The organism is Chitinophagales bacterium, from assembly GCA_017303415.1.
Taxonomy (GTDB): Bacteria; Bacteroidota; Bacteroidia; order Chitinophagales; family Chitinophagaceae; genus SpSt-398.
Genome location: JAFLBJ010000001.1, coordinates 461,372 through 519,042 on the forward strand (window position 1 = coordinate 461,372; position 57,671 = coordinate 519,042).

Sequence of the window (57,671 nt, forward strand, 5' to 3'; positions counted from 1 at the left end):
AGCAAAATGGGTCTCCAGGCCCGTCTGATGAGCCAGGCCCTGCGGAAACTTACCGCTACCATTCACAAGACCAACACCATTTGCATATTCATTAACCAGTTGCGCGAAAAGATCGGCGTTATGTTCGGTAACCCCGAAACCACCACCGGTGGTAACGCCCTTAAATTCTATGCCTCCGTTCGCCTCGATATCCGTCGCATGGCCCAACTGAAAGATGGCGAAAACGCAATCGGTAACCGGGTTAAAGTAAAAGTGGTAAAAAATAAAGTAGCCCCGCCCTTCCGTGCCGCCGAATTCGATATCATCTTCGGAGAAGGTGTCTCCAAAACCGGAGAGATCATCGACCTGGGCGTAGAACTCAATATCATCCAGAAAAGCGGTTCCTGGTTTAGCTATAATACCGATAAACTCGGTCAGGGCCGTGACTCAGTGAAACAATTACTCATGGATAACCCCGAACTCTCCGCTGAGATCGAAGGAAAAATTCGTGAGAAAATAAAGGAAATGCAGGGATAGGCGTGAGAAGTGAGGCGGGAGAGGTGAGAGGTGAGAGGTGAGAGGTGAATAGTGAATGTAATTCACTCACGACTGACGCCTCATGATTAATGAATCACCATTCACTATTCACCTCTCACGATTCACGATTCACGCCCCCCCACCTCTTTCGAATTAAAATAGAAAACAGGGTTAGTAAAAGCTTTTCTTTTAATTCGTATCGGCCGCTTCTTTCGAGGCGGCCTTTTTCATAGCCAACTTTTTTGCCATTTCATGCGTTTGGTAAAACGATCCTGCCAAACATCAGTGTATTCCGTGTCCCGAGGCTTCGGGACTGTGAGAGAAAAAAGCTCCCGAAAAGCACAGAAAACACAGAAACCACTGGCTGTTAATGATTTAGGAACCTCAATGTCCACAAACCATCCCTTTTTACAAAAATTTCACAAGGAAAACCCTCATTCAATGTTTAAACATTGTATTTTTGGATCCTTATTTGAAGATTAAACAAGCGCAAACAGCATGTTCAACAAAACCTGGAAAAAGATACTCTTCGGCGGATTCCTGCTCCTGCTTATAGGCGCCGGTATCTATTGGTACATCGCCACAGATACCTTTAGTGATACAAAAGGAAGAAAAGCAGAGTTTAGTGTGAAGGCCGATGATTTTCTGAAAGAATACCAGACGGACAGCAAACAGGCCAATCTTAAATACACAGAAAAGATCGTAGAGGTTTCCGGTATCGTGTCTGCAACGGAAGCCGCCGATTCATCGATCAATATCAAAATAGCCGACACTACCACTGGCTCTTATGTCATCTTTGCCTTCCAGGATAAGGACATGGACGAAGCCCGATCCGTGAAAGCAGGCGATCTGGTTACTATCAAAGGTTCCTGTAGTGGTGGAGTATATAGTTCCATCCTCGAAACCTGGGCCATCACCTTTAAAAGAAGTACACTTTCAAACAAACCATAACGTTAAACACTCAACTCAAAAAAAACCGCACAAATGAAAAAAGCAATTTTAGCGCTGACCTTTATTACCACCACCCTGGTTGGTTTTGCCCAAAAGAAAACCACCACTTCGGCCATTGTGACTTTCGATGCCACAACAGCCATTGATGCCCTTCCTAAAGCAGAGAACAAAACCGTGATTGCAGCTATTGACCCTGCAAAAGGAACCGTGCAGTTCGAAGCTACTATCAAAAACTTCGCTTTCACAAACCCAATGATCCAGGACCACTTCAATGGTAAGAACTGGATGAACTCTGACGAATATCCCACTGCCGTTTTTAATGGTACGATCACTAACCTGAGCGAAGTGGATTTCAAAAAAGATGGCAAATACACCGCCAATGTAGAAGGAACCCTGAGCATTCGTGGAAAAGAGTCTAAAGTCTCTACCCCCGCTGTGATCGTGGTTAAAGGTGGTGCGATCAATGCTACCGCCGAGTTCAGCATTAAACTGGCCGACTACTCCATCGACGGAGCTCCCATCCAGGCTGGTAAAGTGGCAAAAGAGCCTAAGATTACCGTATCGGCTGATCTGAAATAATATATCAATACATGAGAAACAAGGGCGCCTCCGCGAAAGCGGGGGCGTTTCTTTTTTGCCTAATTTACATCCATGAGTACAAGAATCATGAACGCCAAAAAAAGAGTGGCTCTGGTGGCACATGACAACAAAAAGAAAGAACTGGTGGATTGGGCTGTTTATAATAAAACGGTGCTCAATAAACATCGGCTCTATGCCACAGGCACTACCGGGTCCTTATTGGAAAAAGCACTGGACCAATCGGTCAGCACATTCCTGAGCGGCCCGCTGGGTGGTGACCAACAGATCGGTGCCGCCATCGCCGAAGGAAAGATCGATATCCTGATCTTCTTTTGGGATCCCATGGAAGCACAACCCCATGACCCGGATATCAAAGCCCTGCTCCGCGTAGCCGCTACCTGGAATATACCTGTAGCCTGCGACCGCGCTACCGCCGACTTTATCCTGACCTCGCCCCTGATGCATCAGGAATACGAAGCCATTTTGCCGGATTACTCGGCTTATATTCGGAGAAGTGTTGGATAGGAGTTGGGGGATGTTGGATGATGGATGTTGGATATTGGATGTTGGATGTTGGATGTTGGATGACAGATGATTAATATTATTTCCAATTCGCAAAGCTCATTATCCAACATCCAACATCCATCCTCAATCATCCAACATCCATCCTCAATCATCCAACATCAAAACCCGCAAAACCCTGAAAATAACATGTCATTCAAACTCCATACCCCCTTCCCTCCCGCAGGTGACCAACCACAGGCCATCGAACAATTGACCGAAGGCATATTGAATGGAGAGAAACACCAGGTATTACTCGGTGTAACCGGTAGTGGTAAGACCTACACCATTGCCAATCTCATCCAGAATGTTCAACGTCCCACCCTGGTGCTGACCCATAACAAAACACTGGTCGCCCAGCTATACGGCGAGTTCCGTCATTTCTTTCCGGAAAACGCGGTAGAATATTTTGTCAGTTACTATGACTACTACCAACCCGAAGCCTATCTCCCCGTATCGGATACCTATATTGAAAAAGACCTCAATATCAACGAGGAGTTGGATAAGCTTCGGCTCCGCGCCACGAGTTCACTGCTCAGTGGCCGACGAGATATCATTGTGGTAGCTTCCGTAAGTTGTATCTACGGTATGGGAAACCCGACAGATTATGAAAACGGGATCATCCGAATTCATAAAGGACTGACCATTTCCCGACAGGGATTTTTACATGCGCTGGTTAACTCCCTCTATTCCCGAACTACGCTTGAATTCAACCGCGGAACCTTTCGGGTAAAAGGAGATACCGTGGATATCAACCTGCCCTATGTAGATTATGGTTACCGCATCACCTTCTTTGGCGATGAGATCGAAGAAATTGAAAGCATTGAGATCAATTCAGGTAAAAGGATCGGATTAATGGAAAATGCAGCCATCTTCCCCGCGAATCTCTATCTCGCTCCAAAAGACATCCTGCAACAGGTGATCTATGAGATTCAGGATGAGATGCAAGCCCAGGTAGATTATTTTAAAAACAATAATAAATTCATCGAAGCACAACGAGTCAAGGAAAGAGTGGAGTACGACCTGGAAATGATACGCGAACTTGGCTATTGCAACGGCATTGAAAACTATTCGCGTTTCTTTGACCGGCGCAGACCGGGTACCCGCCCCTTCTGCCTGCTGGATTACTTCCCTAAAGATTTTCTCTGTGTCATCGATGAAAGCCACCAGACCATCCCACAGGTTAGCGGTATGTATGGTGGTGACCGTAGCCGAAAACTGGTTTTGGTGGATTATGGCTTCCGGCTCCCCTCGGCGCTGGATAACCGCCCGCTGAACTTTCATGAGTTTGAATCACTCGTCAACCAGGTTATCTATGTAAGCGCCACCCCCGATGATTATGAACTGGAGAAAACAGGGGGTATTGTAGTGGAACAGGTGGTACGCCCCACCGGTCTGCTTGATCCACCCATTGAAATAAGACCCAGTGTCAACCAGATCGATGACCTCCTGGACGAAATTGACCGGCGAATCAAGAAAGGAGACCGCGTACTTGTGACCACTCTGACCAAACGCATGGCCGAGGAAATGGACAAATACCTTCACCGGATCAATATCAAATCGAAATACATTCACAGCGAAGTGGACACCCTTGAGCGGGTGGAGATCCTTCGTCAATTACGTCTGGGCGAAATTGATGTACTTGTGGGGGTCAACCTCCTTCGTGAAGGACTTGACCTTCCGGAAGTTTCACTTGTCGCCATACTCGATGCAGACAAAGAAGGATTTTTACGCAATGAGAAATCATTGACACAGACGGCTGGTCGCGCCGCCCGGAATGTGGACGGACTTGTCATCTTCTATGCCGATAAAATGACGGACAGCATGCGGAAGACCATTGACGAGACCACCCGCCGTCGCGAAAAACAGATCGCCTATAACATAGAACATAATATCACGCCTCGTACGATCATCAAAACCAAAGAACAGGTATTCAAACAGACTTCTGTTTTAGACATCAAAGGCTATGACCCCGCCAACCCGTATGCTCTGGCCCCGGATGGCGAATTGGTAGCCGTAGCAGCCGAGGAACAAGTGGAGTACAAGACCATCCCGCAATTGGAAAAAGCCATTGCCCACATTCGAAAGGATATGGAAAAAGCCGCCCGCGACCTCGACTTTATGGAAGCCGCCAGGCTGAGGGATGAGATGTTTGGGATGCAGAAGAAACTGGAGGAGATGAAGGGGTAGGGGTCGGGGGACGGGAGTCGGGGGTCCGAAGTCCGGAGTCCGGAGTAAAACTCCCGACCTCCGTCCCCGGACTTCGGACCCCTGACACCGGACCCCCGACCAACATCCGAATTCATACATTTGTACCATGGAACCCCACGCAAACCTCCACAAAGAACTCGACATCATTCAGTCCATTATCAACCGCATGGCCAATAATTCCTTTCTGGTAAAAGGTTGGGCCATGACCCTTGTATCCGGCTTATTGGCATTTGGAAAAGATGTGATCCTCGCAGATAAAAGCGGGGTGTACTATCTCATTATGATGCTGGGCATCCTTATCCCCTTCTGGTGGCTGGATGCCTATTATTTAAAACAGGAAAGGGCCTTCCGAAAATTTTACGACAATGCCATCCGTGACCCACAGGCCAAAGAAAGATTACAATACAGTTTGAACCCACAGGGAATTCAGAAAGAGATAAAGGGCACAACAGCCACCATGATGACCGGAGCGGTAAGTTATTTTTATATACCGTTGTTATTATTGATTTTCGGTGGTATTCTACTAAAATTAACAGGGAATCTCTAACATAAGGTTTCTCGCAGCGGCCGCTAAGACCTTGGCGGGCGCTGCGAGAAACTGATACTTCAATTCCAATGAACGACGCTAATACAGAACGCGACGAAATCTTCTCCCTCCTCGCCTACGCCCTTGCGTACCGTGCCTGGCAACCCGATACCATTCCCTTTGCACAACGAAGAGGCTATAATATCGGCGCCCTCCTGGTTGATCCTAACTATAAACCGGTGGCCTATGACCTCAATTGTGTCAATTCCACCGGCAATGCTACCCAGCATGGAGAAGTGAGGGTCATCACCCGTTATCTCGAACAAACACGAAATTTTCTGCTGGATGGATTCTCACTCTATGTTACCCTTGAACCCTGTATCATGTGCGCCGGGATGATCACCATGACCTCGATCGACCGGGTGGTATATGGACAACATGATGTGGCTTATAGCAAGGCATTCGAACGCCTGTTTGATGGGGCGGGTCTGCCTGAGCATCCACGCACGGTAATCGCCAGTCCTTCCACCCTTTCCATTTGTTCGCAGTTGGATGCAGCCTATCAGGATTACCTGCAAACTGCTGAAGAGAAAATACTGGCCAAATTCCTGGCCTCGGAAAAAGCCCGTGTGATATTTGAATCTGCAGAAATGGCATTTTTTGACTTTGTACCTGCATTGGAAGAAAATAAAAAAATATACGAGCAGGCTCTTCACTTCTACGTTTCAACATAACCTGTATGGCAAAAAAAAATGTCAGGATCGACAAGGCCTTTATTGATGCGCCGTCCGGCGTGCTGAAGCCGCATGAGACCACGGTAAAAAATTTGGAACATAAGAAGTCCAAACCCAGTGTATTTATAGGCAGTGCCACCGAATCGCATGTGGTAGCGAAAAAGATCCAATCACTTTTTGACCCGGCCGTGTTTGAAGTGGACACCTGGAAGATGGATATTTTCGGTCAAAAGGATGCAGACGGGGACGCCCTCACCAATGCCGAACAACTCAAGAACTTTACCGATATCTATGACTATGCCATTTTTGTTTTTACGCCCGATGATGAACTCATCAGTCAGACAAGAACTGAACTCGAAAGCGGTGAGCCATTAAAAGCCTATGCCACCCGGCACAATGTAGTATTTGAATTTGGGCTTTTTCTTGGCAGGTTGGGTGCGGAAAAGAGTTTTATTCTCTACGATGATGATGTCCGCGAATTCATTGATTATTTTTTTACCGATCTGAAAGAGAATTTTGACGACCAGCACTCTACCGGGAGAAAAGCCCGTCGTTTTTCCATTGAAGCACACAGTTACCGTGGCCGTTTTTTGGAGCATGTAAAATCAAAAGGTGAAGTAGCGGCCTTTGATGACGAAGATCTGGCCCGGACCATCGCTCATTTGAGTCAACGCATGTTGCAGCGTAATCGGGAAGTCAGTCTCGGTTTTCTTCCGTCCACCTCCCTGGCAAAAGGGTACTTTAAAAATTTCCTGGGGCGTGTACTTCAAAGCCTCCACCATATCCATTTCCCGGATATGGATGAGCACAAAACCCTTCAATCCTTTCAAACGCTTGCACAAAAAGATCCGGGTGTGAAGAAAATAATGGACATCCTGTCTGCAAAATCCATGACAGAAATCAGGATCGTTATCCCCGATGATCTCATCATGGCCCAATATGAAGACTTCAAACCCATACTAAGCCGTACTGAGTTTGACACCGGTTCCATCCCACTCATCGATGAGCGACCTAAAACAATATATTATTTCAAAGAGAGTGTTACCAAAAACGGTCCATTTGTAATCTATGATATTCCTACTACCATGAATTCCTCTATTGAGGCCATAAATATGACCACTGAACACAAGGATATCCGCGAACTGCTGTCGGAAAAAGAAAGAAGGAATTTTGTGAAGGCCATTCAGCACATCATCCACGATGCGGCCTCTGTGCCTGGTAAGGAAAAAATAAAGGATCTGGTGAAATTGATAAGTTGGGAAGAGTTTATAGCTGAAACAAAACTCGTACTTCTACGAAGCGACATATCGTAAATGCCCCCAATATCCATTATCAGGCAATATGCCCACCTGATTCCCGTTTTAAACAGTACCCAAAAATCCAAAATTATGAAGAACAGAATCCGTAAAGTGGTAAACTTCTTTGCCTTCAACCTGCTTTTCTTTGCCCTCTACCTGAACTTTATCCATAAGGATAATTCAAATGAAGTGGCCAAGGTAGGTACTGCTACCCCTGCTTACACCGGCACCCAACCCGTTGATGCGGCTGGACAAGCCATTAAGCCTGCTGTAGAAGTAGCTAAGAAATAAGACATTTACCGATAGCATTGTTTCCCCCGCCATAGGGTATGAGGACGAAAATTCGTTCTTGTTTCCCTGAGGCGGGGGATTTCCTATCTTAGCTTCATGTCTGACAAGAAGCTATTCCTCCTCGATGCCTTTGCCCTGATCTTCCGCGCCTATTATGCGCTGATCCGGAGCCCCCGCATCACCTCCAAAGGCAAGAACACCAACGCCCAGTTTGGATTCACCAACGCGCTGCTTGACCTGCTGAATAACCAAAAGCCTACTCATATGGCGGTTTGTTTTGATACATCCGCCCCCACCGAAAGACATACCGACTTTGAAGACTATAAGGCCAACCGCCAGGATGCCCCGGAAGACCTGCTGGCGGCCATTCCCGACATCAAAAAGATCATCGAAGGATTTGATATCCCGATCGTGGAAGTGGATGGATTTGAAGCAGATGATGTGGTGGGCACGCTGAGCAAACAGGCTGAAGCCGCCGGTTATGATGTATACATGGTCACCCCCGATAAAGATTATGGACAACTGGTAACCGAAAAGGTCAAGATCTATAAACCCGGCTATCAGGGTGGAGACGTGGAAATTCTCGGCCCCAAAGAGGTCTGTGAAAAGTGGAATATCAAGTCCGTCTCTCAGGTGATCGATATCCTCGGCCTGATGGGAGATGCTGTGGATAACATACCCGGTATACCCGGTGTGGGGGAAAAAACAGCGGCTAAACTCCTGGCGGAATATGATACACTGGAAAATGTACTCGCCAATGCGGATAAGATCAAAGGGAAACTGGGCGAGAAAGTGATGCAGGGCAAAGACCTGGCCATCATGAGCAAGAAACTTGCCACCATCATTACGAATGCGCCTGTGGAATTTCACGAAGAGAACTTCAAAGTGAGTGAATGGGATAAAGAAAAACTGAAAGAGGTGTTTGCCGACCTGGAATTTAAAACCCTGGGCAAGCGTTTGCTGGGTGAAGAGTTTACCGTTTTCAAAACGGCTCCGGAAGCTGTGCAAACGGACCTGTTTGGAAACATTGTTTCCCCGGCACCGACACCCTCCTCTTCAACCAAAGATGAAACCCCAGATTCCGTGTCTTCCGTGAGTGAATCCGGAAACAACATTCACAACACTACGCATGATTATATAGCCGTAGCCACGGAAGCCGAGATGAAGAAGCTGGTAACCGAACTCCGGAAGCATAACGAGATCTGTTTTGATACCGAAACCACCGGATTGGATGCGAATGATGCAGAACTGGTAGGAATGAGTTTTGCCGTTACGCCGGGAGAGGCCTGGTATGTTCCCTGCCCCGTTGATCAGGAAGCTACCAAAAAGATACTTGCCCTATTCGAACCCCTTTTCCAAAGTGATAAGATCACCTGGATCGGCCAGAACCTTAAGTATGATATGCTGGTGCTGAAGTGGTATGGGATCGAATTCAAAGGAAACCTGTTTGACACCATGCTTGCGCACTACGTGATAGAACCGGATGGCAAACGAAGCATGGATGCGCTGGCCAATCAATACCTGCAATACGAACCCGTGCACATTGAAGAACTGATCGGCAAAAAAGGAAAGACGCAGGGAAATATGCGGGATGTGGAGCTGGAGAAAATTAAAGACTATGCCGCGGAAGATGCCGATATCACCCTGCAATTAAAAAATGTATTCCTGCCCCAGTTGAAGGAAAAGGAAGTGGAAAAGGTTTTTTACGAGGTGGAGAACCCGCTCGTGAAAGTGCTGACGGATATGGAATACGAAGGGGTGCGGGTGGATGTAGACTTTTTGAACAGTTATTCGAAAGAACTGGAGCGCGAAGCCAAGATAGCCGAAGAAGCAGTATACAAAGCAGCCGGAGTGCGTTTTAACCTGGCCTCACCCAAACAATTGGGGGAAGTGTTGTTTGATAAACTACAGTTGGACCCCAAGGCTAAAAAAACAAAAACAGGCCAATATGCCACCGGGGAAGATGTGCTGCTGAAGCTGGCACACAACAATCCGATCGTGGCAGACATCCTCGCATTCAGGGAGTTGACAAAATTGAAATCCACTTACGTGGATGCCCTACCACAGTTGATCAACCGAAAAACCGGACGCGTACACACTACCTATGGCCAGGCAGTGGCCGTAACGGGACGATTGGCCAGCAATAACCCCAACCTGCAAAATATTCCGGTGCGTACTGACCGGGGCAAGGAGATCCGGAAAGCCTTTATCCCGCGCGATAAAGACCATATCCTGCTCTCGGCCGACTATTCCCAGATCGAACTGCGTATCGTAGCTGCAATCAGTGGCGACCCGGCGATGTGTGAAGCATTTCGTTCAGGAAAAGACATCCATACCGCTACCGCGGCAAAAGTGTATAACGTAGATGAAAAAGAAGTGACCAAGGAAATGAGGTATAAAGCCAAGAGCGTAAACTTCGGAATCATTTATGGGCAGGGCGCTTTTGGTCTCGCAGATAACCTGGGTATTTCCCGATCGGAAGCCAAAGAGATCATTGATAACTACAAAAAGCAATTTGCCAATATCCAGAAGTACATGGATGATACCATCAATTTCGCCAGGGAGACGGGTTATGTACAAACCTTAATGGGAAGAAAACGCTGGTTGCGGGATATCAATTCATCCAATTTCACGGTGCGTGGGTTTGCGGAACGAAATGCGATCAACTCGCCTATACAGGGAACAGCCGCCGATATGATCAAACTGGCCATGCAAAAAGTACATGCGGCCATGAAGAAGGAAAAAATGAAAAGCCGTATGATCATGCAGGTACATGATGAATTGGTATTTGATGCCCTGCGTTCGGAAGCCAAAGAATTGAAACCACTGATTTTAGAAAATATGCAATCGGCGCTGCCGCTGCCTAACGATGTGCCCTGTGTAGCAGAGTGCGGAGAAGGAGAGAACTGGCTGGATGCGCACTAGAGCCAAGGAGTTTACTACAGAACTAAAAGCTAATAGCTAATAGCTATTAGCTTTTAGTTCCGTGGTGAAAATACTAATTTCCGCCACCACCTGGACGCTGTGGTCTCATCGAAGGCTCTATCTCATCCTTAAATTTCTTATACGCGCTTTCGCTTAATACTTTCTTCAATTTTTCATCGCGCGCATCTGACATCTCTTTGCGTTTAGCAGCCATGGCCTCACGGTCAAAACTTCCGCTGTTGCGCATTTCTTCAAATGCCTTATCCTGCGCTTTGTAAAAATCGGTAAAGATGGTATCTACTTTGGCTGTCGTTTCTTTGTCCAAATTGAGAGGCTTCATTTTCTCCATGGCGTTCTTAACTCTTTCTTCGAGTGGGGGGCGCTGAAAACCGCCTCCCTGTGCCAGGGCCGACAATGTACCCGATACCATGATCAGGAGGAGCAGGATTGACTTCTTCATGTGTTTATTGTTTTAAAAGTTGATGGATTATTTGCGATTCGGTCCCTGGCCATTGCCACCACCGCGACGGGGAGGGCCAGCGATCATCTTCTTGATCATGCCTTGTATCACGGAATCAAAGCGTGGTAGTTGATCGGGCGCACAGATCTTTCTTAATTCTGAAAAATGATAAAAGATCCGATCGTCAATGTTTCGTTGATCCTGGGCGATCAGGTCGAGGTAATTTTCACGTACTGCATCCGCCACATCCGGCTGCATCAGTAATTTATATAAACTATCCTTTCTGGCCTGCAGGGTAGCAAACAGCGGTTTCATCAAATCCTTATGCCGCGTACCCATCGTATCATAGATGGCGATCTGTGCATCTGTGAACCCGATTGAATCGCGAAGGGTCTTTTTCATATACTCCCGCATACCGCCACCACGTTGGGTGCTGGTAGCCTCGGTTCCGGTCTTTTTCACCGGCCGCTTGGCAAAGAGAAAGAATAATAAAGCTGCGTTCGAAAGAACGAGGATCAACAGAATGATCACCAACGCCTTGTTGTTACGGATATAGTCGGTCATTATCTGTCGGGAATTTCGTAATCATAAAATGTGTTCACCGCCAGGCCATACCCATCTGAATCTTCAGTTGGATTCGCTACGGTGACCGCGTTGGCAGAATCAGGGGTAGAGGCTCCCTGGTAAACGATCCAGGCATTGGCCAGCAATACCACCACCACGACGGCAACAGCCACCAGTGGACGGGTAAGGATCCCGAGGGTTTGTTCCCAGGGATTTCTCAACGCCTGCAAACGGGCCTGAACACGGGTGTACAGAAAAGGATTGGCTTGCGCCCTTCCTACGGTATCCAGACTCTGAAGGGTCTGTTCCACCTGTTCCTGTATGTATTGTTCGTCTTTCATATTATTATCCGTTTAATAGGATGATAAATTTCTATAAAACCTTTGGTCAATCCTACTGATTATAATAGTCTGCCAGATGTTTTCTCAGGTTGCCTTTAGCCCGGTTCATCAGCGATTCAACGGCCGGGACCGTAGTCCCCATGATATCACTTATCTCCTTGTAACTCAGTCCTTCCAGCTTATGAAGCGTAAAGGCCACCCGCTGATTTTCGGGCAATTGGGCAATGGCTTTAAACAAATGACCGGCTCTTTCCTTGTTATCCAGGGTCACCCCGGGATGATGAAAATCAGCTGGTTGAACCGTTGCTGTGTTGTCCTCCCCAAATAATGGCATAAGGAACCCAAACCTCTTTTTTCGCTTTTTACTCCGCAAAAACTCCAGCGCCCGGGTAACCGCGATCCGGTATAACCAGGTAGAGAATTTTGATTCGCCTTTAAAAGAACCGATCGATTCATACACTTTCACAAATACATCCTGGCTCAGGTCCTCAGCTTCTGTTTCATTTTGTACCAAACCCAGGATCGTATTGTAAACCATATCCTGCCATTGGGTTACAATAGATTTAAACGCCGCTTCATCGCCATGCTTCAATTGCTCAATAAGTACGTGCTCGGGTGTCAATTCAGTCGGGTTGGTTACGTCCGGTCTAAGTTAATCCATTTCCCTATCAGCGCCTTTCCATATCCATCAAAACAGCCTGCTCTTACATGCCTGGTCCACCCCCACCCGGAGGAGGGCCAAATCCACCCCGCTCAAAACCTCCACCCATTTGCCTGTTATTATTCGTAGCAGGTTTTCCAAAATTCTTCAGGTTCAAGGTAAAGGTCAGCATGAAATATTGCTGCAATACCTGTGTATTCACGTCTTCAATATAGGTCTCCGTTACCGTACGGGTAATGGATTGATTCTGGTTCAGCAGATCAAACACGGAAAGTCTTATTTCTGCTTTCTGGTTCTTTAAGAATTTTTTGGCCACAGCCATATTCCACAACCAGTAGTTCTGATTAAAGCCATCGGTAAGCCCGGAATAATTCTGATTATTAAGGTCATTATTCAACAGCCACCCTTTCTTGGTCAGCAGGTTCAAACGCAGGCCCGCTGATTGGGAAATGTATTTGTTATTCGCAGAAGATTGTACCGAGTTCTTTACATTGCTAAAGGCGGCATTGTACAGCAGGGTAAAGTCAACATACTGACTGATATTACTGGCAAAAGTTACCCCGGTGGTGTATGTCGTCGAACGGGAAGTGTTGCTCACATTATTGATCAACCCGGGTGTTTTATTGTAGGTCAACCCGGCATTGATGTTCATGGTGGTTTTAATAAAGGTCAGTGGCATGCCCCAGGTTACAAAGGTGTTCATGTTCCATTGTCCATCCAGATTAACGGGTTTGGACAACTGCGATCCTCTGTACAAGGTTACACTCGAATTGAGCACTGAATCGGTTTGGGCGATATATGTGGCGGACGCAACATAATCATTGGTCATGGTTCCAAACACGTTGACAAAAAAGCTGGTCCCCTTCTTGGTATTGGTGAATTGGTAACGGCTTCCCAAACGGTGGCTATACTGTTGTTTCAGGTTGGGGTTACCGGTACTAACCTGTAGCGGATTACTGTTATTGATCACCTCCTGTAACTGGGTCACCGAAGGAGGATTGGTAGAACTCCGGTAAAACACCCGGATATTGCTCGATTTGGTAAAATTATACCGGATCATCGCATTGGGCAACAGGTTTGTAAAGGGCCGGTTTACAGTAGCCACATAGGGAAAGGTCTGATTGCTTTTCAACCGGGCATCCTGATAATCCAACCCGAAAGAGATATTCTTATTTTGATCACCTAAGCGATAGCTCACCCCGGTGCGGTGCGTGACATAGGTATTTTCAAATACGTTTGACAACAACGTATCAAACTCACTGTATTTACCAGTACTACCTTCTAACAGATAAGCTTCCCGGTTGGATTTATTCAGTGTGTACGAGGGGTTGTAATTGAATTGAAGAATTCCGGCTTTTCCGATCGGTTCCGAATAACTGATATTCGCGGAAAGGGTCAACCCTTTTGTATCCTGATCGGTAAATTGCTGCAAGGAGTCATTCAGGTTATTGTTCCCCTTGTAATAGAGGGAGAAGGCATCGGTATAGGTTTCCCCAACGGTATTATTGACGCCAGTAGAAAGGTTCACAGAAAGGGTCCTGCCCCTTTTGCGAAAACTATGTCTATATAAAATATTATTATTGAAGTTAAGTGCATCACGTATCGAACGGCTGCTATTTTTGGTTTCGCTGATCTTACTCATGTCGTCCTGAAAATTCACACCGGTCACATCACTGTTTGAATTATATCGTTGAAAATTCACCGATGGTGTAAACAGGATGGAGTTAAATGAATCCAGCTTCCAGTTGATCCGCATATTCGCGCGGTGGTTGTAGTTCGTACTGGTAGAAGTGGTGTTCTGGTCATAGAACTGACTGGAATCACCGGATAGAATATATTCCCTGGACAACTGCTCTTTATTTCCCAGGTTGCGGTTATTGAAAAAATAACTCCCACTTACTTCAAGGTTCTTTCCCCAAAGGTTATTGTAGTTTAATCCAAATGAATTGGTACGGCTCACACCTGGCTGTTGTCCCACCAGAAAACCACCACCACCGCCACCAAAACCACCACCGCCGCGACCACCACCACCACCGCCTCTGAATCCACCGCGATTGGAACTGCTGGTTACACCCAGAAGATCCATTTCGGTAAAATTCTGCTGGTTTACGTCATTGGTAAGTCCTACGAGAGAGAGACGCATGTTTTTCTTAAAAAAACTCATGTTACCTCCCACCAGATAGTGGTTATCTGTACCATAGCCGGCAAACAACCGACCAAACTGACCATTGCGCATATTGGTCTTGGTAACTATATTGATCGACTTGGAGGCATTTCCATCATCGATACCCGTCAATTGAGCCTGTTCGCTCAGTCGGTCAAATACCTGGATCTTGTCTACGATCTCCGCAGGCAGGTTACGCAACGTGGCCACCGCATCATCTCCAAAGAAATCACGACCGTCAACCGTCACCTTTTGAACCTGTTCTCCTCCGGCTTTCACCACCCCGTTTTCAACCGTAACACCGGGCATTTTCTTTACCAGATCTTCTGAATTGGCATCCGGGTTCACCTTGAACTGGCTGGCGGCAAATTCCGTCGTATCATTTTTCACTTTGACCGGCGGGGCTTTGGAAACAATGGTCACATCGCCAAGGGTTTTAGCCTGGCGTACCATGGATTGTTCGCCCAGGTCAAGGGTGGTATTCTTGAATTCGATCAGTGTATTGACCTTTTCAAATCCAGAATAGGTGATTTCGAGCCTGTATTTCAACGACTTAATGTCAGAAAAGGAAAATTCACCCGATTTCCCGGTCACGGTATTATACTGGGTAGTGGTATCGGGCATGCCTGTCAGTCGGACAGTAGCCCCGGAAAGAGCCTGACGGGTATCCTTATCGATCACGGTTCCCTTTATAACTGCCTGTTGTGCTATGAGATAGAGGCCAAAGAACAGGAAGGACAGGGTCAGCACCGATTTTTTCAACATATAAATGGTTTGTTCGTACTTAGATGCCTTATGGAAACAAAACCTTCGAGAAAGGCGTACCGCTCATCCTTAAGGGAATTAGCACATTCTCGTTATCTTGCAGACCCAAATACAGAAAATCACTACTATGGAATACAGCAAGATCGTTGCAGTAACTGGACTACCCGGACTATTTGAATTACTGGCCAGCAAAGGAGACGGGGCCATTGTTCGTTCACTGGACGACAGCAAAGCCAAATTCGTATCCGGACGCATTCACAACTTCTCTCACCTGGAAAGCATTGAAATTTTTACTGTTCAGGATAATGTGAACCTCGTGGACATTTTCGCCGCTATGGACAAAGCAGGCACCACACTCCCCGATACAAAGGATAGTGGGGCCGTTAAAAAGTATTTTGAAAAAGTATATCCCGATATGGATTTTGAAAGGGTCTATGCCAGTGATATGAAGAAGATGGTAAAATGGTTTGAGATCCTGAAAGAACATAAGATCGAGATCAAACTCCGCGAAGAAGAGCCTGAAGCTCCTGCGCCAGCGCCTGAAGTAGCCGTAGAAGAGGAGAAACCTAAGAAAACAGCCAGGAAACCTGCCGCCAAAAAAGAAAAGGAAGAAAAAGAAGAAGAGGCCCCCAAGAAAAAGGCAGCCAAGAAGAAATAATTATCTTTTCGCATTTCCTCACCTCTATTGAGTCGATACCATGGATCCACGTGCCGCGATTCAGAAAATGCCCCGGCAATTTCTGCCCGATGATTTTACCATTACCGAATGGCCAGCCCTGGAACCCTGGTTCCAAAAACTGTTGGACCGCCCCCTTGCTACCCTGCCCGACCTGGAACAATGGATCAGGGATTACAATGAACTGGATGCGGTGATCAGTGAAGATGTGTGCTGGCGCCAGATCAAAATGACCTGTGATACAGAAAACAAAGATCTGGAGGCGGCTTTCACCTTTTTCATGATGGAGATTCAGCCAAAGATCCAACCCTATGCCGATCAACTCAATCGCAAACTGGTCGATTGTCCGCTGACCGCAGAACTGGATAAGAATAAATACTTCACCTATCTGCGCAATGTAAAAAAGAGCATTGACCTGTTTCGCGAAGCCAACATTCCACTTCAAGCGGAATTGAATGTGATGCAGCAACAATTTGCCAGCATCTCCGGAAAAATGACCGTAGAAGTAGAAGGCAAGGAATATACGCTGCAACAAGCCGCCCGCTTTTTGCAAAACCCCGACCGTACCCTCCGCGAATCGGTTTACCGCAAAGTGAATGAAAGAAGATTGCAGGACAAGGAGGCACTCGATAAACTCTACTCCGATCTCATTGCCAAACGCCATCAGGTTGCCCTTAATGCCGGTTTTAAGAATTACCGGGATTACAAATTCGCGGAACTGGGTCGCTTTGACTATACACCCGAACAGTGTTTTCAGTTTCATAAAGCCGTGAAAGAACACGTGCTGCCGATCGTAAACAGCATTTACGAAAAGAAGAAGAAGAAACTGGGGCTTGATACCCTCCGTCCCTGGGACCTGGATGCCAATCCTGCCGGGGAAGAGCCATTACGCCCCTTTACAAATGGCCAGGACTTATTAGAAAAATCGATCCGTTGCTTTGATGACCTTGATCCCTTTTTTGGGGATTGTCTCCGCAAAATGAAAGAAATGGGGCACCTCGACCTGGAAAGCCGCAAAGGAAAGGCACCGGGCGGGTACAATTGCCCGCTGGCGGAAAGTGGAGCGCCCTTTATCTTCATGAATGCCGCCGGTCAAATGGACGATGTTACCACCATGGTACATGAAGGTGGCCATGCCATTCATTCCTTTCTGGCCCATCAACTCGAGATCAACGCATTTAAAGAATACCCGATGGAGATCGCTGAAGTGGCGAGTATGTCCATGGAGCTTTTTAGCATGGATCATTGGGAAGCCTATTTCCCACTCGAGGAGGACCGTCAACGCGCCCGTGAACACCAGTTGGAGAGAGTGATCACTATTTTCCCCTGGATCGCTACCATCGATCAGTTTCAACATTGGGTTTATGAAAACCCCGTACATACCTCCGAAGAGCGAAAACAAAAATGGGAGGAGATATTCAACAGTTTTACCGCTTCGGCTATCGATACCCGTGGGCTTGAGCACTACCGATCCTGGTTTTGGCAAAAACAGTTACACCTCTACGAAGTGCCCTTTTATTATATCGAATACGGGATCGCTCAGCTTGGGGCGATCGGGATGTGGAAGCAATACCGGGAAAATAAGGATATGGGCATCCGCAATTATGTTTCGGCCCTCCAGTTGGGCGGCACCCGCACGCTGCCCCAACTATACCAGGCAGCAGGTATTGAGTTGAATTTCAGCCCCGAGTATATTCATTCCCTGATGCTCTTTGTGGAAGAAGAGTTAAACAAAATGGGCTAAAAATTTACCGGAAAGTGGTAGGTGTTTTTTATTGCCGAACGAAGTGGGTACATTAAATTTGTTCTGTCAGTCCAGAACACAAGATTATTTTAAAATAGCTACTAATCAGAGCCTTAACCTAAGTCCGCATGTTTCCACATGGGGGCTTTTTTAGTTTTTACCCAGATTTGTATTTGTCGAAAAATAAAAAAAGTGTCACTTTTTGCTGAGTAAAAGAATACTTACCGGTCTTTTTTTCCTGCTTAATTCCAAACCATGTTTATGTAGTTCCTCTACCAGTGTATTATGATCAACATAGTTCCACTCCAATTCTATATCATAATACCCGGAAAGCCCGGTTTCGTCCAATACAATCCGATTGTATAGATACCCCATTTCATTAGACAAGTAATCTACTAAATGGCTTATTTGAACTCTTAGTCCTTTAAAATTGGGGCCATAGTAGGTAATATCAGTCTCGTGTGCAGAAGTTTGCACGGGTGTGCGATTGGCGCCTTTTGCTCTTGTTAAAACATACACATCCTGAGTCACTTCCTTTAAATCTCCTCTGAACCGTAAACTTAAATTTAAGATTCGTTGCGCCTCCTTAAATACTTGATCATCTGTGGCATTCGGAAGTTCAATTTTCAGGCAAAATAAATAGGGCGGCTCATAAATACCTACCTCTTTACAAGCGCTATCAATTACCCAGCTATGAGCTGGCATTCTAAACACTTCGCGAAAAAGTGAAGGAATTGTAAAATTTGAAAAAATTAAATGAGTGATCCCGTTAGCACGAAATAGTTTTATACCAGTTGTAGAATTAGAGTCATACGGTCCTATGTAACCATCAAAACCTGAAATCATAAGGTTATCTTTCATGGTTTCATCTAACCCCATACGTTTAATATCCCGCAAAAAGTCAACTGGCTTTCCCATGACCAGGTCATTTACCATAACTTCTGAAATGTTATCAGGCGTAGTTACCCCTGCTATTAAACCATACTTATCAACCACAACTGTATGGGGAATGGTAGTGTAGGGAAAATAGGGGATATGGGTAGTGTCGCTTACAAAAGCGACACTTTTGCCTTTCCATCTCGAAAGAAATTTTATAAGCTTATTTTCCGGCTCCTGGGTAATTGCCAAAACCACAACCTGGCTACCGACTTTTTGTACAATCGAATCAAGTTTACCTAAACCCGGTATACAGGGACCACACCAGGTTGCCCAAAAGTCAATAATTATAACTTTCCCCTTTAGATCCTCCACTCTCATATTCCCTACTCCTGAGGCGCTGAATATTTTAAAGTTAAATCCGGGAATGCGGTCACCTATACCCAAGCTTTCCTGGGCATTAAGGTTTGACCACAGGCCTGGGAAGAACAATATACAAATCAGTGATATAATTATTCTACTCCTCATGTAAGTTCCCCATAATTCAGATAGTGGTTAATTAAAGGTATTTACCTTTACTCTAATTGATCTGGAAAAAATAATTATTTCCGGCAATTCTTGCAGATCCCATGCACTACCACTTCTACCTGAGAGGATGTGTATCCTTTGGGCAATTTGACATCGGGGATAAGGGCATCATTGATACAAGTGGTATTTCCACAGAGCCGACACATAAAATGCACATGGTCATCGTGATGGTGTCCTTCATGACAGGAATCACTGCAAAGCGCATACTTGATATTGGCATCCGATGTGGGAACGGTATGCAGAATTCCCCGCTCCATAAAGGCTTGTAACGTACGGTACACGGTCACCCGGTCAAATTTCTCTCCCGCCTTCCGTTCAATATCGCCATGTGACAGCGCACCCGCATGGGTCAAAAAGATATTCAGGATCTTTCGACGGCTGTCCGTTACACTCAATCTATGGTGTTTCAGAATCGTTTCAATCTTTGTATGCGTGCTCATGTTTGTCTTGTGGATTGAATCATTTACCGGCATCCAGCATCATTTTCTCCAGATCCGCCATCATCTGGTCTACTTCCTTTCGCTTTAACCCGTCATAGATCTTCCGGATATTCCCTTCGCGGTCCACCAGGGCCCAAAATTGTGAATGGAGAAAATCATCTTCCGGTGTTTTCAAATTATTATTCGGGTCGTCGATCTTGTAACTAAACCGCGCCATATTGTACAGGCTGTCTTTGCGACCCGTAAGAAAAACCCATCGCCTGGTATCGATCTGAAGCGAGTCCGCATAATGCTTCAGCCGCGCCGGAGAATCGTTCTTTGGGTCACAGGTATGTGACAGGATCAACATACGGTCATCGTCCTTGAACTTATCATATACCCGCTTCATATTCTTGTTCATCAACGGGCATATCCCATCACAGGTGGTAAAAAAATACTCCACCACCAACCATTTCCCTTTTACATCCTCCCGGGTCACCAACACACTGTCCTGATTCACAAACTGAAATGGCTGGACCGTCCCGATCGGTGGAAAACGGCTCTCCCGAAACCCCGGAACTACCTTGTTCAGCACAAAAAAGAATACCAGGACCAGGATCCCAAAAAACACTGAATAAACGACCGTTTTCTTCTTCATAGATGTTGCAAAAATCGGTACAAAAATAATACAAATTTCGCAACTTCGTTGCATTACCTTATCTTTGCTCCCCTTCATGAATTTTAGGATCAACTGGGATGCTTTTGGGGTAACTGCCACGGTAGCCTGCGCTATTCATTGTGCCTTCCTGCCCTTATTAACGAGCACCCTGCCTTTATTTGGCATCAATATCATTGACAATCCGTGGTTTGAGAACGGAATGATCGGGTTGGCCTTTGTCATCGGCACCTATTCTCTGATGAATGGATATCTCAAGCACCACCACCGGCTCTATCCGGTATTTCTTTTTGCCGCTGGTATCGGGTTGCTGGTATTGAAACAGTTTTATCACCAATATCAGTACTGGTTCTTATTCCCGGCAGTAGTCCTGATCATTTCAGCGCATTACCTCAACTGGCGCTCCTGCCAGAAAGCAGCCTGCAACGTATAAAGCTTCGTGCCCTTCGTGCCCCCTTTGTGTCCTCCTACGCCCGACTTGCGTAGGAGGACACGAAGGACACAAAGGGGGCACAAAGGACACGAAGGGGGCACCAAGTACACGAAGGAAGTTTGTATCTTTCAATAAATAAAAAACACATGCGCCGGATACTTACGCTTCTGTTGCTTGCCACTTCAATGGTATCATTTAGTCAGTCGAAAGACGAAAAAGCCATCTACAAACTCCTCAATGACCAGGTAGTCGCCTGGAACAATGCCGACCTGGTCACCTTTATGGAAGGCTATTGGAAAAATGACTCTCTTATGTTTATTGGAAAATCCGGGGTAACCTATGGATGGCAGAATACCCTTGATAATTATAAAAAGGGATACCCCAATAAAGCCGCCATGGGTGATTTCACTTCCACTGTGATCCAACTAAAAAAGCTCTCGAAGAATTTTTATTCCGTAACTGGAAAATGGTACCTCAAACGCACCATTGGTGATGCCACCGGGCATTATACGCTACTGATCCAAAAGATCAATGGCAAATGGCTGATCATTTCCGACCACTCAAGTTGAAAAAGAGTCGCCAGGTACGAAAGAAATAATACAGCAAAAAGCCAATACTGGCCAGAAACCATATATAGAAAAGAATATTGCCCAAACGGATATGCTTTTCAATAATAGCCAGTTTAAAATAAAGCCCCGCGGTCACATTGACCAGCAGCCAGATCAATCCGGCAAAAAAGGAGTATCCTACTTTGCGGAAATGTAATTTGATCTCTGGCTCCATCCCGGAGGACATAGGCGGTAGTTGAATAAAGGGAACAATTCCCAGACTGCAAGATAAGGATAAGCCCAGCCAGATTTTCGACTTAATTGGCTTTGTACAAGAGTTCGACAAAGTCGGTTGAATCCCCGTTAAACACATTGAAATCAACTTTGGAGAATATGCCGTTTACACGCCCGGTTTCGCTGTGTTGCCAAAAGGCCCATTCGCGCTCAATACGGGGTTTATTGGGTTGGAGATAATGGGCGATCCAGAGTGGGTAATCATCAAAATCAGCGCCTAACTGGCGATTGTAAAAATCCACATTGGTATAGAGAATGGGTTTTACTTTATAATACCCTTCCACCACCTGCAGCCATTCTTTTACCTCCCTTTTGATCACAGCATTAGCTACCCCGTAGGTTTGCTCTACATCAAGTACCGGCGGCAGGTCACCTGGCTCCAGATCTACCCGCTTGATGAAGTTCTGCGCTTGCATTTTTCCATCCTTGGTGGCCAGAAAAAAATGGTAGGCGCCCCGTGTAATTCCGGCTTCTCGGCTTTTCTTCCAGTTACGCTTAAAATGTCTGTCCACATTGCCAATGCCCTCTGTAGCTTTTATAAAGGCAAACTGCAACCGAATAGGCCCTACTTCCATCGCCTTTACCGACTCCCATGAAATATTCTCCTGGTATTTGGACACATCGATACCATGAATGGAGTAAGGATGAGGAATAGGAATACCAAATTCGGGATAGGTAACAAAACGCGAACGCCTGAACTTCCACCACTCATATCCAAAATAGGCCAGGGCCCCCACAACCAGGATCAACCCTGTGATCAGGGCAGCGGACATGGCCTTTTTTCGGCCGCGGGTGCTTTTCTTCTTCTTGGACATAGTGGCGGGCAAAAATAAACAACTCCTTCTGTGGCTGGTGTTTTATGTGGGAAATTAGGATTTCTCTCACAGTCCCGAAGCCTCCGGACACGGAATACACAGAGGTAAATACCCTACCTTTGTTTTACAACCAACATTATTTAATTAAATATAAAAAAATGAAAAAAATAACTTGGTTAGGGCTTCCTCTTCTTGCCTTGGTATTTACTTCCTGCGTAAGCAAAAAGAAACTGCTGGACGCTCAGGCACAGTATGAAAAACTGAATGTAACGTATACTACCCTTCAGGGGAGTTTGAAAGACTGCGAAACCGAGAAAAACGAACTGGCAAACAACAATGCCTCCATGATCGCCCAGATCGATGGACTGAACAAACAAGTGGCCTTTTTGAAAGAAAACAATACCCAGGCCCTGAAACAACTCCAGGACCTGTCGGTGATCACCGGACAGCAAGCGGAAAGCATCAAAAAATCTTTGGAAAATATCGGCGCCAAAGATTCTTATATCCAAACACTCCAGCAATCCATGGCCCGCAAAGATTCCATGAACATGGCCCTGGTGATGAACCTGAAAGGCGCCATCGGCAACCTGGAAGATGAAGATATCAATGTCAAGGTGGATAAGGGCGTTGTGTACATCGACATATCTGACAAACTCCTGTTCAAAACAGGCAAATATGATATCACCAAAGAAGCGAATGTGGTATTAGGAAAGGTAGCACAGGTGTTAAAGAATCAACCCGATATCGAATTCATGGTAGAAGGGCATACGGATAATGTGGCATATAAAAGTGGTATCCTGCTGGACAACTGGGACCTGAGCGTAAAACGCGCCACTGCTGTGGTGAGAGTACTGCAAAATGAATATGGTATCGATCCCTCTAAAATGGCGGCTGCCGGTCGTGGTGAATACAAACCACTTGCTGATAATAGCACGCCGGATGGAAAAGCGACCAACCGCCGTACACGTATTGTGATCTTACCGCAATTGGATCAGTTCTTTAAGTTGCTGGAAAGAAAATGATTAGTTGGGAGTCCGAAGTCAGGAGTCCGGGGTTGACGGTTAATTTTTATTTGTAATCGTTATTTCTACAAACTCCTGCAATCAGGCTCCGGTCCCCGAACCTTTGACCTCGGACTCCCGACTTCTAATCTCCAACCCGAGACCCTCTTTCCCACAACACCGCCTTTATCTCGGCATACGTATACTCTGCCGGTAACCTGTCCTTCACTTCCTTGGTCCCGGTAATTGTTTCCCCCATTTCTTTCAACACGGCCCGGATGCGTTCTTGTTTTTCCACCGTCACAATATCATTCACGGTTACTTCGCCCGTATCGAGAAAAGAGGCCAGGTGGCTCTCGATCGTACTCCACGCATATCCTCTTTCAGCGGCAATGGTCTTTACATCCTTTCCTTCCTGAAACATGGCCAATGAAATACGGGCGCTATCTCCTTTTTGCGGCCGCGCTTTCTTTTCTTCTTCCGGTACAGGATCGGGTTCGGGTTGGGGAGTTTCTGTTTTAGACGTTGCGATCAGCTTTTTACCCTCGATCAGATCGATCAATTGAGAAGTCGCTTGCTGCTCAGCCAATCCAGCCGCCAGTGCCCCGGCCTGTTTCAACTGATACTGTTTCCGCTGGAGTAAGGTCTTGATCTCCCGAAGCTCGTTGGTATATTTTTTTGACTTCTTCTTGATCTTGACGGCATCAATATGCTCCTGGAGGTTGGCCATCAATTGATATAAAATGGGATGAAAATAGTTGATGGCTGCTTCGGTACGGGATTTCAGAAAGGCATAATCCACCGGATCAGCATGGATAAGGTCTTCCAACTGCCGTGCAAATTTGGCACCCACCTGTTGTTGCTCCACAACTTTCAAAAAGAAAGCCCTCGCCCATTGAACGGCCCATTCCTTATCGGGGATCTGTCGGTCATCGTAGGCTTCCACAAATTCAGCCACCAGGGAAGTAAGTTTATCCCATTGAAAGAACCCGATCAGGGATTGTTCCACAAATCGTTTTTGTTCTTCTTCCACCAATTTCTCCATCTCCTCCTCATCCATTTCTTTATTCACGAACGCAAGCACGCGCTCATCCGTATGGATAGCATTGGGATGAATGCGGGAAAAAAGCACCAGGCCTTTCATGGAGGTAAGCCGGCTCAGGGCCACATAGACCTGACCAGCTGCAAAGGAAGAACCCGCGTCAATGATGGCCTTTTCAAAGGTCAGCCCCTGGCTTTTGTGAATGGTGATGGCCCAGGCAAGGCGTAGCGGAAACTGTTTAAAACTTCCCAACTGTTCCTCTTCCACCTTATCGGCCATGCGGTCATAATTATACCGGATATTGGTCCAGGTCTCCCGCTCCACTTTTATATCATCCGGTTCATCGCCGGTAGATACATAGATAGCGTCCGGCTCTATCCGGTTGACGGTAGCCAGTTTCCCATTATAAAATCGTCTTCGGTCACCTTTATCGTTCTTAAGGAACATGACCTGGGCCCCGATCTTTAATTGCAGGTTCTTGTCAGCGGGAAATGACTTCTCTCCAAACTCACCTTCCACTTCGGCCTGAAATTGCTCCAGGTCACCGCGTAAACGCTGCAACTGTTGTTGGTTTATCTGGTCAGCTTTATTGTTGTGTGTGGTCAGGGTGATATAAGTATCGCCATATGCGGGTTCAAAACTCCGGTCAAAATGTTCATGCAGGCGATCGAGGTCGGCTTCGTTCACCTGGTTATTCCGTATCTGATTCAGGATATGAATAAAGGCTTCTTCATCCTGGCGGTAGATCTTTTTAAGTTCAACCACAAGGGGCGGCGCGTCACGTATTACCTGGGCATCAAAAAAGAAAGGGCTTTTGTAATGCAGGGAAAGAATATTTTTCCATTCCTCATCGTTCACCACAGGGGGCAACTGAAAAAGATCGCCAATATAGAGTACCTGCAATCCGCCAAAGGGAAGGTCGGGACGTTTCCGAAAATGCCTGCAGATAGCATCCACTGCATCGAGCATATCGGCCCTCACCATACTCACTTCATCAATGATCAGTAATTCCAGTTCGTTTAACAGGTCACGCTTGGCCTTGTTGAACCGGATCTGCTTAAACAGGCTCCCGCTATCCGAAGCCTGGCTGTTCCAACCTGCCTGAACCGGCACATAGGGACCAAAGGGTAGTTGAAAAAAAGAGTGCATGGTCACACCCCCGGCATTGATAGCGGCTACGCCGGTTGGCGCTACTACAGCCGACTTCTTGAAGGTGGTCTCCTGAATATGTTTTAGAAAAGTGGTCTTACCCGTTCCAGCCTTTCCAGTCAGGAAAACATGCCGGTCGCTATTGTTCACCAGGGCCGAGGCTAACCGAAACCACTTATTGTCATTATCCCGCAAAGACATGCGGGAAAGATAGGAAGAAAAATGGCATGTAAAACAGATCGAGATAAACACAAGCAGTTTTCTACGATGTAAAATACGAGTCGTGTAAACCGGTCTTTTTTAAAATTCGCGAGAGATTATTTTTGGTTTATGAAAACAAACTTCAAAAGCTTGGTACTTCCCGGCTATCCTTTAACAAGAGACGAATTTATTCAACATTTAAAAGAGGGTTGGAATTCACCTTCCAGACCATTAAAAGAAGTAATAAGGGAATGGGAAGAAAGAAAAGTAATTCAGTCATCGAAGTTGAGCTATCGAAAAGAGCAAAAATTCAAATTGAAGAAATCATCAATTACGTAGCAGTCATTCAGAAAAGGCCACTTACCGCTGAAAAGCTTCGGGGAAAAATGTATAGAAAGTTATTGGAAATAGGTCACAACCCCTATGCATATCGATTAAACACTGATCTCACTTTTACAAAATCTGAGGTCAGGCAAGTAAGCTATTTGTCCTGGACGATAACCTTTGAAGTATTTTCTGACAAAGTTGTAATTCGTGATATCATTCACAGATCAAGAAATCTATTGCAGGATTACTAGGCGATTTCTTCAAATACACCAGTCTGCTTATTCTTTCTCACATTATTGGCTTTAAAATACCTTCCATTCATGGCCACATACACCCCTTTGGGCAGGCTTTGAACAAAAGCGATGGCGCTGCCGAGATTGAATAACCCGTCAGAACTACCAAATTTAATAGGTATCATGGCACCGGTTAGTACCACCGTTTTATCCTTTACCTTTTCTGCCAACACCTGGGCGGTGTCCGCCATGGTATCTGTACCATGGGTGATCACGATCATTTCCTCTTCACATTGATTGCATTGGTGGACGATCAATTCCCGGTCTTCCTGGGTCATTTCCAGACTGTCGATCATCATCAGGGTACGGATCTCGACGGGCACCCGGCAACGGCCCATGTCCAGCAGGTCGTGCATGTGGGTGTCATTAAAATACAATTGTCCGGTTATCTCGTTGTATTCCTTGTCGAATGTCCCGCCCGTGATGAAGATGCGAATGGCCATGCTGGTGAATTTGTGGACGAAATTATTGTATTTGAAGGGAATTTACCGCGGGGAATGGGGATGTTGGATGACAGAGGACGGATGACAGATGACGGATGACGGATGTTGGATGTTGGATGTTAGTCGAAGGGCGGAGGGCGGCTGTGCGAGACCTCTGGTCTCGCACGGTTATCTTGTCGCCTCTGGCGACTCGAACAAGAACATTTTCTTTTTATAAATAAACTATAGCCGCCCTCCGTCATCTGTCATCCGTCCTCTGTCATCCAACATCCAACATCCATCATCCAACATCCAAGATCCCCTGCTCCCTGCGGTGAAACCCACCAAAAAACAATAATTTCGCCAAGCAAAACCACATACATGACCAAAGTAAAAGTAGGCTTGGTACAAATGAGCTGTACAGCCGATAAAGAGGCCAATCTTTCCAAGGCCATTGAAAAGGTAAAAGAAGCCGCAAAAAAGGGCGCCCAGATCGTATGCCTCCAGGAGCTGTTTACCTCCCTGTACTTCTGCGATGTGGAAGATTATGAGCATTTCAAACTCGCTGAACCCATACCCGGTCCGTCAACCGACCGCCTCGCGGCTGTGGCCAAAGAAACAGGCGTAGTAATCATTGCCTCCCTGTTTGAGAAAAGGGCCCAGGGGCTTTACCATAATACCACCGCCGTGCTGGATGCAGACGGCACTTACTTAGGCAAGTACCGGAAAATGCATATCCCCGATGATCCTGCCTATTACGAAAAATTCTACTTCACCCCCGGTGACCTGGGCTATAAAGTGTTTAAAACAAAATTTGCTACGATTGGTGTACTTATTTGTTGGGACCAATGGTATCCTGAAGCCGCCCGCATCACCGCCCTTATGGGTGCCGAAATATTATTCTATCCCACTGCCATTGGTTGGGCAACGTCACAGGATGAGGCTACCAATACCGAACAATACAATGCATGGCAAACCATTCAACGCAGCCATTCCGTCGCTAATGGCATACATGTGGTGAGCGTAAACCGGGTTGGACTCGAGCAAAATGGTGCCATGAAATTCTGGGGCGGCTCCTTTATCACCAACCCATTCGGTTCGATCCTTTACAAAGCCTCCCACGATCAGGAAGAGATCCATATACAGGAACTTGATTTAAGTAAAACGGACAGCTATCGTACCCACTGGCCTTTCCTGCGTGATAGAAGAATAGACTCCTATCAACCGCTAACAAAACGATATATTGACTCCGAATAGTTAGGGTCGGGGGTCCGGGGTCGGAAGACCGGGGTTGGGAGTAGGGAAATAAAATAACTAAACCTTTACCTTATGAAATTCAAGTTTGAAAAACTTGTTGTTTGGCAACAAGCGCTAGATTTATCAATGCAAGTGCATTTAATCACGAAAAAATTTCCAAAGGATGAAATGTTTGTATTGAGTTCTCAAATTAAACGAGCGGCAGATTCTGTGTCATTAAATATCGCAGAGGGTTCAACGAGTCAATCAAATCCGGAGTTTTCACGATTTTTGTCCATTGCATTAAGATCAAATATTGAAGTTGTTGCATGCTTACACCTGGCAAAATCAAGAAAAATAATTCAGGATGATGATTTTAATAATATTTATCATCGATGTCACCAACTTCTAATAAAAATTACTGCTTTAAAAACCTCTTTAAAAAGAATACCCGTAAATGAGCCCCATCTCGAATAACCTCGGACCCCGGACCCCGGACCCCGGACCTACGCCCAAGCAATTAGGATACCGTTTCCCCGCCGAGTTTGAAAAGCATGAAGCCATGTGGTTGAGTTGGCCGCATAAAGAAGAGAGCTGGCCCGGAAAAATCAATCTCATTTACCCCAATTATTGTCGTTTTATTAAGGAGGTCTCCAAATCGGAGATCGTGCGGATCAATGTAGCCGATGAAACCATGCGTCAATTCGCCATCGGACATTTGGAAAAAGCCGGCGTTGACCTCTCCCGAATCGAATTCTATTTTCACCCTACTAATGATGCCTGGTGCCGCGATCATGGTCCGGCTTTTTTAGTAAACCCCGATGCCGATATCAAAAAAGTGATCGTAGATTGGGGGTATAATGCCTGGGGAAACAAATACCCGCCCTTTGATCTGGATGATGTCATCCCTACGCTTATTGGAAAACAATTTGATATCCCGGTCTTTCATCCGGGTATTGTGATGGAAGGCGGAAGTGTCGAATTCAATGGAAAAGGAAGCCTGCTCACCTCCACCGCCTGCTTACTCAATCCCAATCGCAATCCGCATCTTAACCAGGACCAGATTGAAGATTATCTACGTAATTACTACGGAGTAGAGCAGATCCTTTGGGTTGATGAAGGCATTGTGGGTGATGACACCGACGGTCATATCGACGATACGGTGCGTTTTGTGAATGAAGATACAGTGCTCACGGTCATTGAAGAAAACAAGCTGGATGAAAATCATGCCCTGCTCCAACACAACCTGAAACAATTAAAAAAACTCCGCCTGCTCAATGGGAAACAACTAAATATCGTTGAACTACCCATGCCCGATGAAGTAGTGTATGAAGGGCAGCGCCTCCCGGCTTCCTATGCCAACTTTTACATTGCCAACCATGCAGTCATAGTACCAGTTTTCAACTGTGATAAAGATGACAAAGCATTGGGAATTATACAAGAATGCTTTCCCGAACGGAAAGTAGTAGGCATTGATTCCACCGATATCATCTGGGGATTGGGGAGCTTTCACTGTTTGAGCCAGCAGGAGCCTGAAGTAGATTAAATAATAAAAAAGGAACATAAAATAAGGAATAAGAAAGTTGGGAAGCGGATCTCTACTTTTTTATTCCTTATTTTATGTTCCTTATTTCTAATTCTACCTTTTCTACTTCACTCTCGGCGGTATCAACTTATACACCACCGGTGTCACAATCCGCGACAACAAAGTAGACGAGATCAACCCGCCAATCAACACCAACGCCAACGGTGAAATCAGCGGATTGCTGTTGAGTGCAATGGGTGTTAAACCACCAATGGCCGTTAAACTCGTAAGCACAATGGGCAGGAAACGCAACTCCCCGGCGATCTGGATCGCTTCATCCAAGCCCTTTCCTTCCTCCCGCAACTGATTGGTGAAATCCACCAGCAGGATGGAGTTCTTCACTTCCACCCCTGCGAGCCCGATAAAACCAATAATGGCCACAAAGGACATGGGGTTACCCGTAACCCACAACATCAATACCCCGCCAATAATACCCAGGGGAATAACGGATAATACGATAAGCGTACTCTTCAAGGTTTTAAACTCCAGGATCAGCACCATGATAAAGAGAAACACCGTGGCAATGACAACGGTCATAAAACCCCCGCCAAAGGCTTCCTTTTCACCTTCAGCCTCACCGGCGATCTGATACGCATAGCCATCAGGCCATTGGATCGATTTTGCTTTTTCTTCAAAAGCCGCATTGACCTCTCCGGCAAGCACTCCTTTGCTGGTAAAGGCTTTGACCATCACAAATCGTTTTTTGTCGAGGTGCTTGATGGTAGAAGGCGATGACTCGAACTCAAGAGTAGCTATTTGCTTGAGCGGGATGGGTGTACCCAATGCATTGTTTACATACACTGATTCAAAATTATCCAGCGTGGGATAATTCCCTTTGGGCGCCCCGATCATAATATCATACTCATCACCTTCCGCATTGGTATATTTCCCGGCTTCAAATCCGGATACGGCCAGGCGCAGGGTTTTATCAGTATCGGCTGTCTGAATACCAAGACCACGGGCTTTGTCGGTGTTGATCTTCAGCTTAAGATCGGATTTCAACACGCCTATGTCATTGGTGACATAGATGGTACCGGGAATAGATTTGATAAGGGCCTCGGTTTGAGCCGCCAGCTTCCGGAGTGTATCCAGGTTGTCACCGGTAACCCGGATGGCCACGGGAGCTTCAACCGGTGGACCCTGCTCAAAATCCTTTACTTCGATCCGGGCACCAGGCTGGCTTTCAAACTGTTTTCTAAGGTCATCAATGATCTTTTTCTTTTCGTAGGCCTTTACATCCTTTTGCAGTTGTACATAGATCTGCGCATAGTCACTCTTCTCATTCTCGGGTATCTCATTGTAATAGATGCGGGGGTTCCCTTTCCCAATATTGCTGGTATAGAATGCCACTTCTTTTACTTTCTTTAATTCAGATTCCACATACCGGGTCATTTCATTGGTGGCATCCACATTGCTTTGAAGCGGCATCTTCACATTGATGAGGAACTGGGGTTTCTCCGAAGTTGGGAATAATTTGAACCCGATAATTCCAAACACTGCCAGTGATCCGGCAAATAAGGCAAAGGCAATGATCAGGGTGAGAACAGGCCGGTTCAACGCTTTTACCAATAAACGTGAATAACTGCCATGAATGATCTTCTTTAACCCACGGAGAAAAATATTTCCTTCGGGATTGGTATGTTGCCTTAATAATTTGCTCGCCATAAAGGGCACAATGGTGAGAGACACCAGCATGGAGGCAAATACCGATGTAATTACGGCCATAGGTAAGCCACGGATGAATTCACCGGAGGCTTCGGGTAAGAAGACCAGGGGCAAAAAGGCGATCATCAGGGTAGCGGTACATCCCAGTACAGCCAGACTGATCTGCTTGGTGGCTTCAATGGCCGCATAGGTACGACTATGTCCTTCGCGGAGCCATCGTTCAATATTTTCCACCACCACAATACTGTCATCCACCAACAAGCCAAGTGCCACCACAAATCCCACAATACTTAACTGATTCAAAGAGAAACCCAGAAAGTTCATGGTGACAATACCCAAACCTAGCGATAAAGGAATGGCCACCATCACTACCAGGGAAGCTCTCCATCCCAGGGGTAACAAGGTGATCAACACCAGCCCGATGGCGATGAGAAAGTCCATACCCAGGCTACCGAGACGGCTGCTTACATTATCCGCCTGATCAAAATTTCGGATGAGGGCAATATTTGCCGGTAGTTTCTTTTCAAATGAATCGATCACCGGACGATAGGCATCTTGTGTAGCCGAAATATTCTCTCCTGATTTCTGGGCCGCCGTCACCAATACACACCGATGGCCATTGATCCGGGTTATGTATTTTTCCTCCTCATACCGGAATCCGACCTCAGCCACATCTTTCAAATAAACCTGTTTCCCGTTTCCACTATACACTACCGTATTCCTTATTTCTTCCAGGTCCTTGTACTTGCCGCTTGTCTTTACATTGAAGGATTTGGTCCCAGCACGGATGCTGCCCGCCGGAATATTGGCCGCCTCACTCTGGATACTCCCGATCACATAATTGATGGGGATCTTCAATTGCGCCAGTTTATCCAATTGCATATCCACCCGCACTACCTGATCTGGTACCCCCCAATAGTTCACCCGCTTCAGACTTTTCACTTTTTCCAATTGCTCCTTCAGGTCCTCGGCATACGCTTTCAATTTTTCATTGGATGCATTCTCCGACACAAGGGCCATTTGCAAAATGCTTACATCGGTAGGCGATACCTTATTTACCTTTATACTGTATATATCATCCGGCAATTCCGACTCCAGGGCGTTGACCTCACGAACCAACTCCTGGTATTTGGCCTCCACATCACTATTGTACTTGTACTCCACAATAAGCACCGCCACACCATCTTCGATCGTTGTCGTGATCTTTTTGATGTTCTCCAATTCAGTCACTTTCTTCTCGATGGGTTTTACCACCAGTTCTTCCATATCCTTTGGACTGGTTCCAGGATATAAAACTATGATCGGGTATTGAGGGGGGTTGATCTCCGGATCCTCCGCCCGGGGCATGGTGAGCAAAGTGGTTGCACTTACCACCACCACCATCAGGAACATGACCAGTGTGAACTGATAGTTCCTTACAAAAAAGGATGTCAATTTCATGGTCAGTATTATTTTATGATGGTAATGGAACTTCGGTCAGATAAATAGGGGCTTCCGGAAATGACCACATAGGCAAAACCTTCCAACCCACTTTCGATATACACCTGGTTATTGTCCATTGACCCGATCTGTACCTCGATACGCTTGACGGTCTTCTGGTCATTGGATACAAACACATATCCTTTTTTCCCGTCAGCTTCCAACAGGGCCTCATAGGGAATCGTGAATCCGCTTACTGCTTTTGCCGGTTTTACACGGGCCTTGCCAAACATGCCAATGGCAGGACGTGTATCGCCAAAGGCCACTTGTAACTCCACCTCAAATGAACCGGAGACGGGATCAGCAGCCAGGGATTTTCGGCTTACCACTGCCTGAAATTCTTTTCCAGGAAAAGCATCCAGCGTAACTGTTGCCTTGTTTCCCTTTTCCATGGCAGCCCATTCGCGATCGGCTGCGCCTACACTAAGTATCCATTTGCTGGTTGGTGATACTGAACCCATGATCAGAATAGGTGTACCCGGGCCGGCCAGTTCACCGGTCTGCGATATTTTGCGGGCAATAAACCCGTCTGTGGGTGCATAAATCCTGGAGTATTGCTGATTGAAGGTGACCTGCTGCAGATTTTGCCGGGCTATGTCCACACCGGTCTTGGCATTTTGTAATTGCTCCAAGGTAGCGACACTATCATTATAAAGATTCTGTGCGCGTTGAAGGTCCCTTTCTGCTTTTTCTACAGACAACTTCACCTGGTTTACCTGGGCAGCGATCTCGGTTGATTTGAGCGAAGCGAGTAATTGACCTTTCCGTACATATTGCCCTTCCTCCACAGCGATCTGGTCAATGACGCCGCCAATTTTAAAGGAGAGTTTTGTTTCTTCTTCGGTATGCAGAATACCTGAAAGAACCAAGGAACCGGTTTGATCCGTACTGGAAACAGGCGCGATTTTTACTGGCACGGTCTCCGTATTGGCCGTTGCCTCCGTGGTTGCCTTTTTCTTGTCCGAACAGGCCGACAACACCAGGGCCAGGGTCATGAATAAATAAAATGTCCTCATAAAAACGTTTATTGGTTAAAGGGATATGATGCGGTTTGACGTTCCAGATCAGCCAGAGCTGATAAGAGTTTAAATTCTAAAATATTGGTCTGCACCTGACTGGTCGTAAGTTGGTTGCGGGCATCCAGCAACTCAATGAAACCATTGATGCCTTCGCGGTAGCCCCGGTCGATCAACTTAAAATAAGATTGTGCCGACTCCTGTTGCTTTCGGGAGGCTAACAGGTTTTGATAGGCATTCAAGGCATTGTTGCGACTTACAAAGGCAGCCAGCTCCAGTTGCCGCTGTGTATTGGAGGTGGTCAATGCCAGGTTCTTAATCTCGATCTCCTGTTGCTGGATCTTGTAGAGGTTTCTTTTACCCTGGAAAAGGGGGATCTGTAATTGCAGTCCCGCGATATAAAACAGCGAACCGTCCTTTACTTTAAAGTCAAATCCCTGTGCGCCGAGGTCGAGAAAGGTATTGAGCCGGGGTACCCGATAGGATTTATTCATTTTTAAAAGATCGGCATTGATATCCCGGGCAATGTCCAAACTTTTCAATTCTTCTCTCCTGGCCGACTGTCCTTCAATGGATGACTGCAGCGGATCCAAAAATGTTTCGCTCCAGGTCATATCCATCACTTCGATCGTATCCAATAAAGAGCGGTTCAATAAAAAATTAAAATAAGCGCGTGCATTGGCTTGTTCATTCTTTGCATTTTGCCATTGGGCTTCTACCTGCTTTACTTCACTTTCCGCGCGTGACACATAGGCCGGGAGTCCCTTGCCATTGGCCAACAAGGATTGATTCAAACGCAAATTCTGGTTTACCACCACCAGGGCATTGGCATAGATATCAATCGCCTTGCCCGACATCAGGTAATTGTAATAGGCGGTCTTGATCTCTTTTATCAATTCTCGCTTATAAATCAGGATCTCCGTTTCTTTTAACCCTGTCTGTTTGGTTTTGATATCCCGGTTGATACGGATATCCGGGTTGATCAGGGGCATGACGGTTTTAATTCGCGCATCATAGAAATTATCCGGCGCCAATTGCTCCGACACATTTTTTATCTGCGGGAAATTGTTGGAGGAAGTAAGCTGGTTCAGCGTAGAATAAACCGGGTTTAGCAGATCACCCACCGGTATCTCAATGGCGCGCCCACCTCCCGCCAGGGTGTACTGAGTTTCAAAACTACTGCTGGGTAAAAAATAGGACTTCGCCTCTTTCAGGGCAACAAGGCTTTTTTCCAGGCTTCCCTGTTTTTCCTTTAATACCAGGTTTTGGGCAAGCCCCTCGGTGATGTACCGGTCAAGCGCGGTTTGCGCCATACCCGAAACTCCTGCACCAAAAAGAAAAAGGCTTAGCAGAAAGGTTTTCGTTCCTGATTCCATGGTCTTGGTTTAATAATTAATGTTTAATTAATGAACATCGTTCATCATTATGGCAAAAAAAAGGGTCACCCCTTTTCCAATATCTCTACAAATACTTTAAAGCCCTGTTCCATCAGGTCATTTGCATTATGATCCGGGTAGGCCTGGCACCTGTCGCGGCAATACAATGCACACATGCCATGCATGGAGGACCAAATGAAAAATGACAGGTATTCTACGTCTTTCCCCTTGAAATAGCCCGCCGCCTGGCAATCGCGCAGCACATCTTTAAGGTAATTCAGGGTGCGGTTACCCATTTCCCACTTTTCGTGACCCACGTTTTCGTGCTTCATTGGACCTGAAATAATAAACATCAGGTCATAGAAATCCTTGTTTTTACTGGCAAACTCCAGGTAAACCCGGCCCATGGCCTTTAGCCGTTCAAAGGGATGGGTTACGTGTTGAAGCGGCTGCATCTGTACCAGCATCCGGCGAAAGCCTTCCTCGTGAAGGGCATGGAAAACTTCATCTTTGTCCTTGAAATACAGATAGATAGTACCGGGGCTGTACTCGATGCGCTCGGCAATATTGCGAAGCGAGGTATGCTCATAACCCTTCTCCAGGAACACTTCCCGTGCCCCGTCGAGGATCAATTGGCGCATTTCCTCCTTTTCGCGTTGTTTTCTTTCTGTGATCGTCATTTGCGGGTGCAAAATAATGAACACCGTTCAGAGAAACAAATTTTTATTGGATATTCACCGCAAGGGCGCGAAGGCGCAGGGGTGCGCCAAGAGATTAACCGCAGAGAACAGGAGGACGCTGAGCTACGCAGAGATAATGAGCGTGCTAAAAGCTAATAGCTTTTAGTAAATCGTCAATTTTAAAAATATCTCTGCGTAGCTCCGCGTCCTCCTGTTCTCTGCGGTTAACTAAACCTTCACTTCCTCTTAAACTCGATCGCTGCCTGCGCCGCTGCCAGTCTTGCAATAGGCACCCGGAACGGTGAGCAACTCACGTAGTTGAGTCCGATGCGATGGAAGAATTTCACACTCTCCGGATCGCCTCCGTGTTCACCACAAATACCGACTTTCAGTCCGGGGCGGGTTTTACGACCGCGGATAGTACCCTCTTTGATCAATTCACCCACGCCTTCCTGGTCAATGGTTTGGAATGGATCATCCGGCAGGATCTTCTGGTCAAGGTAGTTGGGCAGGAACCCACCAATATCATCGCGACTGAAACCAAAGCTCATCTGTGTAAGGTCATTGGTACCAAAGCTGAAGAACTCGGCGGCTTCGGCCATACGGGAAGCTTTCAGGGCAGCCCTTGGTATCTCGATCATGGTACCATACAGATAGGCAATGTTTTTCAGTTTGAGTTTGGCGCAAACCTCTTTATACACGGTATCCACGATCTTCCGTTGGTGGATCAATTCGTTGAGTGAGCAGGTCACCGGGATCATGATCTCGGGCAATGCTTTCTTACCCGCAATCTTCATTTCACCGGCAGCTTCCAAAATGGCGCGTACCTGCATTTCAGTGATCTCAGGATAACTAATCCCAAGGCGTACCCCTCTATGTCCCAGCATGGGGTTATTCTCATGCAAGGCCAATACCCTTCTTCTCAATACACTCATACGAACACCCAGTTCTTTACTCAGCACAAGTAATTTCTCCTTGTCATGCGGAACAAATTCATGGAGTGGCGGGTCAAGCAGGCGAATGGTCACGGGATGACCTTTCATCACCTCAAGAGTCTTCTTGATATCGCTTTTTACAAAAACGAACAATTCATTCAATGCCTTTCTTCTTTCTTCCTCAGTGCGGCTAACGATCATTTTCCGCAACAGGAATAAAGGCTTATCACTTCCTTCTCCATAGAACATATGTTCTGTCCGGAAGAGCCCGATACCTTCCGCGCCAAACTTAGCGGCATGGATGGCATCCGAAGGTGTTTCTGCATTGGCGCGTACACCCATCACTTTCACTTTGTCCACCATCTTCATCAGGTCCTTGTAGGATTTATTGCTGTCAATATCGATGTCTACCAAAGGCAAACGTCCATTGTACACCAACCCTTTTGTTCCATTCAAACTGATCCAGTCTCCATCCCGGATCACCTGACCATCTTTGGTGGTAAAGGTCCGGTGTTCCATATTGATCTCGATATCACCACAACCAACGATACAGCAACGTCCCCATCCTCGGGCTACCAGGGCGGCGTGAGAGGTCATACCTCCTTTGGTGGTCAATATCGCCTGTGATTTATGCATGCCATCCACATCTTCCGGAGAAGTTTCCTCGCGAACCAGGATTACTTTCTCTCCGATCGAGGCGCGTTCCACGGCTTCTTCAGAAGTAAATACCACCTGGCCAATGGCACCACCGGGACCGGCGGGTAATCCTTTGGCAATGGCTTTATTGGCGAGTTCGGCTTTAGGATCCAGCATGGGGAGTAACAACTCTACCAATTGGTTGGGTCCAACGCGCATGATCGCGGTTTCGGCATTGATCAATTTCTCCGTAAACATTTCGGTTGCCATCCGTACAGCGGCAACACCATTTCGTTTACCCACACGGCATTGCAACATATAGAGTTTTCCCTTTTCAATGGTAAACTCAATGTCCTGCATATCCTTATAGTGCTTTTCCAACTTGCGTTGATAGGCAAACAATTCTTTATACTGAACCGGCATGATCATTTCCAGGGTAGGCATGTGCTTACTCTGATCATTTTTCGAATAGGCATTTACCGGAGCAGGGGTGCGTATACCAGCCACCACATCTTCTCCTTGTGCATTGACCAGGTATTCACCATAGAAATGATTTTCACCATTTCCGGGGTTACGGGTAAACGCTACACCTGTGCAACTGTCATTGCCCATATTGCCAAACACCATGGCTTGTACATTCACGGCTGTTCCCCATTCGTGAGGTATCTTTTCAATGCGGCGGTATTCAAAGGCGCGCTTTCCGTTCCAACTGCTGAATACAGCGCCGATACCACCCCATAATTGTTTCATCGGATCATCAGGAAAATCAGTTCCCAATACTTTCTTTACAGTGGCCTTATAATCTTTTACCAGCCCTTTCAGTTCTTCAGCGGTAAGGTCTGTATCACTTTTATATCCTTGTTTGGTCTTGATGGCCTCGAGTTTTTCATCCAGTTGTTTGCGGATGCCTTTCCCTTTGGGTTCAATACCGGCGGCTTTTTCCATTACCACATCGGCATACATCATGATCAACCGGCGATAGGCATCATACGCAAAGCGTTCATCCCCGGTATGAGCGATCAGGCCTTTGATGGTTTCTTCATTCAACCCGATGTTCAATACAGTTTCCATCATTCCGGGCATGGAGCGACGAGCGCCGGAGCGGACCGAAAGCAACAGGGGGTTGTTCTTATCCCCAAATTTCTTTCCCATCAGCTTTTCCACGCTTTCCAGGGCTTTGCCCACCTGATCCTTCAATTCCTTCGGATAGGATTTGCGGTTATCATAATAATAGGTACAAACCTCGGTGGTGAGGGTGAAACCCGGAGGTACCGGAAGTTTCAGGTTCGGGTGCCCGGCCATTTCAGCCAGATTGGCGCCTTTACCTCCCAGGAGGTTTTTCATTGATTCGTTTCCGTCGGCTTTGCCGCCGCCAAATGAATAAACATACTTGCGGGTCTTTGTTGGTTTTGTTGCTTTTTTAACCTTCTTTACCGCTTTTGCTTTCTGTCCCATGATAAAAAGATTTAGAGGTGCGATTTGTATCCGCATAGTTAGTCCATGTTCCCCCGGAAATAGGATATATCGGTCAGGGGAAAAACTGATTATTATCAATCCGTACCTTAATCTCTGTGGGGTTGATAGTAGAGAAAGAGTCTAAGAATGTGATTATTATCCCAATTAATACCATCGGGTTTTTGCTGGCGCAAATTCATATAACCAAAGTCAAATTGAAGCGAAGAGGTGACCTTTTGTTTGATCCCTAAGAAGATCCGGTTCTGGTCAAACTGGTTATGGGCGATGTCCTTACCTACCTGCCACATGGCTTCATCGGCCAACACCAGGGAAGGCACATAGGTGTTTTTGGATAGGGGAAAGGTCCATTGAACCAGATACCTGAACCGGTTGGAGAAACGGTTGTAGCCGGTCTTTTGTCCGTTGACCACGGTTTGCTGCCAGCGTTGTTCATTGCGAATCCGTTGAAGAAAATTGATCTTTCCCCATTTGCTGCTATGTGACCATTGTTCATAGATCCGGTTCTCATCTGTAAAGAAATGCTCCCCCTGAGCGGAGGTGGAGAGCCACATATGGGCCACCCCGGCAGCCACCAGGTGATTCCGGGGAAGTGACTTACCCAAACCTGTACGGATGATATAAAAATTGGGATTGGCCATGAATTCATCCCGGCGGTGGTGCACATCGGCCAATAAGATCCAGCCCTTTTTCAATTTTACCTGTGTAATAAAACCGATCCAGGAAAGCGAGCGCTCTTTTACATGGGCGCGGTATTGAGCCTGGCTATTGCCTGCCAGGAGAAAAAAAGGAAAAAACAGAAAGAAAATACGGCGAAAATGAGGAGACATGGATGTGTATTCAAGGTCAAATTACGAATTCAAAGGAAAAACAGGATGAGCAACTGTGCCCCTACGATCCGGAGGATCATGGTTAGGGGATAAACTGTGGCATAGGTAATGGCGGGAATATCGCTACCAGCCAATTTGGAGGCAAATGCCAGAGCGGGTGGATCGGTGGATGCGCCAGCCAATAGGCCACAGGTTTCAAAAAATGTTTTCCGGAAATATTTCATCGCAACGATACCGGTGATCAATAACGGAAGAACGGTGATCACAGCACCCATTCCCACCCAGGTCCAACCCGTACCATCGGCAAAAGCGGTCGACAGGTTACCGCCGCTGCTTAAGCCTACGCTGGCCAAAAACAAACCGATCCCTAATTCACGGATCATGAGATTGGCACTATTGGTAGTATAATTGGTGAGGTAGAACATACCCCCAAACCGGCTTAATAAAAGCGCAATGATCAAAGGACCACCCGCCATACCGATCTTAACGGCCATGGGTATATGCGGAATATGAAAGGGAATGCTGCCGAGGATGATACCTAATACAATACCAATAAAGATCGGGGCCAGATCGGGTACTTCCAGTTTTTTGAGTGAGTTACCCATTACTTCTGTTACCGCCTGTATTCCTTCCTGAGTACCCACTACTTTCACGGTATCCCCCAATTGCAGGAAGATATCACCATGGGGCACCATTTCAATACCGGCGCGGTTTAAGCGGGTTAAGGTAAATCCTTCCTCATCATGAAACTCCAGAATATCACCCAGACGTTTATGCGTCACCGCATCATTGGTGACAACAATATAACTTGATTGCAAGGCACTGCCTTTGGCTTTGCGCAGATCGATCGAGGCTTCTGATCCGATCAGCATCTTCAGTTGCTCTACCTGGCGACGAGAGGTGACGATCAGCAGTACATCGCCTTCGGATAACTGTGTCTCCGGATTGGGAGTGATGATTTCCCCTTCATGAAGCATCCGGGAAACCACGATCCTTTCCTTGAGCATTTCAAACAATTTGCGCAAGGGTTTACCCACCACCTGTTTATTTTCCAATGTAAGGTGAATGGAGATTGGTCGGTCGGCCCTGATCTTTCCAAGTTTTCGGTGTAATTCCTGCTCGCGCTCAAGATCAATGCCAAAGAATTTTTTAAGAACCAACAAGGCCCCGATGATACCAAATACACCCAGCGGATAGGTAACCGCGTAGGCGATCGTGATCAGGTTTCTTTCTCCGCCGGTAAAATGCATATCGGCAACCGTAGCCTGTGCCGCGGCGAGACCAGGCGTATTTGTTACCGCACCACTCATCACCCCGGCCATGACGGAGATATGGTTTCCGCTAAAAAGATAAAACAGGATGGTGATCAGGATTCCCAACAGCACTACCGTACCTGCCAGCAGATTATTTGCTAATGCGTTCTTTCGAAGGGAGGCAAAGAAACCGGGACCTACCTGTAAACCGATGGAGTACACAAAAAGGATCAATCCAAACTCTTTTAAAAAGTGTTCGGTTTCTTTTTCAACAGATACACCAAAATAAGAGAGGAAAAGTCCTGCAAAAAGGATCCAGGTAACACCCAGGGAAATGCCGAAAATTTTCAGCCTCCCAAGCCAGATACCTATTGCCATCACCAGGCCATAGATCACCACGGTTTGTGCAATACCGGGTTCGGTGAAGAGACTGCTAAACCAGTTCATAATTCACGAAGTTAGGTAGTATAGGAGACAGCGACACATGACGTGTCGCTGTCCCTAAACTACAGTGGACTCAAAGGCAAGCAATCATTCTCATTCGTGCCGCTCAGGCGCCAGTCCCCATTTGGCCGGGGAACGCCACAGGGCGGAGAGCAGCAATTCTCTCATGAAAAGGAATTCTTTGGGAAGTCGGTCGTATGCTTTTTCAAATAATTCTTCGTGTCCGAGTAATTCTTGTTTCCACAATTCCCGATCGATCAACATCATGTCATTGAATGTTTCTTTGGAGAACTGATCTTCACTCAATCCTTTCCAATCCATATCGCTATAGCGGGGTCTCCAGCCAATGGGACATTCCACCGAGGAGGCTTTCCCTTTTACGCGACCAATGATCCATTTCAATACACGGAGGTTCTCCCCAAATCCGGGCCATACAAACTCTCCTTTTTCATTCTTGCGGAACCAGTTCACACCAAAAATGCGCGGGGCATTGGGGATATCACGGCCAAATTGGAGCCAATGGTTGAAATAATCACCCATATGATAACCCATAAAGGGCAGCATGGCGAAGGGGTCGCGACGAACTTTACCGATCTCGCCAAAGGCGGCGGCGGTCATTTCGCTACCCATGGTGGCAGCCAGGTAAACCCCAAAGTTCCAGTTAAAGGATTGGTACACCAGCGGGATCACACTATTACGGCGACCTCCAAAGATGAAGGCTTCCACAGGTACACCATGGGGATCATCCCAGGCACTATCAATCGCCGGGTTTTGTTGGGCTGGAGCGGTAAAGCGGGCATTGGGGTGGGCAGCAGGTTTTCCGGCAGCTTTGTCAAATGGCTTTCCATGCCAATCGATCAGTCCGTCGGGTACTTCTTTGGTCATGCCTTCCCACCATACATCGCCGTCGGGGGTAACAGCCACATTGGTAAAGATGGTATTCGATTTGATCGAAGCCATCGCATTGGGATTGGTTTTTTCATTGGTCCCGGGGGCCACGCCAAAATAACCGGCTTCAGGGTTGATGGCATATAGTTTACCATTTTCTCCCTTATGGATCCAGGCAATATCATCACCGACGGTAGTCACTTTCCAGTCACTTAGTCCGGCGGGGGGTATCATCATCGCAAAATTGGTCTTGCCACAGGCACTGGGGAAAGCCGCTGCCACATAGGTCTTCTCCTTATCGGGCGATTCCACACCCAGGATCAACATGTGCTCAGCCAGCCAGCCTTCTTCCCGTCCCATTACCGAAGCAATGCGAAGGGCAAAACATTTTTTACCTAACAAGGCATTTCCTCCATAGCCACTGCCATAAGATATAATCAGGCGCTCATCGGGGAAATGAGTAATGTATTTTTCAGTGGGGTTGCAAGGCCATTTAACATCTTCCTGTCCGGGTTGTAAAGGAGCACCCAGGGTATGGATACATTTTACAAAATGCTCATCCAGATAGGGCATGATCTCTTCACCCATACGGGTCATGATCTTCATGTTGACAACAACATACTCACTGTCGGTGAGCTGTACCCCATAACGGGAAAAAGAAGAACCTACCGGACCCATACAGAAGGGGATCACATACAAGGTGCGGCCTTTCATGCAACCTTTAGTGATCGTATCCAGTTTTTTCTTCATTTCAGAAGGATCGTACCAGTTATTGGTAGGACCTGCATCTTCCTTTCTGCGGCTGCAGATATAAGTGCGGTCTTCTACCCTGGCCACATCACTTGGATCGCTGAAACAGGCGAAACTGTTGGGGCGTTTTTCAGGATTGAGTTTTATAAAAGTTCCCTTTTCTACGAGGCGGTTACAAAGCATGTTATATTCTTCCTCGGTTCCTGTGCACCAATGAACGCGGTCAGGCTCGAAATGAGCGGCCATTTTCTTTACCCATTCTAATAGATCTGTTTTGGTTGGACGTATCATACAAAATTGATTTTGTGTTGGTTGATTGCTTACAAGCTGTAAAAATATCCCCGTCTAAACTGGCAAAAACTGAGCATTGTCAACTTTTGACCTGTTTTTTGTAATAAATATCACAAAGAATCGGGAAAAAAGGAGGTAAAGGGGTAAAAAAAATGACCGTTGAGAGATGGCGGATGACAGTAATTGAAAAAAATCTGTCATGCGTCACCTATCAACGGTCATCCCTAACTGAAATAGTTGCGGCTTAAAGTGTACTATATACTTTCACAAATCCGTCACCTTCACTCGTTACCACCAGCAGGCTTTTACCTGTGGGGCTTTTTTGGGCCGGGATCAGGAGAAGCCCTTCGGGAGCATCGCCTGTTACCAGCGATTTGATAAACTTGGGGTTGCGGGGATTGGTAACATCATACAACGAAACGGCATCTGCGCGCTCCATGCCCACAAAAGCGATAACCTTGTTGCCTACCGGGCCAAGGGTGATCCCTTCGGGTTCAACACTTTTATCATCACTACGGCCATCATCGTATTTGGAAATGGCGATACACTGCTCATCCAGGTCATTGCCGCTGTCGAAGATCCGGCTTCCTGTATTGCCATTCCAAACGGTAAAGGAGCGGGAGCCCAGGGAATATAACTCATCAAAATCACCATCCCCATCTGTATCACCCAGCGTGGTGGTCACATTCAAACGACCCAGTTTAGCATCCTGTCTGATTGTGGCATCGGGAAAGGCAGTGGGATCCAACGTAAGGTCTTTTACCCGTTTCAATTCTACAAAATTATCATACTCCCTGGCATCGCCTTCGTTGGCGGTAAACAGATAAGGTGTTCCAAACTGCTCCAGTACGGCGATGGCATCTGGTTCATACATTCCTTTTACATTCCAGGACGCAGGTGTATATCCACCATCGCGGTCGCTGGGATCTACTTCATTACCGGCAATATTGTAGCTCTTAAACCCAAGCGGAAAGATATGGGTAACCTTACGCGCGGGGATATTGATCTTTGCAATGGCATTATTCTCCTGCAATGTAACCCAGGCCGTATTTCCATCCTGCGAAACTGTTATGTATTCAGGCTCCATATCCTGGGCAAAACTGGCATTGGGTCCATATACACGCAATCCCTTTGCTTTCAACGCAGCGGCTTGTCCGGCAAACGAAGAAAAACCTATCGTCTTGACCGAATAGCCCTGATTAACCGCAATGATCGATACCGTACCTACAGGGTCTATACTGTAATCACTGTTCGGCTCACCTTCATTAGCGGTTAAAATATACTTCCCATCATGGGTAAATGTCACCATATCCGGCAGTGCGCCAACAACGATCTGCTTTACCACACTATAATCATTGGTTTTGAATACCACTACCTTGCCATTGTCTGTTTTTGCAAAACCTTCCACGGCAGCTGCCAACCGGCCATTGCTGACCGCCACGCTATTGACACCTCCACCAAATGGCGTGATATCAATGTTTCCAATGATCTGAGGATTGGCAGGATTGGAAAGATCGATCACATCAATACGAGTGGTTCCACTATTAGTCACCACAAACAATTTTTTGGTTACCGGATCAAAGGCAGAGATTTCGGCAGCGCCCTCACCTCCAACCTGAATGGAACTGATCTCTTCAAAACTTGCAGCATCTTCATTCGACGGATGAGGCAGATCGCCGGGGGTACAAGATGCCAGTAAGGCCATAACAGCCAGGGGCATGAGTAATTTTCGTTTCATAAGTGGCATGTGTTTTTGTTGAGGACGCAACATACCACACCCTATGTTAAGCGAAAATGAACTTAATGTTAGGAAATCATAAACCAACCAGGGTTAGTCCTGATTGAGTTCTTCAATGTTCGCCCGCAGGATTTTCAGATGTTTACCAAAAGATTTCTCAAACATCCAATTGGCGAATTTCAAACAAAGAGGAACCATCACTATAATACAAATAAGCAGCCCCCACGAAAAGACAGGTTTGGCAAAAAGTTGTGCCACCGTTTTACCTGAACCCATCATGCCGCCGAAGACAAACCCTGCTGAAACGGCTACCGGGTAAACATAAAGTGCTACACGCCGCTGCAGATCCCACCATTGTGTAAAATCTGCATCGTGCCGGCGCAACTCCGCCAGCAAATTGGCTTTGGGAGAAATATCAGGTTGTACCCGTTGATACAATCGAATGGTTGTATATAAAAGGAATAAATTAAACAGGATCATGATCACAAGTCCGGCCACTACCCAGCCACTGTTGATATAAGGGAATAAGAAAAAATAACCAATGGTGATGCCCGTTGCCCAAATCATGGAATAGAGTAATTGCCTTTTAAGGTCAACCAGGGGATTCTTGCTATGCAGGCGATGCAGACGCGCCGGTTGAAGCAGCTCCTCCAGAACCTTATCCCCAGGCTCCCATTGTTTCCAGTTAATGTCTGCGCTCATACGTTTCGGGGGATTAATAGATTGGAAAGACGTTCGCGGATACGGAACAGTTTTACATTGATGCTATTGGCCGTGATCCCCATCATTTCAGCGATCTCCTGATTGCCATAGCCATCCAGATGAAGGGTAATGATGGCCCTGTCGGTTTCGGGTAGTCGGCGAATTGCCGTGTACAACACTTCCGCCCTTTCGTTTTCCAAAACACTTGGTCCAATTCCCACTTCCTCAGGGGCATGTTCCGGATATTCGATCCTGTTCTTCTTCCTTTTTGCGGTAAATACCGTATTCAGGCTGATGCGGTACAACCAGGTGCTGAATTTCGATTCACCCCGAAAACTCGCCCAACCCTTCCAACATTGAAGCACTACCTCCTGGTAAAGATCCTTCCGCTCCTCCGCATCGGAGGCATAAAGGTTCACCACCTTGTAGATGATGGCCTGATGGGACCTGATCTGTTCCAGAAACTCTTTTTCGCTCAAGCAGAAAGTTTTGCCTTACAACAGAAAATTCAAAAAATGGTTAAGAAGAGTAAGGCAAACACGAGTATTATATGTACGCCTAACCAGATCCGCTGGAAAAGTGGGCGCTGTGGCCAGGAAACCTCGGGCGAAAAGGGATCAAAGGCCAGGGCAATACCCAGATTGGCCAGCGCGGTACCTGTATCTTTTGAAAAAAAATAAGACCAGACCGCTATCAACACAAAGCCGGTATATAATATGCGATTGAATCGGATATCCGTTCTCTTTTTAACACCTGTTTGCATGGGTCGTTTTTATTATTAGTATCAAAACAGCACCCAAAAATTACAGGGGTCTATTGGCTTCGTTCCACAGTTTTGAAGTCCTTGGAAACCAGGGCGGTCATGGTACCCACCGTATCTTTTGATCCATCCTGCATCCGTACCCGGAATTCACAAAAATAGTCCTGGCTCTTTTCGGCCCATATTACTTCCTTTACGGTAAAGGTTACTCCCTGTCTGGCACTTATACGCAGGTGCTCCTGCATGGTCTCCATCAGTTTTGATTCCAATTCTGCTTCGGTACTGAATCTGGGACCGCAGGAAAACAAGCCGGCCAGGAGCATGATCAGGATATAGCGCATAATGTGGTTTTTGTGAAGATAGGCAAGAGGACATATATGCCGATCATTGAAAAGGCAGGGATATCTCAAGTTTGAACCCCTTACCAGGTGCTGTATGAATAGCCGAGCGTCCATCGAGTACATTTATCCTGGCAGATATATTATGCAACCCGATACCTTTATATAGATCGGAAGGTTCGGCGCCTTTCCCATTGTCCGCGATCAGTATTAAATGCTTCCCTTCCGTTTGCCGAAACTGAAACAATACCTCTGAAGCACTGGCGTATTTAATAATATTGGCACATTGTTCCTGAAATATGCGGTACAAGGCCAGTTTTTGATCGGCCTTAAGATCCTTTTCCTGAAACTCTTCCCGCTCAATTTTTACCTGGATGCCGGCAGGTATAAGCATATTACCCACCAGTCTGTTCAATTGTTCAACCAGGCCCTCTGTCTCCAGATCCGGTGTAACCAACTCATGGGCAATTTTCCGATTCTCGGATATGGCTTCCCGAATACTGTCCATACAGGAATTGAGTAATTCTTTTCCCTTTGCCGGATTATCACGCATGATGGTCAGTAGCAGGTTGGTACCCACCAATATCTGGTTCACGTTGTCATGTAATTCAACAGCAATAGCGTTTCGTTCGCGCTCCTGGGCTGCCAGTGCCGTAGCCGTAAGGCGTTGCTGTTCCCGCCGCTTCTGCTCCATCAAGGCTAATTGCAAACGCTTTTTTTCAGAAATATCCCGTATGAACATGGAAATACCATCCGGTGAGGGGTAAATATGGTTTTCCTGCCAAAGATCAAGCGGAGCAAAATAATCTTCGTTGGTTTGATATCGTTGTTCCTGCAAAGCCCGAAGCATAGCTTGATAGGTGGCTGAATCTACTGCTTCCGGGAAAATCTCCCACACAGACCTACCCAAAACTTCCTCCGGTTTTTTATGGATCAGGATGGAGGCTTGCGGATTGATGTAGGTATACTTCCACTCATTATCCAATGCTATAAAGGCATCGGTGATCCTTTCCACCAATACCCGGTAGTTTCTTTCGCTTATCACTAATTGCGCAATGGCATTTTCTCTTGCCCTTTCCGTTTCATGATGACGTAAGGCCGCCTGAATCGCCGAAGGCAACCGTACCAGACTATGCTTTAATATATAATCATCCGCCCCGTTTTTTATGATATGTACGGCAAACTCCTCTGACATTGTACCCGTAACCATGATAAAAGGGATATGCACGCTCTTTTCCTGCAAGAACCGCAAAGCATCTTTGGCATCAAACTGCGGAAGTGAATTATCCGCCAGGATTACATCCGGTTTAAATTCTTCCAGGGCTTGTGCAAATTCAGCAGCGCTGGAAACAACCTGGAATACCGGGTTCAGGTCATGACCACGCAGGCTTCGCTGAACAAGCTCCGCATCGGTGGCGTCATCCTCTAACATCAAAATGCGCAATTCCATATTCAGCTGATTGGAGGCTGGTTCAACAATAACCAGTAAAATCCCAGACTTCGGATCGATTCGGCAAAGCCTTCAAAATTTACCGGCTTAACGATATAACTATTGGCGCCAAGGTCATAACATCGTTGGATATCCGGGTTTTCAGCCGAAGAGGTTAACATCACCACCGGGATGGCCTTGGTCTCCTGATTCTTCTTTAATTGCTCCAAAACCTCCAGGCCATTGAGTTTTGGCATTTGAATATCCAATAAGACCACTTTGGGATAGGGATGATTGTCCCGCCCCTTATATGCCCCACGGGCAAACAGAAAATCAAGTGCCTCTTCGCCATCTTTAACGTGCACCAATTGATTGGCCATATTGTGCTTCTTCAATTCACGTATGGTGAGTTCTGCATCATCAAAATTGTCCTCTACCAGGAGAATCTCTACAGGTTGTGTTGTCATTGAATTTTAATTTATCTATGATTCAATAGGTATTGAAAAATAAAAAGTGGCTCCCTTTTCTGTTTCCCCTTCCGCCCAGGTATTTCCGCCATGTCGAAAGATGATCTTCTGAACCAGGGCCAACCCCACTCCGGTACCCTCAAACTCCACCTGGCTATGCAACCGTTGAAACACCTTAAATAGTTTATCCCTGTACTGGCTGTTAAAGCCAACGCCATTATCCCGGATAAAATAAACCTGCTGTCTTCCCTGCACATAATGCCCGATATGGATCTCGGGGCGTTCTTTTTTTCCCGTGTACTTGACCGCATTTGACATCAGGTTGATCCATACCTGTCGCAGGGTGGCAGGATCACCCATCACCATCGGGAGTGGCTCAATGGTCCATTGTATGTTTCGTTCACTTTCTACGCTGGCATACTCCTGCGCCAACTCTTTTACCATCTGCTCCATATCTACTCTCGCCTTGGCCATCTCCTTTCGGCCCATACGGGAAAAGGCCAGCAGGTCATCAATCAGGTTGCCCATACGCAGAGCATTGTTCTTTATCACACCCGTAATCCGCCTTGCTTCATCATCGAGTTTTGCGCCATATTCATTTTCCAATATGGTGGTAAACCCGGTAATGCCCCGAAGCGGCGCGCGAAGGTCATGGGAGACAGAATAGGTAAACGCTTCCAATTCCTCGTTGCTTCGCCGGAGGTTATTCTCCAGGTCTTTGCTTCCGGTAATATCCCGCACGGAGGCGGAAACCATCATTCCCTCTTCGGTGCGAATGGGAGAAAGACTGATGGCCACAGGAAACAATCCCCCATCCTTCTTTAATGCCTTGAGTTCGATCCCTTCTCCCATCATACGCACTCTGGGCTGATCCGAGTACCTTCCCCGATGATGGGAATGTCTCTCCCGCAGCTCACCAGGAATAAGCAATTCAACTTTCTTTCCTAATAATTCTTCCTTTGTGTACCCGAATAACCGCTCCGTTTGCTGATTGATCATGCGAATAAAACCCTCCTCATCCACGATCACTGTGGCATCCGGGGCCGAATCAAGGAGCGCCCTGAATTTTCGCTCACTCAACTCTTTCTTGCGGATATCTGCCCGCAGGTTATATAAACTATAAAGCGATAACACCAGTACAATCCCCAATACACCAAACAAAATCCGGTTGAGCTGACCGATCATGTCCTCATTGGCCCTTTTTCTTATTTCCAAAGCCCGGGTCTCTGCATCGATCAACCTGATTCCCAAATGACGTATGCTATCTGTATAGGATTTACCAACCCCTTCCCGCACCATAGCGATGATGGCACCCAGGCCCTGACTACGACGCACACTCACCATACTGTCCGAAAACTGGATCCGGACCCGGATATAACGATCCAGTGAATCAACAATACGGGCATATTCCTCACTCCGATAGGCATTGGTCCTGATCCAATTCATTTCCTGTTCAAATTGATAAACCGAACGGTGGAGCGGCTCCAGAAAGGCCTCATCCCCGGTGATCACATATCCTCGTGCCCCGGTTTCATTATCAAGCGATGTCATCACCAGATTTTGGGCATGCCGAATAGCCTCCTGCGTCAGGTTTACTATGCGGGCTGTATCTTTTACCCTTTCCGATTGACGAATGGAAATGAACAAAATGATACCCATCGTAACAAACAGGGTCACGATGCCGCCGGTAATGATCCCATTGGTAGAAGGTTTAATCATTCTTAACTTTTGGATCAGATAATTCCGGACAGATTGTTCAACCTAAATAGTGAGGTACGTAAACTTTAAGGTGAGAATGGCAAGCAATCCCTTCTCCATTACCTTGGTTACCTTAATTGATTACTGAATTTAATCGAAAGATGATTGATATAAAAGGATATACACATCTTTTTATGAACACATTTCAAATTTTTTATTATCCTATATATAATCTGTATTTAACCATAGGATATAGACTATTTTGATATATGTAGACAAGAATTGTTTAATAAGTATAAACCATTAACAGTCAGACCTTAAATAAGCATTTGATATCCAATGAAAACATTGTATTTTGTTCCCTCCAATCTAAAACCATGAAACTGTTCCAAAAGCTTCTTTCTGCATTAGCCTTAATAACACTGTTTTTTTCTGCCTGTCAGCGTGAAATAAAAAATGATCTTCCTCCTGGTACCGAGCCTGGGATTGTGGTAAATGCAAGTCCGGTCAATGCCAACCTAACAGGTGTGATCCTGGACGAAAGTGGTACGCCGATGCCCGGCGCACTTGTCAAGGCCGGAGGACAAACCATGGTGACCAATGATAAAGGGTTGTTCCGATTTAATAATATCCAACTGGATAAATACAATTCAGTAGTAAAAGTGGAAAAGGCTGGATATTTCCAGGCCATCCGTACTTTTTCAGCGGTGGCAAACAATACCAATTTTGTCCGTATCAAGTTGATCACCAAAAACGAGATCGACAATTTTGTATCGACTGCAGGCGGTACCATCACCCTGGGAGGATCAACGATCACCATACCGGGTAATTCTGTGGTGCTGAAATCAAACAACCAACCCTATATGGGAACAGTTCGTGTTTTTGCCGCCAATATTGACCCTACACAAAATGATATTGGTGAGATCATTCCTGGAAGTTTCCAGGCTACAGACGCCAATAATTATCGGGTACTCCTGAAATCATATGGTATGATGGCTGTTGAACTGGAAGGTGCAGGTGGAGAGCCACTTCAGATCGCCACAGGGAAAAAAGCTACCCTTAAAATGGCCATCCCCTCTTCATTACAAAGCTCCGCGCCCGCCACTATTCCCCTTTGGTACATGAATGAAACAGATGGTTTGTGGAAGGAAGAAGGCAGCGCTACCAAAGTGGGTAATGTTTACCAGGGCGAAGTCTCCCACTTCTCCTTCTGGAATTGTGATATCAGCAATAACGCGGTTTTTCTTGAAATGACCCTGATCACCAACGAAGGACCACTTCCCTATACCACGGTAAAAATCACGCGGGTGAGCAACGGCAGCTCTTCAATGGGTTACACGGATTCCCTTGGACATGTAAGTGGATTTGTGTTCAATAACGAACCGCTGCTGCTTCAGGTGTTGGATAATTGTCAATCGGTTATTTATTCACAGAATATCGGGCCCTTTACCGCCACCACCAACCTGGGCAATATCACCGTCGATCTTCCGGCGGTAAATGAACTGCAGGTTACCGGTACAGCCACCAACTGTAATAACCAACCCATCGCAAACGGAAAAGCCTATATCTATTTTGAAGATGTACTCTTTGTTGCACCCGTACAGGCAGGCAGTTTCTCCCTGCATATGACCCGGTGCGCCAATAGTACCGGACTTGTAGAAGTGGTGGTTGAAGACCTTGACACCGATCAGCAAAGCGCTCCGATTGTTGCCGCGGCTTCTACAGGCGTTTTTAATACGGGTAATATTCAGGCTTGTGGTACTTCCTCTGTCACCTTTATCAATTATGCCATTGATGGAGGTGCGGAATACGTGATCAATAGTAGTGTGGCTGGTGATTCGATCTCCGCGTATAACCAGGGCTCCCAGAACTATTTTGACATCAATGGTTTCAAAGTGAGCCAGCCAAATATCAATATCTGGTTTGGGTTCACCGGCAATTCCATAGGCAGCTTCCCGATCAGTATGCGGTCGGTCAACCAATACGATTCAATTGTTGTGGTCACACCCCTGAATGTAAATGTCACCACCTTTGGTGCCCCCGGTCAGTTTATTGAAGGAAATTTCAATGGCCAATTCAAGGAAGGAGCTGCCAGCACCCAGCATACGATCAACTGTACCTTCCGGGTCAGGAGATTTTAAAAAAAGATACGTACCGCAAAGAAGAGCATCAACGCAACGGTCATCCAACCCAGGAGTCCAAAGATCAGGGGATGTTTATACTCCCCCATGATATGTTTTTTGTAAACGGCCAGTAATACAATGGCCAAGGCAATGGGCAGGATAAAGCCATTGGCCGTACCGGCAAACAATAACAGCTTCACGGGATGGGGATTGATCAAAAAGATCAACGTTGAGAGCAGGATAAATACCGTTACCACCCATTTACTATGTTTGTCAACAGCAGGTACAAGCGTCTTCCAAAAACTGACCGTGGTGTACGATGCCCCGATTACCGAAGTGATCGACGCGATCCATAATACAATTCCAAAGAAGAAATAACCCGCCTGCCCGGCCGCTTTCTGAAACACGGAAGCCGTTGGATTTGATTGGTCATACATAAACCCGGTACTGACCACGCCCAATACAGCAAGAAACAGAATAAACCGCATGAACGAGGTAATGAGAATACCACTGATGGCACTGCGGGTGACCAGGCGCATTTGAGCGGGCCCCCTGATTCCCGCATCCAGCAGGCGATGCGCTCCGGCAAAACTGATATACCCTCCTACAGTACCTCCCACCAAAGTAATGATAGGAATGAGCCTTGTCTTCTCCGGAAAGAAACTATGCTCAATAGCACGGATCACAGGAGGGTGAGAGGCAAACGCGATATAGACAGTGATCCCGATCATAAGCAAACCCAATATCTGTGTAAAACGATCCATTACCACACCCGCTTCCTTTACCCAAAAAATACCGATTGCTATCAGAGCGCTCAGTACAGCCCCATAGCGTGTGTCCATCCCCGTGAGTATATTCCAACCCAAGCCGGCCCCTCCTATATTTCCTATATTAAAGATGAATCCACCAATGGCGATCATGGCCGCGAGTATATAACCCAAGCCGGGCAACAGACGGTTGGCCAGCTCTTGTGCGGGTGATCCGGAAATGGATATGACGCGCCAGATATTTACCTGCGCACAGATATCGATCAATACTGAAATGAGGATGACAAAGCCAAAACTGGTCAGTAATTCGGCGGTAAAGACAGTGGTTTGGGTTAAAAACCCGGGACCAATGGCCGAGGTGGCCATGAGAAAGGCCGCCCCAAGAATGGCAGAATTTCGTTTCATGATTGCTGCCTCAATATAACAATACTTAGATCAACTGTTTTGAGATATTGATCTTGTGGGCCACTAAGCTCATTCGGATGGCTTTGGCCAGCTCGGGTGCATGTGGACCGTCCCCATGAATACAAACCGTATCGGCTATGATATCAATTTCTTCACCAGAGATGGTCATTACCTTGCCTGTGGTTACCATCCTGATCACCTGATCCACTGCCTTTTGATTGTCTTCAATAAAATGGCCTGGGGTTTTTCGGGAAACAAGACTGCCATCTGCATTATATGCCCTGTCTGCAAATACCTCATGCGCGGCACGCATACCAATTTTTCGGGCCTCTGAAACCAGGGCGCGTGAACCATATATCATTAATTCATCATCCACATCCTTTACCGCCAGGGCAATGATCGCCGCAAGGCTACGCGTAGTAGCCGCTTTATTATACAAAGCGCCGTGTGGTTTAACGTGATGAAGTTTTGTACCAAAGGTCTGGGCAATGGTTGTCAGCTTATTTACCTGGTCAGTTACGATGTCGTATACCTCCGGAGGAGAAAGAAGTAAATCCGTGCGTCCAAAATTTTCCCGGTCTAAATACGAGGGGTGTGCGCCCAGGGCAACCCCATGCCTGAGGGCTAATTCGATTGTGGACTTCATAGTGGTGTCATCGCCTGCATGATAGCCACAGGCAATATTGGCGGAACTGATATATGGCATGATCAGGGCATCATTGCCAATTCCTTCGCCCAGGTCACAATTGAGGTCAATGGTCAGGCTTGCTGATTCGTTGGTTTCTAAATGGTTCATGGGTACAGTGCTCTTCCAGTTTCAAGATACAGGCAATTTGCAAATGACGCAAATTCTGCTCCTGAGAAATACACGAGCGGACCGATTCTTCATATTCCACCCATTTGAAACGGATCTGTTCGCCGGGTCTTTTCTGTACAAGTCGATGATGATGAGCCTTTATTACCTGGGCGATCCGGGGATATCCGCCCGTGGTCTGGTGATCGGCCAGCAGGACAACCATTTGTCCATTGGGGAGAATTTGTATGGTGCCAAAGTCAACGGTGGTTGAAACCAGTTCCCTGTCTGTAGATCTGATAAGGGGCTGTTCTCCCCGCAAGCGAAAGCCCATGCGGTCAGAAGGCACTGTTATAGTAAAGGATGAGGTTGACAAAAGTTCTTTTGATTGATCATCGAGTTCTTCCCACTCCGGGCCACGCAAGGCAAAAACCAGATCCGATGGCAGGGCTTCGCGTAAAGGCGCTGCCCCAAAGGGAAGGGTATGGTGATGATTTTTATTCCAGTCTACCGGGCACTGGATTGTTTTTCTAAACTTAATCTGGTCCCCTTTTTTTAATGTCCTTCCTTCCCATCCACCAACGCCGGCCCGTAAATGAGTACTTCGGCTACCGAGCCAGGCAGGAATATCAAACCCACCCCGTACAGCCAGGTAAGAACAATATCCTTCTTTGAGGTGATCAAAATGAAGCAGGGAACCTTTTCTGATCCAGATCGGTTTATTCACCGGGAGGTTTTCACCACTCATGGTAGCACCCATATCCGCACCAGTGATGGCGATCAGCGCATCTTCTTCAAAGGACAGGGTAGCCGCCGGAAAAAATAATTCCAGACAGGCCTCTTCGCGTTCATTACCTACGAGTAAATTCGCCACCTGCAGCGAATATTGATCCATGGCCCCTGTTGGATTGATCCCCAGGTGGCGGTATCCTGCTCTTCCCAGATCTTGCAGGGTATCAAGTAACCCCGCCTTCGTAATGGTCAAACTCATAATGATTGATCGAATAAAAACGCACCCGGTCACCGGGCTGAAATAATACAGGTATTTCCTTTTCAGGATCAAATAAATGCAGGGGTGTTCTCCCGATCACCTGCCAACCTCCGGGTGAAGCGAGCGGATAGATCCCGGTCTGCCGACCAGCGATGCCTACACTTCCTGCATGAACGCGGTCGGCCGGTTGCTGTTTTCGGGGAAAGGCAATACGTTCATCTACCTCGGCCATATAGGCAAACCCGGGTAAAAAACCCAGAAAGCAAACCTGGTATTCGATGGCCGTATGCAACCGGATGAGTTCTTCCAGCGATAGTCCCGACCGTTGTACACATGCATTGAGATCGGGCGCCAGCACAGGATCATAACAAACCGGAATGGAATGTACACGATGTTCATGGGGCAAAACCGTGGGTAAGACCGACAATTTTTCCCTGATATATTTATCCAAATAAGCAAATGGTTGCGGATCGCCGGTATGTTGCACCAGGGCAAACAGATCAAAATACAGTGTGAGTGAACTATAGGCAGGTACCCATTCATGTTTAACAGGAAGGGGATTGGCCCTTAAATGATCATAACAGCGAAGAACCAATTGATGAATGGAAAACTCTATACGCTGGCCAAAGTCAATGACAAGGGCCTGTTCACTCAGGGGGTAGATGGTAAAGGACAGGTTGGGGTACATGGTACTGACAGGGAAGATAAAACTTTATTGCTTGCGGGCCTATAACTTTGCAGGCAACATGTCTCAATTCAATTGGAACGACAGCCTCAATTTATTATCTAAGCTTACGCCCCGCCGTATCTGGAACGGGTTGAAGGTTTGGTCCAGTTACCAATGGAGTAAATGGACAGGAAAAGCGATACAATGGGGTTATCCGATATCCATCTCCTTTGAGCCTACTACCTCCTGCAATCTCCGTTGTCCCGAATGCCCCAGCGGACTCCGCGCCTTTACCCGCCCAACAGGTATGCTGCAAAAGGATTTCTTTAGTGAAACGATCGACCAGCTTTCAGCCGAACTCCTTTACCTGGTTTTTTACTTTCAGGGCGAACCCTACCTCAATCCGGGTTTTCTGGATATGGTAAAATATGCTACGCAAAAAAAGATCTATACCGCCACCTCCACCAATGCGCATTATCTGACCGATGAAAATGCACGTCGTACCATTGAAAGCGGTCTCGACCGGCTGATCATTTCCATTGATGGCACCACCCAGGAAGTGTATGAACAATACCGCGTGGGTGGACGCCTGGATAAAGTACTGGAAGGGGCACGAAATATAGTGAAATGGAAAAAAGAACTCGGTAGCAAAACACCCTTTATCATCTTTCAGTTCCTGGTAGTCCGTCCCAATGAACACCAGGTAGAAGAAGCCCGTGAACTGGGTAAACAGATCGGTGTGGATGCAGTCTGGTTCAAAACCGCCCAGATCTATGATTTCGAAAAAGATCCCAACCAGCTCATCCCCGTCAATGGTAAATACAGCCGCTACCAAAAAACCGATGAAGGCTATACCTTCAAAGGCAAACTCGCCAATCATTGCTGGAGACTATGGCACGATCCCGTCATTACCTGGGACGGACTTGTAGCCCCTTGCTGCTTTGATAAGGATGCCCAGCATAAACTGGGTGACCTGAAAACAAAACCCTTTAAGGAAATCTGGAGCAACCCGGCGTATAAGGAGTTTCGCAGCCGGATCCTTCTGGGAAGGAAGAATATCGACATCTGTTCCAACTGCTCAGAAGGAACACGGGTTTGGGAAAACTAAACTCACCAGTTCAGCATCGCGCTGTAAAGCCGGCGGTAAAAGGACAAAAAGCCTTCCCCAAAATTTTTGCATGAATCAAGGATAAGTCGCATGGTAG

At 46.6% G+C, this 57,671-nt stretch carries 53 protein-coding genes (1 of these 53 cut by a window edge); 21 read left to right on the forward strand and 32 right to left on the reverse strand.

What is annotated here, in order from left to right; all coding sequences use genetic code 11:
* The 10 genes from recA to polA all read left to right on the forward strand — a co-directional run.
* Positions 1–516, forward strand: partial view of a recombinase RecA gene (gene recA / locus J0M30_01970; protein MBN8666239.1) — the final stretch only. 525 nt of this gene lie to the left of the window's left edge; 516 of the gene's 1,041 nt are visible here — the last part of the coding sequence; its start codon lies beyond the left edge, outside the window; it ends in the stop codon at positions 514–516.
* A 498-nt stretch (positions 517–1,014) separates the two neighbouring features.
* On the forward strand, positions 1,015–1,467 hold the full coding sequence (locus J0M30_01975; protein ID MBN8666240.1) for a hypothetical protein: 453 nt from the start codon (positions 1,015–1,017) through the stop codon (positions 1,465–1,467).
* Between the two features lie 33 nt (positions 1,468–1,500).
* Entirely contained in the window at positions 1,501–2,046 is a 546-nt protein-coding gene (locus J0M30_01980) for a YceI family protein (protein ID MBN8666241.1), read from the forward strand.
* 72 nt (positions 2,047–2,118) lie between these two features.
* Positions 2,119–2,571, forward strand: a complete 453-nt coding sequence (locus J0M30_01985; protein MBN8666242.1) for a methylglyoxal synthase — start codon at positions 2,119–2,121, stop codon at positions 2,569–2,571.
* Positions 2,572–2,757: 186 nt separating this feature from the next.
* On the forward strand, positions 2,758–4,797 hold the full coding sequence (gene uvrB, locus J0M30_01990; GenBank protein MBN8666243.1) for an excinuclease ABC subunit UvrB: 2,040 nt from the start codon (positions 2,758–2,760) through the stop codon (positions 4,795–4,797).
* A gap of 127 nt (positions 4,798–4,924) precedes the next feature.
* The gene (locus tag J0M30_01995; protein ID MBN8666244.1) at positions 4,925–5,365 is read left to right on the forward strand and encodes a hypothetical protein; all 441 of its coding nucleotides are present in this window, start codon (positions 4,925–4,927) and stop codon (positions 5,363–5,365) included.
* A gap of 68 nt (positions 5,366–5,433) precedes the next feature.
* Entirely contained in the window at positions 5,434–6,078 is a 645-nt protein-coding gene (locus tag J0M30_02000) for a nucleoside deaminase (GenBank protein MBN8666245.1), read from the forward strand.
* Positions 6,079–6,083: 5 nt separating this feature from the next.
* Positions 6,084–7,391, forward strand: a complete 1,308-nt coding sequence (locus J0M30_02005) for a nucleotide-binding protein (GenBank protein ID MBN8666246.1) — start codon at positions 6,084–6,086, stop codon at positions 7,389–7,391.
* A 75-nt stretch (positions 7,392–7,466) separates the two neighbouring features.
* Positions 7,467–7,667 (forward strand): hypothetical protein, encoded by a 201-nt coding sequence (locus J0M30_02010; protein ID MBN8666247.1) that lies wholly within the window; start codon positions 7,467–7,469, stop codon positions 7,665–7,667.
* Between the two features lie 96 nt (positions 7,668–7,763).
* Positions 7,764–10,592 carry a DNA polymerase I gene (gene polA, locus J0M30_02015; protein MBN8666248.1) on the forward strand — a complete coding sequence of 943 codons (2,829 nt, stop codon included), beginning with the start codon at positions 7,764–7,766 and terminating at the stop codon, positions 10,590–10,592.
* A gap of 73 nt (positions 10,593–10,665) precedes the next feature.
* On the opposite strand, the gene J0M30_02020 is transcribed toward polA, so the two are convergent.
* The 5 genes from J0M30_02020 to J0M30_02040 form a co-directional block, all read right to left on the reverse strand.
* Positions 10,666–11,052, reverse strand: a complete 387-nt coding sequence (locus J0M30_02020; protein MBN8666249.1) for a hypothetical protein — start codon at positions 11,050–11,052, stop codon at positions 10,666–10,668.
* 27 nt (positions 11,053–11,079) lie between these two features.
* Positions 11,080–11,616: a hypothetical protein gene (locus J0M30_02025; GenBank protein ID MBN8666250.1), complete on the reverse strand. Its 537-nt coding sequence runs from the start codon at positions 11,614–11,616 to the stop codon at positions 11,080–11,082.
* Entirely contained in the window at positions 11,616–11,957 is a 342-nt protein-coding gene (locus J0M30_02030; protein ID MBN8666251.1) for a hypothetical protein, read from the reverse strand. Before J0M30_02030 ends, J0M30_02025 begins: the two co-directional genes overlap by 1 nt.
* Positions 11,958–12,009: 52 nt before the next feature.
* Positions 12,010–12,579: a sigma-70 family RNA polymerase sigma factor gene (locus tag J0M30_02035; GenBank protein ID MBN8666252.1), complete on the reverse strand. Its 570-nt coding sequence runs from the start codon at positions 12,577–12,579 to the stop codon at positions 12,010–12,012.
* 82 nt (positions 12,580–12,661) lie between these two features.
* A complete protein-coding gene (locus tag J0M30_02040; protein MBN8666253.1) occupies positions 12,662–15,547 on the reverse strand; it encodes an outer membrane beta-barrel protein in 2,886 nt (961 codons plus the stop codon).
* Positions 15,548–15,674: 127 nt separating this feature from the next.
* Between J0M30_02040 and J0M30_02045 the strand changes: the two genes are divergently transcribed.
* A complete protein-coding gene (locus J0M30_02045) occupies positions 15,675–16,205 on the forward strand; it encodes a DUF5606 domain-containing protein (protein MBN8666254.1) in 531 nt (176 codons plus the stop codon).
* Positions 16,206–16,245: 40 nt separating this feature from the next.
* On the forward strand, positions 16,246–17,967 hold the full coding sequence (locus J0M30_02050) for a M3 family oligoendopeptidase (protein MBN8666255.1): 1,722 nt from the start codon (positions 16,246–16,248) through the stop codon (positions 17,965–17,967).
* Between the two features lie 195 nt (positions 17,968–18,162).
* Here J0M30_02050 and J0M30_02055 read toward each other — a convergent pair whose 3' ends face one another.
* The 3 genes from J0M30_02055 to J0M30_02065 form a co-directional block, all read right to left on the reverse strand.
* The gene (locus tag J0M30_02055; GenBank protein ID MBN8666256.1) at positions 18,163–19,371 is read right to left on the reverse strand and encodes a DUF3738 domain-containing protein; all 1,209 of its coding nucleotides are present in this window, start codon (positions 19,369–19,371) and stop codon (positions 18,163–18,165) included.
* A 74-nt stretch (positions 19,372–19,445) separates the two neighbouring features.
* A complete protein-coding gene (locus J0M30_02060; GenBank protein ID MBN8666257.1) occupies positions 19,446–19,871 on the reverse strand; it encodes a transcriptional repressor in 426 nt (141 codons plus the stop codon).
* Positions 19,872–19,890: 19 nt separating this feature from the next.
* Positions 19,891–20,508 carry an SCO family protein gene (locus J0M30_02065; protein MBN8666258.1) on the reverse strand — a complete coding sequence of 206 codons (618 nt, stop codon included), beginning with the start codon at positions 20,506–20,508 and terminating at the stop codon, positions 19,891–19,893.
* A gap of 76 nt (positions 20,509–20,584) precedes the next feature.
* Between J0M30_02065 and J0M30_02070 the strand changes: the two genes are divergently transcribed.
* Complete coding sequence (locus J0M30_02070) at positions 20,585–20,959, forward strand: MerC domain-containing protein (protein ID MBN8666259.1); 375 nt, start codon at positions 20,585–20,587, stop codon at positions 20,957–20,959.
* 146 nt (positions 20,960–21,105) lie between these two features.
* Positions 21,106–21,528, forward strand: a complete 423-nt coding sequence (locus J0M30_02075) for a DUF4440 domain-containing protein (protein MBN8666260.1) — start codon at positions 21,106–21,108, stop codon at positions 21,526–21,528.
* On the opposite strand, the gene J0M30_02080 is transcribed toward J0M30_02075, so the two are convergent.
* Together J0M30_02080 and J0M30_02085 are read right to left on the reverse strand one after the other, a co-directional pair.
* A complete protein-coding gene (locus J0M30_02080) occupies positions 21,506–21,754 on the reverse strand; it encodes a hypothetical protein (GenBank protein ID MBN8666261.1) in 249 nt (82 codons plus the stop codon). The two genes, J0M30_02075 and J0M30_02080, sit on opposite strands and share 23 nt — an antisense overlap.
* 70 nt (positions 21,755–21,824) lie before the next feature.
* Positions 21,825–22,616 carry a glycoside hydrolase family 25 protein gene (locus J0M30_02085; protein MBN8666262.1) on the reverse strand — a complete coding sequence of 264 codons (792 nt, stop codon included), beginning with the start codon at positions 22,614–22,616 and terminating at the stop codon, positions 21,825–21,827.
* A gap of 158 nt (positions 22,617–22,774) precedes the next feature.
* Here J0M30_02085 and J0M30_02090 point away from each other — a divergent pair, with 158 nt between their 5' ends.
* Positions 22,775–23,638 carry an OmpA family protein gene (locus J0M30_02090; protein MBN8666263.1) on the forward strand — a complete coding sequence of 288 codons (864 nt, stop codon included), beginning with the start codon at positions 22,775–22,777 and terminating at the stop codon, positions 23,636–23,638.
* A gap of 124 nt (positions 23,639–23,762) precedes the next feature.
* On the opposite strand, the gene J0M30_02095 is transcribed toward J0M30_02090, so the two are convergent.
* Complete coding sequence (locus J0M30_02095; GenBank protein MBN8666264.1) at positions 23,763–26,009, reverse strand: helix-turn-helix domain-containing protein; 2,247 nt, start codon at positions 26,007–26,009, stop codon at positions 23,763–23,765.
* A 122-nt stretch (positions 26,010–26,131) separates the two neighbouring features.
* Between J0M30_02095 and J0M30_02100 the strand changes: the two genes are divergently transcribed.
* On the forward strand, positions 26,132–26,587 hold the full coding sequence (locus J0M30_02100; GenBank protein ID MBN8666265.1) for a type II toxin-antitoxin system RelE/ParE family toxin: 456 nt from the start codon (positions 26,132–26,134) through the stop codon (positions 26,585–26,587).
* On the opposite strand, the gene J0M30_02105 is transcribed toward J0M30_02100, so the two are convergent.
* Positions 26,584–27,072, reverse strand: coding sequence for an asparaginase (locus tag J0M30_02105; GenBank protein MBN8666266.1), 489 nt, complete (start codon positions 27,070–27,072; stop codon positions 26,584–26,586). The two genes, J0M30_02100 and J0M30_02105, sit on opposite strands and share 4 nt — an antisense overlap.
* A 360-nt stretch (positions 27,073–27,432) precedes the next feature.
* On the opposite strand from J0M30_02105, the gene J0M30_02110 reads away from it, so the two are divergent.
* The 3 genes from J0M30_02110 to J0M30_02120 all read left to right on the forward strand — a co-directional run bounded on the left by J0M30_02110 (position 27,433) and on the right by J0M30_02120 (position 29,833).
* Positions 27,433–28,308 carry a carbon-nitrogen hydrolase gene (locus J0M30_02110; protein ID MBN8666267.1) on the forward strand — a complete coding sequence of 292 codons (876 nt, stop codon included), beginning with the start codon at positions 27,433–27,435 and terminating at the stop codon, positions 28,306–28,308.
* A gap of 72 nt (positions 28,309–28,380) precedes the next feature.
* Positions 28,381–28,764, forward strand: a complete 384-nt coding sequence (locus J0M30_02115) for a four helix bundle protein (protein MBN8666268.1) — start codon at positions 28,381–28,383, stop codon at positions 28,762–28,764.
* On the forward strand, positions 28,745–29,833 hold the full coding sequence (locus J0M30_02120) for an agmatine deiminase family protein (protein MBN8666269.1): 1,089 nt from the start codon (positions 28,745–28,747) through the stop codon (positions 29,831–29,833). The genes J0M30_02115 and J0M30_02120 overlap by 20 nt, the downstream gene beginning before the upstream one ends.
* A 102-nt stretch (positions 29,834–29,935) precedes the next feature.
* Here the strand turns inward: J0M30_02120 and J0M30_02125 are convergent, their stop codons facing one another.
* From J0M30_02125 to J0M30_02200, 16 genes are all read right to left on the reverse strand, one after another.
* Positions 29,936–32,977 (reverse strand): efflux RND transporter permease subunit, encoded by a 3,042-nt coding sequence (locus J0M30_02125; GenBank protein MBN8666270.1) that lies wholly within the window; start codon positions 32,975–32,977, stop codon positions 29,936–29,938.
* Positions 32,978–32,985: 8 nt separating this feature from the next.
* Positions 32,986–34,032, reverse strand: coding sequence for an efflux RND transporter periplasmic adaptor subunit (locus J0M30_02130; protein MBN8666271.1), 1,047 nt, complete (start codon positions 34,030–34,032; stop codon positions 32,986–32,988).
* An 8-nt stretch (positions 34,033–34,040) separates the two neighbouring features.
* Positions 34,041–35,408 carry a TolC family protein gene (locus J0M30_02135; GenBank protein MBN8666272.1) on the reverse strand — a complete coding sequence of 456 codons (1,368 nt, stop codon included), beginning with the start codon at positions 35,406–35,408 and terminating at the stop codon, positions 34,041–34,043.
* Between the two features lie 65 nt (positions 35,409–35,473).
* On the reverse strand, positions 35,474–36,088 hold the full coding sequence (locus J0M30_02140) for a TetR/AcrR family transcriptional regulator (GenBank protein ID MBN8666273.1): 615 nt from the start codon (positions 36,086–36,088) through the stop codon (positions 35,474–35,476).
* 236 nt (positions 36,089–36,324) lie between these two features.
* Complete coding sequence (locus tag J0M30_02145; protein ID MBN8666274.1) at positions 36,325–39,114, reverse strand: pyruvate, phosphate dikinase; 2,790 nt, start codon at positions 39,112–39,114, stop codon at positions 36,325–36,327.
* Between the two features lie 107 nt (positions 39,115–39,221).
* Complete coding sequence (locus J0M30_02150) at positions 39,222–39,962, reverse strand: DUF2490 domain-containing protein (GenBank protein MBN8666275.1); 741 nt, start codon at positions 39,960–39,962, stop codon at positions 39,222–39,224.
* 29 nt (positions 39,963–39,991) lie between these two features.
* Positions 39,992–41,662, reverse strand: coding sequence for a putative transporter (locus J0M30_02155; protein ID MBN8666276.1), 1,671 nt, complete (start codon positions 41,660–41,662; stop codon positions 39,992–39,994).
* Between the two features lie 90 nt (positions 41,663–41,752).
* On the reverse strand, positions 41,753–43,588 hold the full coding sequence (locus J0M30_02160; protein ID MBN8666277.1) for a phosphoenolpyruvate carboxykinase (GTP): 1,836 nt from the start codon (positions 43,586–43,588) through the stop codon (positions 41,753–41,755).
* Between the two features lie 244 nt (positions 43,589–43,832).
* Complete coding sequence (locus tag J0M30_02165) at positions 43,833–45,326, reverse strand: choice-of-anchor I family protein (GenBank protein MBN8666278.1); 1,494 nt, start codon at positions 45,324–45,326, stop codon at positions 43,833–43,835.
* 93 nt (positions 45,327–45,419) lie between these two features.
* Positions 45,420–46,028, reverse strand: coding sequence for a hypothetical protein (locus tag J0M30_02170; GenBank protein ID MBN8666279.1), 609 nt, complete (start codon positions 46,026–46,028; stop codon positions 45,420–45,422).
* Entirely contained in the window at positions 46,025–46,507 is a 483-nt protein-coding gene (locus tag J0M30_02175; protein ID MBN8666280.1) for a sigma-70 family RNA polymerase sigma factor, read from the reverse strand. Before J0M30_02175 ends, J0M30_02170 begins: the two co-directional genes overlap by 4 nt.
* A gap of 29 nt (positions 46,508–46,536) precedes the next feature.
* Positions 46,537–46,791 carry a hypothetical protein gene (locus tag J0M30_02180; GenBank protein MBN8666281.1) on the reverse strand — a complete coding sequence of 85 codons (255 nt, stop codon included), beginning with the start codon at positions 46,789–46,791 and terminating at the stop codon, positions 46,537–46,539.
* A 50-nt stretch (positions 46,792–46,841) separates the two neighbouring features.
* Complete coding sequence (locus tag J0M30_02185) at positions 46,842–47,129, reverse strand: hypothetical protein (protein MBN8666282.1); 288 nt, start codon at positions 47,127–47,129, stop codon at positions 46,842–46,844.
* Between the two features lie 43 nt (positions 47,130–47,172).
* Positions 47,173–48,576, reverse strand: a complete 1,404-nt coding sequence (locus tag J0M30_02190) for a response regulator (protein ID MBN8666283.1) — start codon at positions 48,574–48,576, stop codon at positions 47,173–47,175.
* Between the two features lie 2 nt (positions 48,577–48,578).
* Entirely contained in the window at positions 48,579–49,022 is a 444-nt protein-coding gene (locus J0M30_02195) for a response regulator (GenBank protein ID MBN8666284.1), read from the reverse strand.
* A 15-nt stretch (positions 49,023–49,037) separates the two neighbouring features.
* Entirely contained in the window at positions 49,038–50,741 is a 1,704-nt protein-coding gene (locus tag J0M30_02200) for a PAS domain S-box protein (protein MBN8666285.1), read from the reverse strand.
* 356 nt (positions 50,742–51,097) lie between these two features.
* On the opposite strand from J0M30_02200, the gene J0M30_02205 reads away from it, so the two are divergent.
* Positions 51,098–52,861, forward strand: coding sequence for a carboxypeptidase regulatory-like domain-containing protein (locus tag J0M30_02205; GenBank protein ID MBN8666286.1), 1,764 nt, complete (start codon positions 51,098–51,100; stop codon positions 52,859–52,861).
* Here the strand turns inward: J0M30_02205 and J0M30_02210 are convergent.
* Genes J0M30_02210 through pxpB form a run of 4 tightly spaced genes read right to left on the reverse strand, consistent with a single transcriptional unit; the run spans position 52,858 to position 56,487 of the window.
* On the reverse strand, positions 52,858–54,015 hold the full coding sequence (locus J0M30_02210; protein MBN8666287.1) for a divalent metal cation transporter: 1,158 nt from the start codon (positions 54,013–54,015) through the stop codon (positions 52,858–52,860). The genes J0M30_02205 and J0M30_02210 overlap by 4 nt on opposite strands.
* 25 nt (positions 54,016–54,040) lie before the next feature.
* Entirely contained in the window at positions 54,041–54,811 is a 771-nt protein-coding gene (locus tag J0M30_02215; protein ID MBN8666288.1) for a LamB/YcsF family protein, read from the reverse strand.
* Complete coding sequence (locus J0M30_02220) at positions 54,768–55,799, reverse strand: biotin-dependent carboxyltransferase family protein (protein MBN8666289.1); 1,032 nt, start codon at positions 55,797–55,799, stop codon at positions 54,768–54,770. The genes J0M30_02215 and J0M30_02220 overlap by 44 nt, the downstream gene beginning before the upstream one ends.
* Positions 55,765–56,487 carry a 5-oxoprolinase subunit PxpB gene (gene pxpB / locus J0M30_02225; GenBank protein MBN8666290.1) on the reverse strand — a complete coding sequence of 241 codons (723 nt, stop codon included), beginning with the start codon at positions 56,485–56,487 and terminating at the stop codon, positions 55,765–55,767. Before pxpB ends, J0M30_02220 begins: the two co-directional genes overlap by 35 nt.
* Positions 56,488–56,545: 58 nt before the next feature.
* Between pxpB and J0M30_02230 the strand changes: the two genes are divergently transcribed.
* Positions 56,546–57,574, forward strand: a complete 1,029-nt coding sequence (locus J0M30_02230) for an SPASM domain-containing protein (GenBank protein ID MBN8666291.1) — start codon at positions 56,546–56,548, stop codon at positions 57,572–57,574.
* Positions 57,575–57,671: the final 97 nt, after the last annotated feature.

Excerpts from the sequence above, each read along its gene's own strand:
- J0M30_02040 (MBN8666253.1), bottom strand. The coding sequence starts at position 15,547 with ATGTTGAAAAAATCGGTGCTGACCCTGTCCTTCCTGTTCTTTGGCCTC.
- J0M30_02095 (MBN8666264.1), bottom strand. The coding sequence starts at position 26,009 with ATGTCTTTGCGGGATAATGACAATAAGTGGTTTCGGTTAGCCTCGGCC.
- J0M30_02045 (MBN8666254.1), top strand. The coding sequence starts at position 15,675 with ATGGAATACAGCAAGATCGTTGCAGTAACTGGACTACCCGGACTATTT.
- J0M30_02205 (MBN8666286.1), top strand. The coding sequence starts at position 51,098 with ATGAAACTGTTCCAAAAGCTTCTTTCTGCATTAGCCTTAATAACACTG.
- J0M30_02195 (MBN8666284.1), bottom strand. The coding sequence starts at position 49,022 with ATGACAACACAACCTGTAGAGATTCTCCTGGTAGAGGACAATTTTGAT.
- J0M30_02190 (MBN8666283.1), bottom strand. The coding sequence starts at position 48,576 with ATGGAATTGCGCATTTTGATGTTAGAGGATGACGCCACCGATGCGGAG.
- uvrB (MBN8666243.1), top strand. The coding sequence starts at position 2,758 with ATGTCATTCAAACTCCATACCCCCTTCCCTCCCGCAGGTGACCAACCA.
- J0M30_02120 (MBN8666269.1), top strand. The coding sequence starts at position 28,745 with ATGAGCCCCATCTCGAATAACCTCGGACCCCGGACCCCGGACCCCGGA.
- J0M30_01995 (MBN8666244.1), top strand. The coding sequence starts at position 4,925 with ATGGAACCCCACGCAAACCTCCACAAAGAACTCGACATCATTCAGTCC.
- J0M30_02080 (MBN8666261.1), bottom strand. The coding sequence starts at position 21,754 with ATGTCCTCCGGGATGGAGCCAGAGATCAAATTACATTTCCGCAAAGTA.
- J0M30_02110 (MBN8666267.1), top strand. The coding sequence starts at position 27,433 with ATGACCAAAGTAAAAGTAGGCTTGGTACAAATGAGCTGTACAGCCGAT.
- J0M30_02050 (MBN8666255.1), top strand. The coding sequence starts at position 16,246 with ATGGATCCACGTGCCGCGATTCAGAAAATGCCCCGGCAATTTCTGCCC.
- J0M30_02155 (MBN8666276.1), bottom strand. The coding sequence starts at position 41,662 with ATGAACTGGTTTAGCAGTCTCTTCACCGAACCCGGTATTGCACAAACC.
- J0M30_02185 (MBN8666282.1), bottom strand. The coding sequence starts at position 47,129 with ATGCGCTATATCCTGATCATGCTCCTGGCCGGCTTGTTTTCCTGCGGT.
- J0M30_02005 (MBN8666246.1), top strand. The coding sequence starts at position 6,084 with ATGGCAAAAAAAAATGTCAGGATCGACAAGGCCTTTATTGATGCGCCG.
- J0M30_02115 (MBN8666268.1), top strand. The coding sequence starts at position 28,381 with ATGAAATTCAAGTTTGAAAAACTTGTTGTTTGGCAACAAGCGCTAGAT.
- J0M30_02055 (MBN8666256.1), bottom strand. The coding sequence starts at position 19,371 with ATGAGGAGTAGAATAATTATATCACTGATTTGTATATTGTTCTTCCCA.
- polA (MBN8666248.1), top strand. The coding sequence starts at position 7,764 with ATGTCTGACAAGAAGCTATTCCTCCTCGATGCCTTTGCCCTGATCTTC.
- J0M30_01985 (MBN8666242.1), top strand. The coding sequence starts at position 2,119 with ATGAGTACAAGAATCATGAACGCCAAAAAAAGAGTGGCTCTGGTGGCA.
- J0M30_01980 (MBN8666241.1), top strand. The coding sequence starts at position 1,501 with ATGAAAAAAGCAATTTTAGCGCTGACCTTTATTACCACCACCCTGGTT.
- J0M30_02210 (MBN8666287.1), bottom strand. The coding sequence starts at position 54,015 with ATGAAACGAAATTCTGCCATTCTTGGGGCGGCCTTTCTCATGGCCACC.
- J0M30_02165 (MBN8666278.1), bottom strand. The coding sequence starts at position 45,326 with ATGAAACGAAAATTACTCATGCCCCTGGCTGTTATGGCCTTACTGGCA.
- J0M30_02105 (MBN8666266.1), bottom strand. The coding sequence starts at position 27,072 with ATGGCCATTCGCATCTTCATCACGGGCGGGACATTCGACAAGGAATAC.
- J0M30_02010 (MBN8666247.1), top strand. The coding sequence starts at position 7,467 with ATGAAGAACAGAATCCGTAAAGTGGTAAACTTCTTTGCCTTCAACCTG.
- J0M30_02065 (MBN8666258.1), bottom strand. The coding sequence starts at position 20,508 with ATGAAGAAGAAAACGGTCGTTTATTCAGTGTTTTTTGGGATCCTGGTC.
- J0M30_02150 (MBN8666275.1), bottom strand. The coding sequence starts at position 39,962 with ATGTCTCCTCATTTTCGCCGTATTTTCTTTCTGTTTTTTCCTTTTTTT.
- J0M30_01975 (MBN8666240.1), top strand. The coding sequence starts at position 1,015 with ATGTTCAACAAAACCTGGAAAAAGATACTCTTCGGCGGATTCCTGCTC.
- J0M30_02180 (MBN8666281.1), bottom strand. The coding sequence starts at position 46,791 with ATGCAAACAGGTGTTAAAAAGAGAACGGATATCCGATTCAATCGCATA.
- J0M30_02215 (MBN8666288.1), bottom strand. The coding sequence starts at position 54,811 with ATGAACCATTTAGAAACCAACGAATCAGCAAGCCTGACCATTGACCTC.
- J0M30_02125 (MBN8666270.1), bottom strand. The coding sequence starts at position 32,977 with ATGAAATTGACATCCTTTTTTGTAAGGAACTATCAGTTCACACTGGTC.
- J0M30_02090 (MBN8666263.1), top strand. The coding sequence starts at position 22,775 with ATGAAAAAAATAACTTGGTTAGGGCTTCCTCTTCTTGCCTTGGTATTT.
- J0M30_02000 (MBN8666245.1), top strand. The coding sequence starts at position 5,434 with ATGAACGACGCTAATACAGAACGCGACGAAATCTTCTCCCTCCTCGCC.
- J0M30_02060 (MBN8666257.1), bottom strand. The coding sequence starts at position 19,871 with ATGAGCACGCATACAAAGATTGAAACGATTCTGAAACACCATAGATTG.
- J0M30_02030 (MBN8666251.1), bottom strand. The coding sequence starts at position 11,957 with ATGAAAGACGAACAATACATACAGGAACAGGTGGAACAGACCCTTCAG.
- J0M30_02220 (MBN8666289.1), bottom strand. The coding sequence starts at position 55,799 with ATGAGTTTGACCATTACGAAGGCGGGGTTACTTGATACCCTGCAAGAT.
- J0M30_02085 (MBN8666262.1), bottom strand. The coding sequence starts at position 22,616 with ATGTCCAAGAAGAAGAAAAGCACCCGCGGCCGAAAAAAGGCCATGTCC.
- J0M30_02145 (MBN8666274.1), bottom strand. The coding sequence starts at position 39,114 with ATGGGACAGAAAGCAAAAGCGGTAAAGAAGGTTAAAAAAGCAACAAAA.
- J0M30_02020 (MBN8666249.1), bottom strand. The coding sequence starts at position 11,052 with ATGAAGAAGTCAATCCTGCTCCTCCTGATCATGGTATCGGGTACATTG.
- J0M30_02200 (MBN8666285.1), bottom strand. The coding sequence starts at position 50,741 with ATGATTAAACCTTCTACCAATGGGATCATTACCGGCGGCATCGTGACC.
- J0M30_02075 (MBN8666260.1), top strand. The coding sequence starts at position 21,106 with ATGCGCCGGATACTTACGCTTCTGTTGCTTGCCACTTCAATGGTATCA.
- J0M30_02070 (MBN8666259.1), top strand. The coding sequence starts at position 20,585 with ATGAATTTTAGGATCAACTGGGATGCTTTTGGGGTAACTGCCACGGTA.
- J0M30_02140 (MBN8666273.1), bottom strand. The coding sequence starts at position 36,088 with ATGACGATCACAGAAAGAAAACAACGCGAAAAGGAGGAAATGCGCCAA.
- J0M30_02130 (MBN8666271.1), bottom strand. The coding sequence starts at position 34,032 with ATGAGGACATTTTATTTATTCATGACCCTGGCCCTGGTGTTGTCGGCC.
- J0M30_02170 (MBN8666279.1), bottom strand. The coding sequence starts at position 46,028 with ATGAGCGCAGACATTAACTGGAAACAATGGGAGCCTGGGGATAAGGTT.
- pxpB (MBN8666290.1), bottom strand. The coding sequence starts at position 56,487 with ATGTACCCCAACCTGTCCTTTACCATCTACCCCCTGAGTGAACAGGCC.
- J0M30_02160 (MBN8666277.1), bottom strand. The coding sequence starts at position 43,588 with ATGATACGTCCAACCAAAACAGATCTATTAGAATGGGTAAAGAAAATG.
- J0M30_02135 (MBN8666272.1), bottom strand. The coding sequence starts at position 35,408 with ATGGAATCAGGAACGAAAACCTTTCTGCTAAGCCTTTTTCTTTTTGGT.
- J0M30_02025 (MBN8666250.1), bottom strand. The coding sequence starts at position 11,616 with ATGACCGACTATATCCGTAACAACAAGGCGTTGGTGATCATTCTGTTG.
- J0M30_02230 (MBN8666291.1), top strand. The coding sequence starts at position 56,546 with ATGTCTCAATTCAATTGGAACGACAGCCTCAATTTATTATCTAAGCTT.